At 52.8% G+C, this 40,674-nt stretch carries 41 protein-coding genes (1 of these 41 running past the window's edge); 34 read left to right on the forward strand and 7 right to left on the reverse strand.

Translation table 11 applies throughout. The features are described from left to right. From EV294_RS24780 to hmpA, 4 genes are all read left to right on the forward strand, one after another. Window positions 1-361, forward strand: the 3' portion of a protein-coding gene (locus tag EV294_RS24780; protein WP_132311771.1) for a GNAT family N-acetyltransferase. Its footprint begins 80 nt before the window's first position; only the last 361 of its 441 coding nucleotides appear in the window; the start codon falls outside the window, past its left edge; it ends in the stop codon at window positions 359-361. A gap of 22 nt (window positions 362-383) precedes the next feature. Continuing rightward, entirely contained in the window at window positions 384-908 is a 525-nt protein-coding gene (locus tag EV294_RS24785; protein ID WP_132311773.1) for a hypothetical protein, read from the forward strand. 130 nt (window positions 909-1,038) lie between these two features. Further along, entirely contained in the window at window positions 1,039-1,560 is a 522-nt protein-coding gene (locus tag EV294_RS24790; protein WP_132311775.1) for a hypothetical protein, read from the forward strand. A gap of 111 nt (window positions 1,561-1,671) precedes the next feature. Beyond that, on the forward strand, window positions 1,672-2,910 hold the full coding sequence (gene hmpA, locus EV294_RS24795) for an NO-inducible flavohemoprotein (RefSeq protein WP_132311777.1): 1,239 nt from the start codon (window positions 1,672-1,674) through the stop codon (window positions 2,908-2,910). 9 nt (window positions 2,911-2,919) lie between these two features. Here hmpA and EV294_RS24800 read toward each other — a convergent pair whose 3' ends face one another. Then, window positions 2,920-3,423, reverse strand: coding sequence for a Crp/Fnr family transcriptional regulator (locus EV294_RS24800; RefSeq protein ID WP_132311779.1), 504 nt, complete (start codon window positions 3,421-3,423; stop codon window positions 2,920-2,922). 152 nt (window positions 3,424-3,575) lie between these two features. On the opposite strand from EV294_RS24800, the gene EV294_RS30945 reads away from it, so the two are divergent. Next, window positions 3,576-4,700, forward strand: a complete 1,125-nt coding sequence (locus EV294_RS30945) for a nucleotidyltransferase family protein (protein WP_347813059.1) — start codon at window positions 3,576-3,578, stop codon at window positions 4,698-4,700. A gap of 115 nt (window positions 4,701-4,815) precedes the next feature. On the opposite strand, the gene EV294_RS24810 is transcribed toward EV294_RS30945, so the two are convergent. After that, on the reverse strand, window positions 4,816-5,265 hold the full coding sequence (locus EV294_RS24810; protein ID WP_132311781.1) for a MarR family winged helix-turn-helix transcriptional regulator: 450 nt from the start codon (window positions 5,263-5,265) through the stop codon (window positions 4,816-4,818). Window positions 5,266-5,388: 123 nt separating this feature from the next. Between EV294_RS24810 and EV294_RS24815 the strand changes: the two genes are divergently transcribed. The 9 genes from EV294_RS24815 (at window position 5,389) to EV294_RS24855 (ending at window position 17,119) form a co-directional block, all read left to right on the forward strand. Next, window positions 5,389-6,747 carry a UDP-glucose dehydrogenase family protein gene (locus EV294_RS24815; RefSeq protein WP_132311783.1) on the forward strand — a complete coding sequence of 453 codons (1,359 nt, stop codon included), beginning with the start codon at window positions 5,389-5,391 and terminating at the stop codon, window positions 6,745-6,747. After that, a complete protein-coding gene (locus EV294_RS24820; protein ID WP_132311785.1) occupies window positions 6,744-7,781 on the forward strand; it encodes a GDP-mannose 4,6-dehydratase in 1,038 nt (345 codons plus the stop codon). Before EV294_RS24815 ends, EV294_RS24820 begins: the two co-directional genes overlap by 4 nt. Beyond that, window positions 7,774-8,481, forward strand: a complete 708-nt coding sequence (locus EV294_RS24825; RefSeq protein WP_132311787.1) for a glycosyltransferase family 2 protein — start codon at window positions 7,774-7,776, stop codon at window positions 8,479-8,481. The genes EV294_RS24820 and EV294_RS24825 overlap by 8 nt, the downstream gene beginning before the upstream one ends. A 2-nt stretch (window positions 8,482-8,483) precedes the next feature. Further along, window positions 8,484-8,807 (forward strand): lipid-A-disaccharide synthase N-terminal domain-containing protein, encoded by a 324-nt coding sequence (locus tag EV294_RS24830; RefSeq protein ID WP_132311789.1) that lies wholly within the window; start codon window positions 8,484-8,486, stop codon window positions 8,805-8,807. Between the two features lie 434 nt (window positions 8,808-9,241). Further along, the gene (locus tag EV294_RS24835) at window positions 9,242-13,321 is read left to right on the forward strand and encodes a galactose-binding domain-containing protein (RefSeq protein ID WP_132311791.1); all 4,080 of its coding nucleotides are present in this window, start codon (window positions 9,242-9,244) and stop codon (window positions 13,319-13,321) included. Window positions 13,322-13,475: 154 nt separating this feature from the next. Then, complete coding sequence (locus tag EV294_RS24840) at window positions 13,476-14,702, forward strand: sensor histidine kinase (RefSeq protein ID WP_132311793.1); 1,227 nt, start codon at window positions 13,476-13,478, stop codon at window positions 14,700-14,702. Then, entirely contained in the window at window positions 14,699-15,361 is a 663-nt protein-coding gene (locus EV294_RS24845; RefSeq protein WP_132311795.1) for a response regulator, read from the forward strand. Before EV294_RS24840 ends, EV294_RS24845 begins: the two co-directional genes overlap by 4 nt. Window positions 15,362-15,523: 162 nt before the next feature. Beyond that, complete coding sequence (msrA, locus tag EV294_RS24850) at window positions 15,524-16,636, forward strand: peptide-methionine (S)-S-oxide reductase MsrA (protein ID WP_132311797.1); 1,113 nt, start codon at window positions 15,524-15,526, stop codon at window positions 16,634-16,636. 27 nt (window positions 16,637-16,663) lie between these two features. Beyond that, window positions 16,664-17,119 carry a DinB family protein gene (locus EV294_RS24855; RefSeq protein WP_132311799.1) on the forward strand — a complete coding sequence of 152 codons (456 nt, stop codon included), beginning with the start codon at window positions 16,664-16,666 and terminating at the stop codon, window positions 17,117-17,119. Window positions 17,120-17,181: 62 nt separating this feature from the next. On the opposite strand, the gene EV294_RS30430 is transcribed toward EV294_RS24855, so the two are convergent. Further along, complete coding sequence (locus EV294_RS30430) at window positions 17,182-17,337, reverse strand: hypothetical protein (RefSeq protein ID WP_015847029.1); 156 nt, start codon at window positions 17,335-17,337, stop codon at window positions 17,182-17,184. 179 nt (window positions 17,338-17,516) lie between these two features. Here EV294_RS30430 and EV294_RS24860 point away from each other — a divergent pair, with 179 nt between their 5' ends. After that, window positions 17,517-18,899: an ABC transporter substrate-binding protein gene (locus EV294_RS24860; protein ID WP_243711790.1), complete on the forward strand. Its 1,383-nt coding sequence runs from the start codon at window positions 17,517-17,519 to the stop codon at window positions 18,897-18,899. Window positions 18,900-18,906: 7 nt separating this feature from the next. Here EV294_RS24860 and EV294_RS24865 read toward each other — a convergent pair whose 3' ends face one another. Both EV294_RS24865 and EV294_RS24870 read right to left on the reverse strand, forming a co-directional pair. Beyond that, window positions 18,907-19,311 (reverse strand): VOC family protein, encoded by a 405-nt coding sequence (locus EV294_RS24865; protein WP_132311803.1) that lies wholly within the window; start codon window positions 19,309-19,311, stop codon window positions 18,907-18,909. Between the two features lie 82 nt (window positions 19,312-19,393). After that, the gene (locus EV294_RS24870; RefSeq protein ID WP_132311805.1) at window positions 19,394-20,680 is read right to left on the reverse strand and encodes a galactokinase; all 1,287 of its coding nucleotides are present in this window, start codon (window positions 20,678-20,680) and stop codon (window positions 19,394-19,396) included. Between the two features lie 192 nt (window positions 20,681-20,872). On the opposite strand from EV294_RS24870, the gene EV294_RS24875 reads away from it, so the two are divergent. The 4 genes from EV294_RS24875 to EV294_RS24890 are packed head-to-tail and all read left to right on the forward strand — an operon-like array spanning window position 20,873 to window position 23,670. Then, complete coding sequence (locus EV294_RS24875) at window positions 20,873-21,202, forward strand: PadR family transcriptional regulator (protein WP_132311807.1); 330 nt, start codon at window positions 20,873-20,875, stop codon at window positions 21,200-21,202. Between the two features lie 13 nt (window positions 21,203-21,215). Beyond that, the gene (locus tag EV294_RS24880) at window positions 21,216-22,085 is read left to right on the forward strand and encodes a pentapeptide repeat-containing protein (protein WP_132311809.1); all 870 of its coding nucleotides are present in this window, start codon (window positions 21,216-21,218) and stop codon (window positions 22,083-22,085) included. A 55-nt stretch (window positions 22,086-22,140) separates the two neighbouring features. Further along, window positions 22,141-22,902 (forward strand): ABC transporter ATP-binding protein, encoded by a 762-nt coding sequence (locus EV294_RS24885; RefSeq protein ID WP_207918190.1) that lies wholly within the window; start codon window positions 22,141-22,143, stop codon window positions 22,900-22,902. Beyond that, window positions 22,903-23,670: an ABC transporter permease gene (locus EV294_RS24890; protein WP_132311813.1), complete on the forward strand. Its 768-nt coding sequence runs from the start codon at window positions 22,903-22,905 to the stop codon at window positions 23,668-23,670. Between the two features lie 74 nt (window positions 23,671-23,744). Here EV294_RS24890 and EV294_RS24895 read toward each other — a convergent pair whose 3' ends face one another. Next, entirely contained in the window at window positions 23,745-25,097 is a 1,353-nt protein-coding gene (locus tag EV294_RS24895; protein ID WP_132311815.1) for an MATE family efflux transporter, read from the reverse strand. Window positions 25,098-25,226: 129 nt separating this feature from the next. Here EV294_RS24895 and EV294_RS24900 point away from each other — a divergent pair, with 129 nt between their 5' ends. The 3 genes from EV294_RS24900 to EV294_RS24910 all read left to right on the forward strand — a co-directional run bounded on the left by EV294_RS24900 (window position 25,227) and on the right by EV294_RS24910 (window position 27,031). Beyond that, the gene (locus EV294_RS24900) at window positions 25,227-25,922 is read left to right on the forward strand and encodes a TetR/AcrR family transcriptional regulator (RefSeq protein WP_132311817.1); all 696 of its coding nucleotides are present in this window, start codon (window positions 25,227-25,229) and stop codon (window positions 25,920-25,922) included. A 154-nt stretch (window positions 25,923-26,076) separates the two neighbouring features. Continuing rightward, the gene (locus EV294_RS24905) at window positions 26,077-26,343 is read left to right on the forward strand and encodes an autorepressor SdpR family transcription factor (RefSeq protein ID WP_132311819.1); all 267 of its coding nucleotides are present in this window, start codon (window positions 26,077-26,079) and stop codon (window positions 26,341-26,343) included. A gap of 7 nt (window positions 26,344-26,350) precedes the next feature. Further along, window positions 26,351-27,031, forward strand: coding sequence for an SdpI family protein (locus EV294_RS24910; RefSeq protein ID WP_132311821.1), 681 nt, complete (start codon window positions 26,351-26,353; stop codon window positions 27,029-27,031). Window positions 27,032-27,134: 103 nt separating this feature from the next. Here EV294_RS24910 and EV294_RS24915 read toward each other — a convergent pair whose 3' ends face one another. Continuing rightward, the gene (locus EV294_RS24915; RefSeq protein WP_132311823.1) at window positions 27,135-27,821 is read right to left on the reverse strand and encodes a TetR/AcrR family transcriptional regulator; all 687 of its coding nucleotides are present in this window, start codon (window positions 27,819-27,821) and stop codon (window positions 27,135-27,137) included. A 179-nt stretch (window positions 27,822-28,000) separates the two neighbouring features. Here EV294_RS24915 and EV294_RS24920 point away from each other — a divergent pair, with 179 nt between their 5' ends. From EV294_RS24920 to EV294_RS24975, 12 genes are all read left to right on the forward strand, one after another. After that, window positions 28,001-29,452, forward strand: coding sequence for an MDR family MFS transporter (locus EV294_RS24920; RefSeq protein WP_132311824.1), 1,452 nt, complete (start codon window positions 28,001-28,003; stop codon window positions 29,450-29,452). Between the two features lie 219 nt (window positions 29,453-29,671). Beyond that, the gene (locus EV294_RS24925; RefSeq protein ID WP_132311826.1) at window positions 29,672-30,469 is read left to right on the forward strand and encodes an ABC transporter permease; all 798 of its coding nucleotides are present in this window, start codon (window positions 29,672-29,674) and stop codon (window positions 30,467-30,469) included. 18 nt (window positions 30,470-30,487) lie between these two features. Then, a complete protein-coding gene (locus EV294_RS24930; protein ID WP_132311828.1) occupies window positions 30,488-31,378 on the forward strand; it encodes an ABC transporter permease in 891 nt (296 codons plus the stop codon). A gap of 96 nt (window positions 31,379-31,474) precedes the next feature. Then, window positions 31,475-33,091, forward strand: a complete 1,617-nt coding sequence (locus tag EV294_RS24935) for an FAD-dependent oxidoreductase (RefSeq protein WP_132311830.1) — start codon at window positions 31,475-31,477, stop codon at window positions 33,089-33,091. Continuing rightward, the gene (locus EV294_RS24940; protein ID WP_132311832.1) at window positions 33,088-33,420 is read left to right on the forward strand and encodes a 4Fe-4S dicluster domain-containing protein; all 333 of its coding nucleotides are present in this window, start codon (window positions 33,088-33,090) and stop codon (window positions 33,418-33,420) included. The genes EV294_RS24935 and EV294_RS24940 overlap by 4 nt, the downstream gene beginning before the upstream one ends. Before the next feature lie 44 nt (window positions 33,421-33,464). Beyond that, a complete protein-coding gene (locus EV294_RS24945; RefSeq protein ID WP_132311834.1) occupies window positions 33,465-34,538 on the forward strand; it encodes an ABC transporter substrate-binding protein in 1,074 nt (357 codons plus the stop codon). A 29-nt stretch (window positions 34,539-34,567) separates the two neighbouring features. Next, window positions 34,568-35,365 (forward strand): alpha/beta hydrolase family protein, encoded by a 798-nt coding sequence (locus EV294_RS24950; protein WP_132311836.1) that lies wholly within the window; start codon window positions 34,568-34,570, stop codon window positions 35,363-35,365. Continuing rightward, on the forward strand, window positions 35,362-36,993 hold the full coding sequence (locus EV294_RS24955) for an FAD-dependent oxidoreductase (protein WP_132311838.1): 1,632 nt from the start codon (window positions 35,362-35,364) through the stop codon (window positions 36,991-36,993). The genes EV294_RS24950 and EV294_RS24955 overlap by 4 nt, the downstream gene beginning before the upstream one ends. Beyond that, on the forward strand, window positions 36,990-37,385 hold the full coding sequence (locus tag EV294_RS24960) for a 4Fe-4S dicluster domain-containing protein (RefSeq protein WP_132311840.1): 396 nt from the start codon (window positions 36,990-36,992) through the stop codon (window positions 37,383-37,385). Before EV294_RS24955 ends, EV294_RS24960 begins: the two co-directional genes overlap by 4 nt. A gap of 150 nt (window positions 37,386-37,535) precedes the next feature. After that, window positions 37,536-38,213: a response regulator transcription factor gene (locus tag EV294_RS24965; RefSeq protein ID WP_132311842.1), complete on the forward strand. Its 678-nt coding sequence runs from the start codon at window positions 37,536-37,538 to the stop codon at window positions 38,211-38,213. Then, entirely contained in the window at window positions 38,210-39,589 is a 1,380-nt protein-coding gene (locus EV294_RS24970; RefSeq protein WP_132311844.1) for a HAMP domain-containing sensor histidine kinase, read from the forward strand. The genes EV294_RS24965 and EV294_RS24970 overlap by 4 nt, the downstream gene beginning before the upstream one ends. A 65-nt stretch (window positions 39,590-39,654) precedes the next feature. Further along, entirely contained in the window at window positions 39,655-40,620 is a 966-nt protein-coding gene (locus EV294_RS24975; protein WP_207918191.1) for an ABC transporter permease family protein, read from the forward strand. The last annotated feature ends 54 nt before the right edge of the window (window positions 40,621-40,674 follow it).

Here is a 40,674-nt window from a genome sequence, read left to right on the forward strand (position 1 = left end):
GGTGCTTCGGGCGGCGGATGTTCAAGAATTGTGGAATCAGATCCGTGCGGATCGCAATATGCACTATCTCGTCGTCGAAGCGGAAGGCCGGATTGCTGCAGCCTGCGTGCTGATTATTATTCCGAATTTAACAAGAGGGGCAAGGCCATACGGACTGATCGAAAACGTGGTAACCCATTCCGATTTCCGCAGAAAAGGTTACGGAACCGACGTATTGCGCGAGGCGCTTGCTATCGCCTGGAAGCAAAATTGCTACAAGGTGATGCTGCTGACGAGCTCCAAGCAGGAGGGCACCCTTACTTTTTACGAAAAGGCCGGTTTTGTAAAAGGGATTAAAACGGGGTTTATCGCGAAGCCGTAACCAGAAGGTTAGGAGGGTTAAATTGAAAACCGCTAAACGATTAACGAGCATAATCGTGTATGGCTGTCTGATCATCGTAATCGGGATTGCCGCCGCAGCTGGTATATGGTATCAGCAAACGGAGCCGCTTAATATCGACGGGCTGTCCACCTTTACGCCCCCTGTCGGAAAACCTCCGGAGTATGTTGTTGGTCTGGTGAACAAGGGGCTCCGGAAAATCGATATCGTTAGCGTAACGATTAACGGAACTTCCCCATCCGGCCCCGTGCAGCTAGGCATTACTTATGATTCCGGGCAGTTTGTGCAGGTCATGCCTGAACCTGTTCCGGAAATCGAATTTATGGGAATACGCGATTCATCCATTTACCCGGCTCTTGCCGGTGACGAGTTAACGAAGGCCATTAACAAAAAAGCCCATACGCCTATTCTCTACGGAATTCGTTTTTCCGCTGAGGAGGGAACGGTTCAAAGCGTTACGGTTAAATATAAGTATCTGGGGTTTACGAAAAAGCTTACGGTTACGAGATGGTTTGATAACAACCATTAAGCCTGCAAGAGCTACGTTGGATTTCGTGCAGCGTAATGCAGCGTTTTGACTTGGCAGCACGGTCTACGCTGGATTTTCTGCAGGATAATCAGCTTTGGGTTTAATGCCCATAAAGGAGGCTTCATAAAAGTTGAGGGGAATTATTGTTTTATTGGCCGTATCATTCATGCTGTTAAGCGGATGCTCCAGCGGGGAAGCGGGAGATTCTTCGTTATTGGATGACATCAAGCGCAGCATGGACAAGGCAAAGGTGAAGGCGGACGAGATTGTTCACGTGGAAGTGGTGAAGGACGGATTCCAGGTGTTTTATCGCGATGGCGAGGGACTTAACACGGGATTTGCGAAAAATGACGCTGCTGCAAAGTGGACAATGCTTTCACAGGAAACAAACAATCTAAAGCCGGAAGCCGGCCTCTCCTGGAGCGCTATTAATAAAGAGGGCCTGCATATGCACTTTTTCTATGGCGTTCTTGCCAATCCGGATATCGCCAGGGTGATTACGAAGAAACCGGACGGCTCGCTCGAGAAATCAGCCAAAATCATTACAACCGACACAGGCATAAGACTTTGGTTCACCTACTACGATAAGCAGGTCGACGCGCCGATGGACATCGTCGGACTAGATAATGGCGGACATCAGATTTATCCCTGAATGATGAATTTCACATATCGTTCTGATTTGGTGTGATTGGAATCACATCGGCGGGCTGCCATCTTTCGTATACTCGGATCATAACAAGTTGAAGAAAGCGGGGAGAGCTTCATGCTGAATGAAAACACGATAGCCATTATTAAATCGACTGTACCGGTGCTTGAGGTTCACGGGACGGCCATTACGAAAAGGTTCTATCAATTATTGTTTACGAGTCATCCCGAGCTTATGAATGTATTTAACCATGCCAACCAAAGACAGGGCAAACAGCAGACCGCGCTTGCGAATGCCGTTTACGCCGCTGCCCTTTACATCGATAAACTTGAAACCATCCTGCCTGCCGTAAAGCAAATCGCGCACAAACATCGGAGCCTTGGCATTACGGCAGACCAATATCCGATTGTCGGCCAAAACCTGCTGCAGGCCATTAAAGAAGTGCTCGGCGATGCCGCAACCGACGAAATTCTGAATGCATGGGCCGAAGCATACGGCGTTATCGCGAATGTGTTTATTAGCGTCGAAGCGGAGATGTACAAGGAAGCTGAAGAGCAGCAAGGAGGCTGGGCGGGTTACCGGGCATTCCGCATCCAGCGTAAAGTTCAGGAGAGTAATGTCATTACCTCCTTCTACCTGGTGCCGGAGGACGGCGGAGCGATTGCATCGTTTGAGCCGGGGCAATACGTGAGCGTGAAGATGGACATTCCCAATCAGAAGAACATTCATATCCGTCAATACAGTCTGTCGGATGCGCCTGGCAAGCCGTATTACCGGATCTCGGTCAAAAGAGAGGATTCGCAGCCAGGCAAGGATGCCGGCGTCGTCTCGGTTTACCTGCATGAGCAGGTGAAGGAAGGCGAGCTGCTCTGGCTATCGGCACCGGCCGGAGATTTCACGCTTGATCTGAAGGATACGCGTCCAGTGGTATTGATCAGCGGCGGTGTAGGCTTGACGCCGATGGTCAGCATGCTGAATACGCTTGTGGATACGAAATCTAATCGTCCAATTACTTTCATTCATGCGGCGCAAAACGGGCAGTTCCATGCTCTTAAGCAGCAGGTAGAGGAGAAGGCGGCCCAGGCAGCGCAAGCCAAAGCTTATTGGTGCTATGCGCAGCCAACCGAGCAGGATGCAGGAGCATACCACAAAGAAGGCTACGTGGACCTACCTTGGCTGCAGGAAATTATTCCGTCCAAGGATGCCGTGTTCTACTTCTGCGGACCAACGCCGTTTATGGCTCATATCAACCGCCAGCTTCTCGAGTGGGGAGTTCCTGCGTCCGATATTCATTACGAATTCTTTGGGCCAAAGGGCAGTCTGGACGAGACGGAAAAAGAAGCGGTTGCCAAATAATCAGCTGGATTAGCTTTCCTTCTGGGCACGCAGCAGCCGGTTAATCGTCTCCCGGCGGAGACCGATGAACTGTCCGATCTCGTCCTGGGTCAGGACATCGGTCAGCTTCTCCGGAGAGATGTAATGGTCGAACCACGCCTCAAGCTTCCGCAGCTTATCCGCCGGGGCAATCGCGGTTAACTGATCAATCCTCTGCTGCATCATGCGGAGCTTTTCCTGAAGCTGCAGCGCGATCGACCGATACCGCTCCGGGTGCTGTTCAAGCTCTTCATACCAGGCTGCGGCGGGAAGAATATCCACTTCGCTTGTCACGACTGCGACAGCGGTGCCGAAGTAAGGGTTCGGAGTAATAAGGGAATGATGCGGAATGATTTCGTCCGGCACGATAATGTTGACCAGAATTTGCGAGCCGTCAGGGTGAACGCGTACAATTTTGAGCAGGCCGCTGCGCAGATGGAAGAGAGGACCTGCCTGTCCCTGCAGAAATAAAGTTTCGCCTTTATGCAAAATCATAAGCGGTGAAGCCTCCGTATTTAACAAGCGAAGCCCGAACCCGGGCTTCGCTTTTTTGTTTTCATTATACGACAGTTTGGATTTATATGTTGCATGGCTATCCCGTTATTGTATCCTAATGGGAGAACTTGCTTTCGATAGGAGGGATTGGCTTGCGACAGCTGGAGAATGAACGGGACATCATAGAGCTTGTGCTCGAAGACGAGTGGATGATGAAGGTGCTGCATGCGGCGGGGGCCTTGAACCTGCCGGACTGGTGGGTGTGCGCCGGATTTGTACGGTCGAAGGTATGGGATTGTCTGCATGGTTACACGGAGCGGTTCGTATTGCCGGATGTGGATCTGATTTATTACGATCCTTCCCAAACGGATGAAGCAGCAGAGAAAGTGCTTGAGCAGAAGCTGAAAGACCTCATGCCGGATGTGCCTTGGTCGGTGAAAAACGAAGCGAGAATGCATCTGGTGAACGATATCGAGCCGTACGCATCCGCCGTTGATGCCATGTCCAAGTTTCCGGAGACGGTTACCGCTTTGGGACTGTCCTTGGACGAGCAGAACGGTGTAGTGTTGTCGGCACCTCACGGAATCAGGGATTTGCTGGACCTCGTTGTCCGGCCTACGCCGCATTTTAAGCAGTCGCCGACACTTATGCCGATCTATGAGAAGCGCCTTCTTCAGAAAAACTGGAAGAGCAGATGGAATCAGGTTGAAGCTGCTACTACCCATATTTATATGGTTCGGCATGCGCACTCCGTCTATAAGGCAGACGACGAATTGTACCGGCCGTTATCTCCTGATGGAGAGGAAGCGGCGAGAAAAGTTGCCGATCTTCTGGCGGATGTACCGATTTCGGCCATTATCTCCAGCCCGTACAAACGGGCGCTTCAAACGGTGGAGCCGTTAGCCGCTCGGAAAGGTCTTGCCATTCAAGCGGAGGAAGACTTTCGGGAGCGGTTATTGGCGGACCGGCCGCAGGATGAATTTGATTATGCCATCCGGAAGGTATGGGAAGAGGAGGACTTCTCCTGGCCGGGAGGCGAATCCAATCTGGTCGCTCAGCATAGAGGGGTACAGGCTCTGCAAGGCGTACTCCGTCGTTACCAGGGAGAGACGATCGCCATCGGGACGCACGGCAACCTCATGGCATTAACGATGAAGGCCTTTAACCCGGAATACGGCTTTGCCTTCTGGCAGCAGCTGAGCATGCCGGATATTTATAAGCTTAGCTTTACCGGCCTTGCGCTCACGCATGTCGAGCGAATTTGGGATATATCCTAAATCGCGTTAATAACATTGAAAATTCCTCTTATAGTGCTTCACCATGTAAATCAAAGTCATACTCTATGAAAAATCTTAATAATATGTAACTAAGAGAGGGATATCCCTCTCTTTTTCAATCTTTTTCGTTAAAGTAGTTGTATGCTTTCGTTAATAAGTCGGAGAGCATTAACGTCTGCTCCTCGCCCAGGTGCTCGACCAGGCCGCTAAGATGCTGATTCAATTGCTCGTCCGCTTCCTTCGCAATCTGCTTTCCTTTAGGAGTAAGCTCAATTCCCACCGAACGTCTGTCATCCGGGTCTACGGTACGTTCAACAAGCCCGTCGGCTATCAGTTTCTTAAGAAGCTGGGTGACGGTTGGGGTAGTGACAAGCAGCTTGCTGCTGATTTCGGATACTCTGATTTTAGGATTATCGACATCGGTATTCATCATGATGCAGAACAAAATGCGAAGCTCGCTCTTGTTAAGGCCGTTAACCGATCTTTGTCTCCACTCGGCTTTCGCAAAACGGGTAAATGATTCCCTTAAACGTTGGATGGTCTCCTGATGGTTGTCTTTGTTCATACCTACTCCCAATCCCTAAGTTGTTAATTGTTTATACTTGAAATATATCACACTTCTCATTATTATGATTATAGTTAAGTTGGTAAACTAATTATTTAAATGCCACAATAATGGGGTGTTACGATGGTTAACGTAGGAGTAATGGGTACGGGTTACGTCGGGCTTGTCCATGGTGCTGTTTTATCCAATTACGGTTTCCGGGTTACCTGCATGGACGTAGACGAACAGAAAATCGAGCGTCTGAACCAAGGCCTTTCTCCAATCTACGAGCCAGGGCTTGACGAGCTGCTCCAAAGCGGCCTTCGCGCCGGGAATCTCGTCTTTACGGCAAGCGCCCAGCAAGTCGTTCAGACAAGCGACGTTCTGTTTATCGCAGTGGGAACGCCCGCCAAAGAGGACGGCAGCGCGGATCTTTCGCATGTCTGGGATGCGGTGCAGCAAATCGGCAAGCATATCAACGGTCATAAAGTGATTGTCAGCAAATCAACGATGCCGGTTGGAACAAGCAGAAGCATTGCCATGTATCTTGACGGCAAGCTCAGAGGCACCCCGTACCGGGTTGACGTAGCCTCTAATCCGGAGTTCCTGAGACAAGGCAAGGCTGTCAGCGATTCGTTGTCTCCATCCCGGGTTGTGATTGGAGCGGAGAGCGACGAAGCGGTGCAAATGCTGAAGAAGGTTTACGCTACTCATCTTGAGCAGGATGTCCCGTTTCTATTCACGAACTGGGAAACTTCCGAGATGATCAAATACGCGTCAAACTCCTTCCTGGCGGTCAAAATTTCTTTTATTAACGAGTTGGCCTTATTATCCGAAAAGGTTGGCGCGAAAATCCAGGATATTGCGAAGGGTATGGGCTTGGACGACAGAATTTCGCCGCATTTCCTGCAGGCAGGCCCCGGTTACGGAGGCAGCTGCTTCCCGAAAGATACGCAGGCAATCGTGGATGTCGGCAGGAAGAACGGCGAAGAGCTGTACGTCGTGCGTGCGGCCATAGCAGCCAATGAGAAGCAGAAGGCGAAGATGGCGAGCAAGATCGAAGAGGCGTTATCCTTTGACGGTAAGTTGAAAGGAAGAACCGTTGCGGTATGGGGGCTTACCTTCAAGCCGGATACGGATGACATCCGCTATACTCCAAGCTATGAGATCATTCAGGGCCTGCTCGGCAAAGGAGCTTCCGTTAAGGTCTATTGCCCGCAAGGGATGAAGCAGGCGAAGCTTTATTGGACCGATTTGAACAGCCGAATCCAATATTGCGACAGCGAGGCGGAATGCTCGCAGCAGGCGGACGCGATTGTGCTGATGACCGAGTGGGAGCAGTTCCGTGCTGCCAATTGGGAGAAAATCGCCCGCGGCATGCGCGGAAATGCGTTCTTTGATATGCGGAATATGTTCGCGGGGGACGATTCAGTCCTTCAATGGTTCAAATACTACCCGGTGGGCGCAAGCGAGCACGGGTATCCCTTGCGGGAGGCACAATGAAGACGTATTGCGTAACCGGGGGAGCGGGTTTTATCGGCTCCCATCTTTGCGAGCAGCTGCTGGCTCAAGGCCACCGCGTCGTCAATATCGATAATTTCAACGACGTTTACGACTATAAAACCAAAATCAGGAATATCCTGAATAGTACAAGGTCGGAGTTTCCTTTCCTCTATTTGGGAGAAAAGGAAGGCGATGTGGCCAAGCTTCAGGCGGTTGTGGAATCGGATCATTACCGGCTGGCTGCGGCGGATATCCGCCGCATGGACGAGCTTGATGCCTTGTTCGCCAGCGAGAGGATCGACGCCGTTATCCACCTGGCGGCTATGGCCGGGGTCCGGCCGTCGATTGAGGATCCGCTTCTGTACGAGGATGTGAACGTGAAGGGAACTCTTCATATTCTGGAGGCGATGCGTAAGCATGGCGTGCGCAAATGGCTTTGCGCCTCGTCATCGTCCGTGTACGGGAATAACAGGAAGGTGCCTTTTTCCGAGGAGGACGTCGTCGACTTCAGCATATCGCCGTATGCGGCGACCAAAAAAGCCTGCGAAGTGCTGGGGCACACGTACTTTCATCTGCATCATATCGATACGATTATGCTGCGCTTTTTCACGGTTTACGGAGAGCGGCAGCGGCCGGATCTTGCCATTCACAAATTCGCGAGGATGCTGGACAAGGGAGAAGAGCTGACGATGTACGGCGATGGCTCCTCGAGGCGCGATTACACGTATATCGGCGATATAATCGCGGGTATACTTGGCGCCTTGTCGTATGTGGAACGGATGGAAAACCTCTACGAGGTTGTGAATCTGGGCACGAACCGAACCATCACGCTCCGGGAATTAATCGCTAGCTTGGAACAGGAGTTTGGCAAGAGAGCCCTCGTTCGTACACTGCCTAACCAGCCGGGAGATGTGGAGCAGACCTATGCCGACGTATCCAAGGCCAATCGGCTGTTCGGTTATCTCCCGCAGACCGATTTTGCCGAGGGAATACACAAGTTTGTTACATGGTACAGGGGGAATGGAAATGGTTAAGTTATCGGTCGTTGCGCCTATTTATAACGAAGAAGAAAACATTAAGCTGCTGCACGAGGCGATCACGAATGCGGTTAAAGATAAAGTAGAGAGCTACGAAATCGTCCTCGTCAACGACGGCAGCAAGGATCGCAGCGCGATGCTGCTCGATGAGCTGGCCGAGCAGGATTCCAAGGTGAGAGTGATTCATTTCGAGAAAAACTGCGGTCAGACTGCGGCCATCTACGCCGGCCTGAAGGGCTCGACCGGCGAGCTGGTCGCGTTGATTGACGCGGACCTGCAAACGGACCCGCGGGATATTTTCAAGCTGATGCCTTATATCCCGAACATGGATTTCGTGAACGGCAAGCGCGTGCGCCGCAGAGATACGGTCGTGAAGAAGGTATCCTCCCGCGTCGGCAACGGCGTCCGCAACTGGCTGACGGGCGATCAAATCTACGATACCGGCTGCCCGATGAAGCTGATGAAGCGCGAGGTGGCGGACAGCTATTATTTGTATGAGGGACAGCATCGTTTTCTCCCGACTCTGGCGAAGATTAACGGCTTTAAGGTTATCGAGGTGGCCGTATCCCATCAGGAAAGACAGCATGGCGTATCCAAATACGGCGTATTTAACAGAGCCTTCGTGGGGCTTATGGATGCCATCGTCATTGGCTGGCTCCGCAAACGGGTCATTCGCTATCAAATCAAAGGCCATTAATTATGTGGTGGCATGCGATTATAGGCAATGTGTCGGCCGGCAACATGGGATGGATTATTTTTGGCTTTATCGGGCAGATCATGTTCACGATGCGGTTTATCACCCAATGGCTGGCGAGCGAAAAAGCGAAAAAAACCGTCGTTCCGCAGTCATTCTGGATTTACAGCATTTTGGGCAGCGCGGTGTTGTCTATTTACGCGATATACCGCAAGGATCCCGTCTTTTTGCTGGGCCAGCTGCCCAGCGTCTTTATTTACTTCCGGAATATCATGCTCAACCGCAAGTCGGAGGTACAAGCCGCGAACAGCAATTCCGCGGATATGTAGTGAAACTTTTAATTGGGAAGCATTTAAGGCCCCTTGGGGACCTTAAATGCTTTTTTTTGGCGGCATGGAGCAGGTTAAAGTCCCCGAGGAGACCTAGGATAAGACCCTGACAGGTTCCTATTTCATGTCTGACGGCAAATTTCCGCCTCTAATGCAGGTTCATGGAATATGCCAGGTTAACGGTTATGTTGGAATTTGGAGCAAGGTAATCCGCGACTATGACTGGACAAGCCCAAGATATCTTGGCATGAATCGCTAAATATTGGCATGTTCTTCCTGCCGCTTGCGGCAGTATACTAATCGATGCATGGCGATGAAAGCGTTGCCAGTAATCGTTGGTTGAGGAAGGAGGTCTGAAGGGGGAAATCACGCGATTGGCTTGAGCTCACGTACAGCCATGAACAACTATTGCGAATTAGGGAGGAAATAGACGAATGAACACGATGTATCGGGAAAGGGCGACGAGAAAGCTGCTAGTCTTGACGCTATGCGCGGTCATGCTGGTCTCGCTGGTATCGTCCTTATTTATCCGTGAGGTACATGCGGCAGGCTCTTATTTATTATCCCAGAATAAAACGGCGTACGCTTCTTCCGTCGAAGGAGGAAACGCGGCGAATCTTGCGGTGGACGGTTCGGCCGGCACGCGCTGGGGAAGCCAATGGGGCGTGGATCCCCAATGGCTTTATGTCGATCTTGGCGCTAACGCTTCGATAGACCGCGTGAAAATCCAGTGGGAAGGCGCTTATGCGAAAGCCTACAAAATCCAGGTATCGAGCGATGAATCGACTTGGAACGATGTTTACTCGACAACAACGGGAGACGGCGGTACCGATGACCTGACGTTAGCGGGAACCGGCCGTTATGTCAGAGTATTAGGCACGCAGCGCGCCCTCGCGGCTTATGGCTACTCCATCCTGGAATTTGAGGTATACGGGACAGGCGGCTCTACGGCTCCACCGGTTGATTACGGTCCGAACGTAGCGCTGAACAAACCGGTGACGGTATCATCGACTGAAAATTCCGCCTATTTGCCTCCGGGCTCGACGGCTGCTTCCAATGCGGTTGACGGCAACCCGGCAACGCGCTGGTCGTCCAACGCCACCGACAATGAATGGATCTATGTCGATCTGGGCTCCGCCCATCAGATCGGCCGGGTGGTCCTGAACTGGGAAGCTGCAGCCGGGCGGGCGTACGACGTTCAAGTATCGAATAACGGCACGCAATGGACAACCGTCTATCGCGAGCTTCACTTTGCGGGAGGCAAACAGGAGATTCCGCTATATACAAACGGGCGTTACGTTCGGATGAACGGGATCGGCCGCGCGACTAGCTTCGGCTACTCGCTTCTCGAGTTTGAGGTGTACGATTATATAGCCGGCCAGCCGCAGCCGACGTATTCGATTCCGGCACTGCCAACGCCAACAGCCGTGCAATCGGGCTCCGGCAGCTACCTGACTAACGATATCCATATGCCGCAGCCGAAATATCCGTCTAATAAGACGTCGAATATCTCGACTCCAATCCCGTCGAATGACTGGTGGCAGTCGATTCTGATCAAGCCGTACGGCGATTATCTCGTCACGCTGCCGCTGAAGTCGAAGTACTTCCAGCAAGGGCTTGGCATTCTGAATCCCGGAGCGGGCTGGCTGTCCTCGGACGGTAGAGCGGTCAATGCCGACGGCAATCCCGACCTGTACGTCATGTCAAACAGCATTAACACGTCCAAGCTACAAACCCGCGTGACGGGTTACGGCGACTGGTCCGTGGACGCGGTTGTAAGCGACGATGCCACGGACAAGATGAAATCGACCTTCGTCAAAGGCTCGCCTTACGTGTACAACACCTTTGCCGATCCGAATTCGGTCGAGATCTATTCTTCGCTGATTACGCAGCTGTTTGACGACAACGGCAACGCGGTCCTGACGACCGAAGGCGCAACGCTGACCGCCGACCATATCGGCGTGAAGCTGGTGAACACGGACGGCAGCGGCGCATCGTATACGCGTTACTATGGCCTTTTTGCACCGGCGGGAACGGTATTCAAGAAGGTTGGGGCGAAGGTCAAAATCCAGCTTGGCAGCGGAGGAAACTACCTGTCGGTTGGCGCTATGCCGGCCGCTTCTAACTTGAATTACTATTACCAGCATGCTTATGCCTTCGTAACGGATACGAAAGTGAATTACAGCTACAATGAGTCCACTTCGCAGGTGACAACGGATTACACGCTGACAACGGCCCTGAAGCGCACCGGGTTCTCGAATCAGGCGCTGACAACGCTTCTGCCGCATCAATGGAAGGTGTCTTCGACACCGCTTACCGCACTGACCTATCCGTCGGTCCGCGGTACGTTGAAGGTGCGCGAAGGCAATACCTTTACGACGGTGGACCGCTTCTACGGCATCGTGCCTCAGTTTACGGAGCCTACGGATTCGGCATACGACAAATCGTTGATGGTATCTTACTTGAAGGCTCTGGACGAAGAAACGACAAGCAATCTGATGGCTGCCGACGCTTATTGGCAAGGCAAGAAGCTCCATCCGCTGGCGATGGGCGTTCTTGCGGCAAACGAGCTTGGCGAGACCGCTTACCGGGATAAATTCCTGTCGCGGATCAAGACGATCCTGACGGACTGGTATACGTATACAAACGGCGAACCGGATTACTTCCTGTACTACAACTCCGATTGGGGGACAACGTACTACAAGTCCAGCGAGTTTGGCGCGAATAACGGCATTACGGACCATCATTTTACGTATGGCTATTATGTATTTGCATCCGCCGTGCTTGCGACCTTCGACAATGATTTCAAAACGCAGTACGGCCCGATGATCGACCATCTCGTCCGCGACTACGCGAACCCTTCGCGTACGGATTCCATGTTCCCGTTCTTCCGCAGCTTTGATCCTTATGAAGGCCATTCATGGGCAGGCGGTTACGCGGATAACGATAACGGCAACAACCAGGAAGCAGCAGGCGAATCGCTCTTCGGATGGGTTGGCCAATACATGTGGGCACTTGCCGACGGCGATACCGCATTCCGCAACGCTGCCATTTATGGGTTTACGACGGAGCTGAACGCGGTGATGCAATACTGGTTCAACTATGACGGGGACAACTGGATTCCGCAATATACGCACAAAACGGTCGGACAAGTATACGGAGCATCGAATTTCTTCGGTACTTTCTTTAACGGAGATCCGGTATACGTATACGGGATCCATTGGCTGCCGACTGCTGAATATTTGACAAGCTACAGCCTTGTGCCGGGCAAAGCGGCAGGTCTGTACAGCGGCTTTGTTGCCGATAACGGCGGTCCGGAGACGGACTGGTATCATATCGTATGGCCAATCCAAGCGTTAAGCGATCCGCAGGCGGTCATAAACAAATGGAGCGCAACAAACATGCAGAAGAACGAAATCTTTAACACGTATTGGTTCGTTCATAACATGCAGACGCTTGGCACGCGTACGAAGGAGGTCTGGGCAACGGGCTGGACAAGCGCTACGGTGTACAAGAAAGGCAATGCGTACACCGCTCAAATCTGGAACCCGACGGCAAGCCCGGTGACGGTAACGTTTAAAAATGCTGCCGGCACAACAGGCACAGCGGTTGTAGCCGCAAAATCCCTTGTCTCGGTGAATCCGATGGTGAACACGAATTCCGGCGATAACTGGCCTCCGGTCGGAAGCGGCGGAGATAACGGCAATGGCGGCAATAATGGTACGGATACCAACGTAGCGTTGAACAAAACGGTAACGGTATCGTCGACCGAAACGCCTTATGCCGGATCGAATGCCGTGGATGGCAGCGCGCAGACCCGATGGGCATCCATTGCGGGTGCGGATCCTCAAGCCTTGACGATTGACCTTGGCTCCTCGCAGCAGCTCAGCCGCGTGAAGCTGAACTGGGAGACGGCATACGGCAAATCGTATAAGGTTCAAGTATCGGCTGACGGAAACAGCTGGTCCGATATTTATGCAACAACAACCGGCGACGGCGGCATTGATGACTTCAACGTAACCGGAACCGGACGTTACGTCCGGATTAATATGACGGAGCGCGGTACGATCTACGGCTATTCGCTGTATGAGGTTGAGGTATACGGCCATGCAGCAGCTTCCTCGAATTCCACGCTGCTGTCCGTAGGCAAGACGGCAACCGCTTCCTCCTATCAGGATCCGTTTGTCCCGGCTTCGGCAGTGGACAATGATCCGGGTACGCGCTGGGGCTCGGTGACTGGCGCCGATCCGCAGTGGATTACGGTTGATCTTGGCGCAAGCCGCACGGTAACCGGCATCAAGCTGAAATGGGAGACCGCTTATGCCAAGTCGTTCAAGCTGCAAATTTCGGCGGACGGCAACAGCTGGACGGATCTGTACAGCACAACGACGGGGACTGGAGCCGATCTTGACCAGAATGTGAACGGCAATGGACGTTATGTGCGCATGCTGGGAACGGAACGCGGCACGCAGTGGGGCTATTCGCTTTGGAGCTTTGACGTATACGGCTATTAAGGTTTGACCAGGAGACTGTCCCGTCGGGACAGTCTTTTTGCCTTGTTATGCGACTTAAGCTGAAGCAAAAAATTTGATAAAGCCACCCCTGCTGTTCTATGATTTGAGAATACATGTTATGCGGTTACGCGGTGGAAAAGGAGGAGCACAAGAGATGGTTCAAGACGTGGAGCTTTTTGGGCAGACGCCACGCTTCTGGAAATGGTTTTTTGGCGTGAAGCTGGTATTCGATCTGGCCATATCGGGCATTTTTTACTTTGAGCATTCCATCGCGCTTTTCTGGAGGCTAAGCTTTATCGTATTTTCGCTGGCGGTATTTCTGCTGGTTTATCTGTATTACGCCAATACGAACAAAAATCCCAATTGGCTGATCTACCTGCTTATTCTGGATTTTCTCGTGTCGGCTTCTTACGGCTACATCTTTATTGCGGGAAATTTCCCGAACCATCTATTTATCGGAATAACCGCGTTAGCGATCCTGATGTTTATCCGAAGCACACGCGTTCTAATTGCCGCGGGCTTTGTGCTGCTGTTGCTCTACGTGGCCACAATGGGCAGCATTGACTGGTATTTGTATAAACGGCTGGATGCGGATAGCTATTTTATCACTTGTTCCTTTATCGTGTTTGCGTGCATTGTGAATGCGCTCATCCACTTCTACCAGCGTGCCCGCAGGGAAGCGTTAGAGCTGTACGCGCAGCTGCGGCAATCTCACGAGCAATTGCAGGAGTACGCAAGCAAGGCCGAAGAATGGGCGGCATCGCGGGAGAGAGTAAGAATTGCGCGGGAAATTCATGATACGGTTGGCCATAAATTGACGGCAGCGCTTGTCCAAATGCAGGCGGCACGCAAGTTAGGCGCGGTTGATCCCGCACGCAGCGAGCAAGCCTACTTAGACTGCGAAGGATTAATCCGGTCTTCCTTGCAGGAGGTCCGTCTTTCCGTCAGAGCCATTCGGGATGAACCTATTCCATCAACCTCCTTGAACACGAGTCTGGAAAGACTTGCCGAAGAATTTACGAAATTTGCAAACGTGCAGACCAGCTTCCTAACAAACGGGATGCCTGTGGCCTTGCCAAGCGATCTTCAACTGACGGCCTACCGGGTCGTGCAGGAATCGCTAACGAACGCGCAGAGGCATGGGCATGCCGGCAAGGCTGAGATCCTGCTGTCCTATTCCGGCGAGGGTTTCTCCCTTGCCATCCGCAACGACGGAGAAGTGCCCGGCGAATTAAAGCCGGGATTCGGATTGATCAATTTGAAGGAACGCGTGAAGGAGTGGAACGGTCAGGTGCGGTTTCAAACGGATCCGTCGTCAGGCTTCGCCGTCGAAGCCCGCTTCCCTTATCCTTCGGCAGAAACGGAGCGTGAGTACAAATGAAAGTCCTTGTTGTAGACGATCAACGGATTATGAGGGAAGGGCTGGCGACGATTATCGGCCTCGAACCGGGCATGGAGGTGGTCGGAACGGCGGTAGACGGCCAAGATGCTTATGCCAAGGTGACGGAATTGCTGCCGGATGTGGTGCTGATGGATATTCGAATGCCGGGTATGGACGGCGTCGAAGGCTCCGCGCTTATCCGCAAGCATTTTCCCGAGACAAAGGTGCTGATCCTGACGACCTTCGACGACTCGGAATTAATCATCAAGGTGCTGGAGAACGGCGTTCATGGCTATCTGCTGAAGGACATGCCTTCCGAGGCGATCGTCGGAGCCATTCGAACCGTCTATAACGGAGGTACCGTGCTTCAACACGATATTACGTCCATGCTTATAAAAGAGTTCGTCAAAATCACCGACCTGAACCCGGATAAGTCGCATCCGCTTGGTTCTCAAGAGCCCGCGGAATTGAAGCAGCTGACGGAGCGCGAGAAAGAGGTGCTGGCCTTATTGGGGCAGGGCCTAAACAATAAAGAAATAGCGGGTTCGCTTTTTCTGACGGAGGGTACGGTAAAAAATCACGTATCGAACGTGATCGCCAAGCTTGGGCTGCGCGATCGGACACAGGCCGCTATTTTTGCGGTTCGCCATCTTTCCTAAACACCCTGAGGCATGACTTTTGGCACGGGGCATGAAATTATTCATGCTTCGGCGGTCCAAAGTGATGCCTTTTCTTTTGCAAGGTCATGACTTTCCACAGATTTATGGGCAACGGCCTCTTGCTAAAATTGGTTTACAAGTTAAAGAGGAGGTGCGTTAGCAATGAAGCTGATACGGTATGCCATTCCGATTGCCGTGCTTGTTGTCGCCGTGTATTTCTTAAAGGGGTCTTTCAGCAAAGCGGAGGCTCAGGAAATTCAAAAAACGATTGTTGAGAACACAAACACCCCTTACGAGACTGCGATATTTTCCGGCGGCTGCTTCTGGGACATGGAGGAGGTGTTCCAAAAGCTTGAGGGCGTGACGGGCGTGGATTCCGGCTATACGGGAGGACATACGGCCAATCCGACTTATGAAGAGGTCGGCTTGGGAACAACGGGACATCTTGAATCGGTTGAGGTGTATTACAACCCCGCTATTATCTCGTACGACGAGCTGCTTCGCGTATTCTGGCGCAACGTTGATCCAACGGATGCCACCGGTCAATTCGAAAATCGGGGAAACGAATATCAGTCCGCTATCTTTTACGTGAATGAGCAGCAGAAGCTGGCGGCTGAGGCATCGGAAAAGGAAGTGAAGGCTTCCAACCGGTTCGATAAACCAATCGTAACGAGAATCGAAGCGGCAGCGACCTTTTACAAAGCCGAGCCCGAGCATCAGGACTATTACGCGAACCATCCGTACATCTTCAAGATGAACACCCTTTTTTCGACGCGCGATTCATCCCTGGACCGGATTTGGGGCAAGGACCGCGAGGTGAACATTAGCCCTAAGACAACCTATGCGAAGGATTTCAACAAGGAAGAAAAGCTGAAGACGCTGACGGAGCTTCAATACGCAGTGACGCAAAACGGCCAGGATGAGCCTCCGTTCGATAATCCGTACTGGAATAACACGGACGAGGGCATCTACGTCGATATCGTATCGGGCGAGCCGTTGTTCAGCTCCAAGGATCAGTTCGATGCGGGAACGGGCTGGCCGAGCTTTACCAAGCCGCTGGAGCCCAATAATATCGTGCTGCATGAAATCGGCGGATTATATTCCGTGGTTGAAGTGAAAAGCCGCGCTGCGGATTCCTTCCTGGGCCATGTGTTCAAAGACGGGCCCGCGCCAACCGGACTCCGATTCTGCACGAATTCCGCGTCGCTGCAGTTCATTCCGAAATCCGAGCTGGAGCAAAAAGGCTACGGGGAATATGCCTCCCTGTTTAAATAAAACAACCTTAATGGAGGAGAGATTACAATGAGAAAAGAATATGTGTTTCATGTATTTGATAAGCATCTCGAGCAATTGATCGAGGTATTCGGACAATGTCCCCCGGAGAAACGGGATGTCATTCCGAATGGCTTCAAAAACCATATCCATTGGCATCTGGGACACGTGCTTGCGGTGACGCAGTTCCACGTATTTGGTCTAGCGCAGGAAACTCCGATCTTCCCGGGAAGTTATGATGCTCTGTTCGCTTACGGCACGAAGCCTGCGGATTGGGACGAACAGCCGCCTCAATGGGAGGTAATGTACGCACAGCTGAAGGAACTCCGCAGAGCCATGCATGAGACCTTCGAAAACCGGCTTGACGAGCCCGTTGGAGAGAACTTCCTGAAAGCCGAAAATATCGGCGAGCTCATTATCGCGACCTCTTTGCATCTGTTTTACCACCAAGGCGTCGTTTACGGCATGCTTAACGCGCTGAAATAAAGAAAGAAAACAACGAAAACCGCCCTAATCCAGGGCGGTTTTCGTGTTTATCCAGCCGTGATTTAAAACATCGGTATGAGGTATCTCGCTATGAAATACAGCACCCCGAAAGTAATGATTACATAAGCAAGGTATTTGATAAAGGTGGAGGCCACACGGCTCGGGTCGTGCCTTTTCTCGATATGGCGTTCTTCGTAATCGTGCTGTTGAACGGACATTCGGATCACCGCCCTCAATTTTTTTGTAACTTCTATTATGTCTTTACCCTGGGCTTCCGGTGATTAAACAACGGGCTGAAAGTTAACAAGTACGATAAACCCCGTCCGTACGTTTGACACATCCATCCTTTATGATTAGCTGAACTATCATACAGAGATGAGGAAGAATCGTGAAAAAGATGATTTGGATGGTTGTATGCGTCCCGCTGTTGCTTTCCGCTTGCAGCAGCAATGCAGGTACGAAAGTTGCGATAAACACTCCCGCAAGTCCATCATCGGTGCAGCAGCCGACAAGCGGCAAGGCGGATACGGACCCCGTCAAGCTAACGTTCTCGACTTATTTCCTTAGCGATCAGGTGAAGACAGCCGTCAAGAAATACGAATCGCTTCATCCGAACGTCGAAGTTGAACTCCAGACGACCCTTCCCTATGGCAAGGATTTAGACGAAGTAATGGCTCTGCAGGAGAAATACATCACCACGATGAACACCGAAATTCTGGCCGGCAAGGGTCCGGATCTCCTTGAGCTCGACATCTTGCCGCAGGAGTCGTATACCGGCAAGAAGCTTCTCCTCAATCTGGACGAGCTCGTCAAATCGTCGCCCTCGTTCCGGAAGGAGAATTGCTTCATGAATATTTTGGACAACGCCAAGCTTGACGGCGGGCTGTACGGCATACCGCTATACTTCTCGCTTGACGCCCTGCAGGGAGATGCGGCTGCTATTGGCAACACAGGCGCGGCAATCGACGATAGCAACTGGTCCTGGGAGGATTTTATCGAAACGGCCAAGCAATTGAAGCAGAAGGGGAACGCGAATGCCGTGTTTTACAGCTCGCAATCCTACATGCTAAGCGAGCTGACAACCGAGAATTTCGCGCAAATGGTCAAGCAACAGAAGGGCAAGAAAGTCTTCAATGACACTTTATTCCTCAGCTTCATGAACCGGATCAAACAGATGCGTGATGAAGGCGTCCTTTTCGATATCGAGAAGGATGGGGGAGGCAGGGAATCGTTTTCCAAAGGCGATCTGCACGCTTACTTCTACGATGCCCGCATTGATTCATTCGAAAATTATGTATATAACGCGTCGATAGAGGGGGTGCCAGCTCTCTACACGAAGCCCCATCCGCACGAAAATGGCCCTGGCGGCTATTTCACGACTCTCGGAACGGTAAGCATCAATGCGAATTCCGCGCATCAACAAGCTGCTTGGGACTTGCTTCAATTCCTCATGGACGACGAAGACGCGTCGGCTTCCTCTTCGACGGTTATACGAGGCTTCCCGATTAATCAGAAGGCCTATGATTTGCAGGCGCAACAGCTGGCGGAGGCCGGCAAGCTCGTAACGGAAGGGCAAGAAGAGATTAGCGTGAACAAAGCTATGCTGGATCCGCTGAAGAGTACGCTTTCCAGCGCCGTTCATTGGAACCATGCCCCGTTAAGCTTGGACTTGGAGCAGATGATTTACAAAGAATCGCAATTTTTCTTCAGCGGACAGAAATCGGCTGAGGCAGTCGCGAAGCTCGTGCAGAATAAGGTGAACGTAATGCTTAACGAGTAACTATCCGTCAGCCTCTACCGCTAAACCGTTTGATCGCTTCCTCGGTAACCGGCGTGAAGAGATTAATAAGGTTGCCGTCGGGATCGCGGAACAGTGCGGCACGATTGCCCCACGGCATTGTGGTTGGTTCCTTTACCCATATGCCCACAAACGGCTTCAAGCGCTCGTATTCGGCATCCACGTCGTCGACGCGAAGCTCGATAATGACCGAGCGATTGTCGGCGGCTACTGCGGAACCGGCGCCGAACAGCTGCACCGTCTGGGAGTGCCCGATCGCCAAAGCGAAAGGCGGCACAACGATTTCGGCAAAGACGGGCGCGGGACGTTCAGCCGAAACACCCGTCACTTTTTCATAAAAATCGACTAGACGATCCACGTCATCGGTAATGATGCGTACGGAGGCAAAATTCATAATAATCATCATCCTTTCTGAATTCGAGTATAAAAAAACGCTACTGACATCGGTATGTCAGTAGCGTTTTAATTTTCGAAAGCTACAGGAGCGTATTCAAGCAGACCGCTCCGATTTCGCGAACGCGGATCTTGAACAGCTCCGTGCCCGTCGTACGCCCGATAAGTTCCCGGTATTCCTCTACCGCCGCATGCGGCAGAACGGCCAGAATGACGCCGGCGAAGCCGCCGCCGTGTACCCGGCAGGCCCCGTCGCCCAATTGCTCAATGAAGCGCTCGGTAATGGCGAGCGTAATTGCGATTCCTTGTTCGCGGGACACCGATTCTTGATAAATGTTCTGCAGCCATTTCCAAGACGAATTGCCCGAGGCGGTAACATGCTTCAGCACGTTCTGCCATTCGCCTGACTTAATGGCCTCTACCTGCCGCCCGACACGTTCGTTCTCATCCAGGAAATGCAGCGCCCGCAGTACCGCCCGATCACCGGCTGTCTCGCGGAGCTCCGCGAGACGACCGTAGATCATCTCTGCCGTCAAATCGCGGCATACCTCTGCGCCGAAGGCTTGCGCCACCGCCCGCATCTCGTTCGGAATCGAAGCATAGTCCTTCGTCAGGTCAGCGTGGTTACCGCCGGTGGCGACGATGACCAGGCTGTAGCCTGCTGCTTCGAAGGTGCCCGGAATACGTTCGATCCGAGGCTGTGCCGGTTCCTTAAAGTCGATGGTAATCATACCGCCGTACGAGCAGGCCATTTGGTCAAGCATTCCAGACGGCTTGTTCCAATACAGATTTTCGGCATGCTTGCCGATGCGCGACATCATAACCGCGTCCAGCTCTCCGTTATTATAAAGAGTACTTAGAATCTGGCAGATCAGAACCTCGAAAGAGGCAGAGGAGCTGAGTCCTGACGCCGGAAGAACGTTACTGCTGACGCTGGCGTTAAAGCCTCCGACTTGGTACCCGTGCTGCCGGAAACCGTGTGCGATGCCGCGGATTAAAGCAGCCGTCCCGCCTTCGCCTTCCTGCGGTTCCAGATCATCCAGACGGATGACGGAGATGCCCGGATAACCCTCGGAAACGACGGAAATGACGCCGGTGTCCACGGCTGCCGCAGCCGCAATCGTATCTAGCTGAATACTGGCCGCCAGCACCTTTCCGTGGTTATGGTCCGTATGATTGCCGCCTATTTCTGTGCGTCCCGGCGCACTGAAGTATTTCAACGACTCGGTTTTTCCAAATTGCGTGCCGTATTCCTCCATGCATCTCCGGTATCTGCCGATCTGCTGCTCTCTTTCCTCGCTGCCGTACATCTGCTCCAGCAGCTGCTTTGCCTGTGCCGAATTAAAAAACTGTTCGAATTGATCGTTCATCTTGAAGGTTCCTCCCGATTCTAACGGTTTGAGTAGAAGTGATCATCATGTCCATTGTATCGGATTACAGCGTTTACAGAAAGGATATAAAAAGATGCATGCACCAATTATTCGTGACAGAGTATTATGTTTAAAGAAGTACCTTGACAGTCATAGTAATATACCTTATTATGCAGATATGGAGGTGATTGCATGAGCGAGAACAAAATCACATCCGACCTGCTGAGAGGACATACGGATACGATGATATTACGGCTCTTGTCCGAGGCCGACCGTTACGGATACGAGATTGTGAAGCTGATTGCCGACCGTTCGGACGGCGAGTATGAACTAAAGGAAGCCACCATGTACTCGAGCTTCCGGAGGCTGGAAGCTGACGGCGATATCGAGTGGTACTGGGGCGATGAATCGCAGGGCGGACGTCGCAAATATTTCAGAATTACCGAGAAGGGCAAGGAGACCTACTCCCGCAACAAAAGCAATTGGGAGTATGCGAAACGCGTGTTAGAAAACCTATTATGAGGAGAGATTCGAAATGACAAATCCAAAATTGAACGATTATCTAAACAGCGTGTTTACCCCATACGACGGGGTGAAAAGCGTTTCCGAACTGAAGGCCGATCTGCTTTCCGATTTGCAAGAGCGCTACAACGAGCTCAAAGCGGAAGGCAAGGACGATGAAACCGCGTTTAAGCAAACCATCGAGGGCATTGGCGACATCGAGCAAACGATTCTGGAGGTCGCCAACCTCTCCCGCTCGCTGGAGCGTCAAGTCGTGACCAACTTTAACGGAAGCAACCTGGCGGACAGCGACTTTGCGGGCGTGAAGGCACACAAAGGACAATTCAAAGGCAGCGCGCTGCATGGCTCCGACTTCTCGGGTGCCGACTTGACCGGCAGCTCGTTCAAGAGCAGCGACGTACGACAAGCGAATTTTGACGGCGCGAACCTGACGGACTGCAGCTTCTCCGCGCTTGACCTGACGAATGCAAGTTTCAACAAGTCGACCCTTGTGCGTACCAACTTCAGCAAATCGGGGCTGGACGGAGTCACCTTTACGGGCGCGAAGCTGACCGACGTCACGTTAACGCTGACGGATCTTCGAAAAACGAAATTCGAAGGCTGTTTATTTGACGGAGTAGACTTCAAGTTCTCCGATCTGACAAGGCAATGCTTTGACGGACAGACGTTTATCGGCGTGAAATTTGAAAAAGCGGCTTTAACCGAGGCTTCGTTCAAAGGAGCTACCCTTAAAAACGTCTCGTTCCAGCCTGGTTTTACGTTGACGAAGAAGTACTATCGCATGATCAAAACCGTCAACTTCGACGGCGCAACCATGGATAAATTAACTTTCGCGCATCTCAAAGGCATGGATGCCGATTTGTCGAAAGTGACCGTTGTGTAAACAGGCGATTGATCAAGCAAGAATGGCATCACATCCATTTTTAGGAGGTTACCCCATGCAAACCAAGTCTATTCAAGTAAAAGGTCTGCGGAAAGCCTACAAGCAGCTCGAAGTGTTGAAGGGCGTAGATTTCGAGGTAGAACAGGGCAGCATCTTCGCTCTCCTCGGATCTAACGGGGCAGGAAAAACGACGGTCGTGAAAATTCTCACCACGCTGCTTGCGCCGGACGGAGGAACCGCAGCCATTAACGGATTTGATGTCTCGTCGCAGCAGAATGAGGTGCGTCAGGCGATCAGCCTGACCGGACAATTTGCCGCCGTCGATGAAATATTGACCGGCCGCGAGAATCTGATCATGATCGCCAAGCTGAGATATCTCAAAAATCCGCGACAGGTTGCGGAAGACATGCTGAAGCGCTTCGGATTAACGGAAGCTGCGGACCGCAGAGCGTCCACTTACTCCGGCGGGATGCGCCGCAGGCTCGACATCGCGCTTAGTCTTGTGGGCAAACCGAAGATTATTTTTCTGGATGAGCCAACCACGGGACTGGATCCGGAAGCCCGCATCGAGGTATGGAAGGTCGTCAAGGAGCTCGCCGATGGCGGAACGACAGTTCTGCTGACTACTCAATATTTAGAAGAAGCGGAGCAGTTGGCCGACCGGATTGCCATTCTTCACGAAGGCCGGATTATCGCAAACGGTACGCTGCAGGAGCTCAAAAAGATGTTCCCTACAACTAAGGTAGAGTATATCGAGAAACAACCGTCGTTAGAGGAAATCTTCCTCTCGATTATCGGTAAAAAGGAGGCTATGTAAATGGAAACGGCAAAGAAGCATTTTTTCATCGACATTAGCGTTATGCTTGGGCGTTCCATGCGTCACATTACCCGCAGCATGGATACCATCATTACGGTGACCATTACGCCAATCGCCATGATGCTGCTGTTCGTCTACGTATTTGGCGGAGCCATTCAGACCGGTACCGATAACTACGTCAATTACCTGCTTCCAGGCATTCTTCTTATGGCCATTGCCAGCGGCATAGCTTACACGGCATTCCGGCTCTTCACCGATGTCCAGAAGGGAATTTTCCAGCGGTTTCATACCATGCCGATATCGCGTTCCGCCTTGCTGTGGGGCCATGTATTGACATCGCTTGTATCTAACGCGATTTCGGTGGCCGTCATCATTCTCGTCGCGTTAATCATGGGCTTTCGTTCATCCGCGGGAGTGCTGCCATGGCTTGCCGTAGCCGGTATCCTCGCTTTGTTTACGCTTGCTTTGACATGGGTCGCCGCGATTGCCGGATTGTCCGCCAAAACGGTCGACGGGGCCAGCGCATTCTCCTATCCTCTCATCTTCCTGCCCTTTATCAGTTCTGCATTTGTGCCAACCGAATCGATGCCAACCGTCGTTCGCGTGTTTGCCGAAAACCAGCCAGTGACCTCCATCGTAGAATCCATCCGTGCTTTGCTTGCAGGAGAGCCTTTACACCATGACATCTGGATCGCCCTTGCCTGGTGCGTCGGAATCATGCTCGTGGCTTATGTGTTTGCAATGAGAGTGTATAAGAAGAAGATTTAACTTGATCGTACAAAAACGCAAAGAAGGCAGGATGGGGAGTACCCTAATCCTGCCTTTACGCTTTTTAAAATCGTTTATTGGACTAAGCTCTCCAAGTCCGGCTGCAATTTATTCCGCAGAACATACAGCATGATCGCTCCGACGAGGAACGCAACGGTATCCGCAATGACGAGCGACCAGACCACGCCGTGGAAGCCGTTCATTTGATTAGCGATATAAAGCACCGGAATCAGAGTAATGCCTTGAATAACCGACATAATAAACGCGGCGGTTCCTTGCGCTGTTGCTTGGAAGATCCCCGTAAACAACGTGGTCATTCCGGTTATGAACAAGGACAAGAAGGTTACATGGAGGATGTAGCTGCCCATTTCGATTAATTGCGGATCATTTGTAAATAGACCAATCAAGTGGTCGGAAATCAGAAAGACGATAATGCCGAACACGACCGCTAACGATACGATCATTTTGATCGTAAATCCGATGGTTTCCTTCATGCGCGATTTATTCGCCGTAAAGGTAAAGGCAATGAGCGGCACGACGCCTTCGCATAAGCCCATCAGTATAAACTCGGGAAATTGCAATAAGCGGGATGAAATGCCGTAAGCCGCTACGGATTGATCCCCGTATTCGACCAGATAATGGTTAAAGATGAGCGACATGGCGCCCAAAAAGATACTCATAATAAAGACGGGAACCCCGATTTTGAAGACGTTGCCCATAATCTCCTTGGTAGCCTTGAACCATTTCAAGGAGATCGTTAAGAACGGGCTCTTTTTCCCCATATGGAAAGCAAAGAACACGCTGGCAGCCAAGTTGGAAACGACTGTAGCGGAAGCAACGCCGATCACGTCCCAATGGAATACGAAGACGGCCAAAGCATCGAGAATAATATTGACGACAACGCTGAGAATCATGCCGGTCATCGACGTAATGGCCGAGCCCTCCGAGCGCACGATATTCTCCAGCGTGAAGAATAAAACGACGATTGGCGAACCGATCAGCATAATCGTGACATAGTCCTTCGTAAATCCGAAGGATTCGGGCGTGGCTCCGAGGCCGTGGACGATGGGATCGATTAACGGGAGCAAAATGGCAATCACGATAAGGCCAAGCACTAAACTGCTGTACACCGCGAAGGAGGACACATGCTTGACATCGTCGTATTTTTTCTCGCCCAGCAAACGGGAGATGAAGGTGCCGCTGCCCATGCCGATCAAGTTGCCGAGCGCCATAATAACCGCGAACAACGGCAAGGTTAAGGCGAGCGCGGTTATCATGGCCGTATTGTTCAGCGTTCCGAGGAAATAGGCATTCAAGATGGAGTAAATCACGCTCATTGACGTGCCCAGCATCATCGGTACGGCGAAGTGGGCTACGGCTTTTGCGACCGGTGCTTTTTCAAAGTAATGGAGGTTTTGCGCATCCATTTGGATCACTTCTTTCTATGCGATGTTTATCTAACGGTGTTAGATTGAACCTTACAGTGTTAGATGATATCATGAACTTATACGCCTGTAAAGAATAAACTTACACTGTTAGATAAAAGGACGGATACGATGAATAAGAAACAGAAGCAGCCTCAGATTTCGGAGGACAAGATACTGGAAGCCTCGTGGGAGCTTCTCGGGGAGGAGGGCCTCGAGAAATTCAGCATGAGACGATTAGCCGAGAGGCTGGGCATTCAAGCTCCTTCCCTGTACTGGTACTTCAAGAGCAAGCAGGAGCTCTATCAGCGTCTGGCCAACCAAGTATCGAAAATGATTCTGGAGGAGTTCCATTCCGACGGGGACTGGAAGGAGCAGCTTGCCGGGCTCGCGGTAACGGTAAGGAATGTGCTCCGTCGGTACCCTTGTTCGACGCAGCTTATGATGATGACGCTGCCTCACGAAGCGGACATCATCCGGTTCACCAACCGCATGCTGCTCTGCGTGGAATCGACGCCGCTTGACCAAGAGCAGAAATTACAGGCTATTCTTACGGTTATGAACTATGTTTTCTACTTCGTTCTGGACGATTACGAGCATCAGCGAAATGTCTCCGCGATCCTTAAGGAGCAGGGAGAGATGCCAAGCGGAGAGATGATCCGGCTTCTCGACTCGATGAGCGAAGCGGATGTTGGACTGTTCCGGAGGATGTTCAAGACCGGACTATTCGAGCTGATGGGGACGGATGGAGCTTTTGAGTTCGGGTTGAAGCTGATTCTGTCGGGGATTGAGCAGGTAATTAAAGAACAGGAGACGGCATTTAATTAGGGGACAGTAAGCAGCTTGCCGCAGCGGCAGGCTGTTTTTCGATTGACCGCATGCAGATTTTTTTGAAAAAAGGACGTATGCCTGCTTGCTTTTATTCGATATTTAGAATATTATCTAAATATCGAATAGTTGCTTCGGGAGGAGTGAGTAAAACTTGAATGATGCCTTCAAGGCGTTGTCCGATCCGACAAGACGGCAGATTCTTCAGATGCTGAAGGAACAGGACCTGTCCGCCGGACAAATCGCCGACCACTTTAATATTTCCAAGCCAAGCATTTCCCATCATTTGAATTTGCTGAAGCAAGCTAAGCTAGTAGCCGAAGAACGACAGGGACAAAACCGGGTGTACTCGCTGAACATGACCGTTGTGCAGGAAGCAATGGGCTGGTTTCTCGGCATACTCGGAACGAAAGGGGACTAAACGTAAGATGAACGAAACAACGAATCAGACCACGCGCTGGGGCAAGCAAGACTGGATTTTGCTTATCGTTAATGCCGTTATTTTCGGAATCGTGTTTCTTGTATTTAACCATCAGCTTCCGGATGTCGTAGGGAGCCATTACAACATAAGAGGCGAGCAGGACGGCACAATGGCCAAGTCGGGCATGTGGCTCCTGTACGCGGGTATTGGCATCGCGCTGCCCGTCTTTCTATCGGTAGTCCGAAATGTCGATCCGCGCCGTCAGAACTATGCCCGGTTCAGCGGATATTACACGCTGATGAGGTGGACGATCAGCCTGTTTATCCACGGGGTGTTTGTGCTGATGATTCTGCAAAATCTCGATTACGATCTGCCTTTTATCAATATCGTATTTGGCGGCCTTGGAATCATGTGGATGATCATTGGCAACCGAATGGGTCAGCTCCGCAGCAATTTCTTTATGGGGATCCGGACGCCGTGGACCATCACGGATGAAAACAACTGGCGCAACACGCACCGGCTTGGCGGACGGCTATGGTTTGTCGCGGGGTTATTGATGCTATTGGGAGCATGCCTTCTTTCGGCTGCGGGATTGGTTGTTGTTCTTATCGTGAGTATGGTGCTAAGCGTCGTTGTCCCTTACCTTTACTCGTATCTTTTGTATACGGGTGCGAAAAAGAAGTCGTAAACAAGGGCAAAAGAATAAAAGCAGCTGTCGGGGTGATGAACCCGTCAGCTGCTTTTATTCTTTTGCTTCGCGTTATTTTGGGCTGGAAGAGGCTGCCCTTTGCTTAAGAAACACCAAACGTAATTTTGCGAACGAGGGAGTCCACCTTCTCGGACATCGCTTCATCGTTAATCTGGGCAAGCGCGTCAGGCTTGAACAGCTGCTGCTTCTTGATCTGGTAGTAATCCCAGATGGCGCCCCGCAGCGTAAGGTTGTGTCTCATCAAATAATGCGGGTCGAGCAGCTTCTGGAACATAAGCTCGTCTTGCAATATGATGAGCATCGCATTCAAATCGTTCATATACCCTTCGGCCATTCCCCGCTCATAGAACGCACGAAGCCTGCCATTGCGGTCACTGATCGCAACTTCGATCGAAGCCAGCAATTCCGGATAGATTTCGCGCAAATCCCGGAAAAAGGGCTCCGTGCCGTAGTTCGCAATAATCAGCGTCTGCGAGAAGGTCGACCGAAAGCCTTTGATATAAGCCTCGCGGCTGCCTTCCATTAGCTGGGCCTCATCGCAAACCACATATTTGATATAAAGGGCTGTCAGCCGCTCAATGATCTCGTCCCGGGAAGGAAAGTATTTATATAATGTCGCTTTGGACAGATCCATCGCTTTGGCGATGTCGTCCATGCGAAGTCCCTGAAAGCCGTTTGACTTTATGGGATGCAACAGCTTGGCGACATATTTGTTTTTCGTCGTTTCGTCGGTATATCGGCAGCTTTGCGGTTCACCCGTTGTATCCATAAAGTATTCAACCTCTCTTCCTATGTAAGAGTATACACGATTTTGCCGGATAAAGAAATGAACGAATTAATCGAACTAAACTAATTTTGTGTAAATGAGTTTACTTTGACTACATTTTGCAGTATGATCATTTCTACAGTAGGCCATTCGGCCAAAAGAGATAGGAGAAGAGAAAACCTATGAGTACATCATCCAGCCAGAATATTCGGTTCTGGCCGATTATGATTGCCATATTTTTTGGCGCCTTCCTGAGCATTCTCGGGATCAGCACCATTAATGTCGCGCTTACGATCTTTATGCAGGATTTCCACTCGGACCTGAGCACGGTGCAGTGGACTTTAACGGGCTTTATGCTCTCCTTGGGGACGATAGCGCCGTTGTCGGGTTATTTGGGAGATAAATTCGGCTACAAGAACGTTTATTTGTATGCCATGATCGGCTTTGTTATTTTCTCCTTGTTATGCGGCTTTTCCTGGAATGCCGGTTCGCTGATTGCTTTCCGGATTATCCAGGGCATCTTTACGGGCCTTGTTATGCCCGCGACCATGACCATTATTTTTCAGATCATACCGAAGGAAAGACAGCCGTTTGCCGTGAGTATCTGGGGCTTGTCCGGCATGCTCGCTCCGGCGTTTGGCCCTACGCTTAGCGGCTGGCTGATTCAGCAGTTCGACTGGCGCTGGATTTTCTTTATGAACGTGCCTATCGGCATTATCGCGATCTGGTTTATTATCTCGATGATTCCGGACGTGAGAGTCGGAACGGCTAAGGTTCTGGATAAGCTTGGCCTGACTACCGTTGTGCTTAGCAGCGTAGCGCTGCTGCTTGCCCTGAGCGAAGGGCGGCAATGGGGCTGGGATTCCGCGAAAGTGCTAGGCCTGTTTGGTTTTGGAGTGGTCATGCTGGTCCTCTTTATCTGGCATGAGCTTAGAACGCGGAACCCATTGCTTAATCTGAGAGTGTTCGGCAACTATCGCTTCTCGATTACGCTGGTAGCCAACACGATCATTACGATCAGCCTGTATTCGGGCACCTTGCTTGTTCCGTTATTCCTGCAAAACGTGCAGCAAATCACGCCGATGGACACGGGGCTTATTCTGCTTCCATCGTCTCTTGTCATGGCGCTGGCTATGCCGATCGCCGGCAAGCTGTATCCGCGCGTTGGCGCCAAATGGATGACGATCGGCGGGCTTGCGCTTATTATTTTCGGCAGCTACGAGATGACTCATCTCCATACGGACAGCTCGCATTTCTACGTCATTTTCTGGATGGCGGTCCGTAACCTTGGGGTATCGTTTGCCGCTGCGGCAACAAGCACGGCCGGCATGGAGGAAATTCCGCCGCAAATGGTGGGGCATGCCTCCTCGGTCACCAACTGGGTACGCAACGTGGGCGGCTCCTTTGCAATCGCCTTGTTCACCTCGCTGCTGGCTTCCCATACGATTACGCATGTGGCGGATCTGACGCAAGCCGGCACGGAGAACGCCAAGATTATTCCGCTGTTCGCCTTTACGCTTAGCGTCAATGACGTCTTTACGATTGCGACTTATATCGCGGTTATCGCGATTCCGTTCACCCTTATCATCCGCAAACAAGCGAAACGCTCCAAAAACGCTGCAGCTGCAGCTTAATGAAAAAGCATCATGGCCTTTAAGGCTGTGATGCTTTTTTAGCATTTGAGTAATTTTTCGCAATGTATTGACACTGTAAAATCCCCATGCTACTCTTATACCACAGTTAATCAATAGGAATTAAAGAATTTAATAAAACGTCTACCGTTCTAACGGAGGCATTCTCTTATGCGATATGAGGATGCCTCTTTTTTATTTTCGAGGAAAGTGGTGATCAAGATGAGCAGTCACGCCGCGGCAGCAGGGAAGACGCCGGGCAAGCTGACGCTAACCGGGCTTGCGCTTGTATTCCCGGTAACGCTGCTGGTTTTATGGCAGGTGCTTGGGCATTACGGTTATATTTCGGAGCTGCTGTTCCCAACCCCTTATACGATTGCGGAAGCCGGCATTTCCTTGGCATCGTCAGGCGATCTATGGTCGAATATCCAGATTAGCGTGACAAGGGCTTTGCTGGGATTTGCGCTGGGCGGCTCGCTGGGCTTGCTGTTTGGCATTGCGGTTGGCTTGTTCCGACGGACGGAAAAGCTGCTTGATCCCACGATCCAGATGATCCGGATGATCCCAAGCCTTGCCGTTGTGCCGTTGTTTATTTTATGGTTCGGCATCGGCGAGGAGTCGAAAGTGCTGCTCATTGCCAAAAGCGCCTTTTTCCCGCTGTACATCAACACGTTCCTCGGCATCCGCAATGTGGACAATAAGCTGTTTGAAGTAGCAAGAGTGCTTGGCTTCAGCCGTTTGAAGCAGATCACAAGGCTGATCCTGCCGGCCGCTCTGCCTAATATTATTTTGGGCGCACGCTTGTCGATCGGATTATCCTGGCTTGGCCTGGTTGTGGCGGAGCTGATTGCTTCAACCTCCGGGATCGGTTATATGATGTCGGATGCCCGTCAGTTTGCGGATACGCCGGTGGTCTTCGTAGGCATCTTTATCTTCGCCGTTCTTGGGCTGCTTACCGACACGCTGCTCGCCTTGATCGAGCGCCGGCTGCTTAGATGGAAGGACCGTTACAACGGTTAAAAGGGAGGCAAGGATATCATGAGCAATTCACTCGAAGCGGTGGTTTCTCCTCAGGCCGCACCGGAAGCGGGGTTAGCCGGAGGGGAGAGAGCCGCGGGCAAAGGGGCAGCAAAGCGCAAGCGGCGGTGGTCATCCAAGCTTGCGGCAGCCATCCTGAAAGACATCGCAATAGGGGCGGCGATACCGGCCGTGCTTCTTGTTTTGTGGCAGATCGCCGCTTCGGCCGGGTATATCTCGCCTATGTTTATGCCATCGCCGGCCTCGATTCTTCGGGCGTTCGGGACGCTGGCCACCTCGGAAAATCTTCTTCACCATCTGCTCGTCAGCATGGGGCGGGCCGGTCTAGGCTTCTTGATCGGAGGGGCGGCGGGACTTCTGTTCGGATTGCTGACAGGGCTGTTCCGGAAAGTCCAATACCTGCTTGATCCAAGCATTCAAGTATTGCGGCTTATTCCGCATCTCGCCATTGCTCCGCTTATTATCCTGTGGTTCGGTTTCGGGGAGACGTCCAAAATAGCGATTATCGTATCCGGCTCGTTTTTCCCGTTGTACATCAACACGTTTCTCGGCATCCGCAATGTGGACAATAGACTGTTCGAAGTGTCGCGCATCCTGGGCTTCAGTCCGCTCAAGCGGCTGACCCGGCTGGTCCTTCCGGCTGCGCTGCCCGATATTCTGATCGGGGTGCGGATCTCGCTTGCCGTATCGTGGATTGGGCTTGTCGTAGCCGAGCTGATCGGCTCCAGGTCCGGCATTGGCTTTCTTATCAATGAGGCCAAACAGAACTCGGACACTTCCGTTATATTCGTCGGCATTATTATATTCGCGGTAATCGGCAAGCTCATTGATTCCGTCATGAAGAGCGTTGAGATTCGCTGGCTGAACTGGCGCGACGGCTATAAGGGCTAATGCCGGAATGGCATTCCCGGTTGCTCTCGCCGGAGCAGCTATTTCACTGGGGGAATAGTCGAAATATTCAATTAATTATTCGAGGGGGAAAAAGAAATGTCGATATTATTGCCAAACGGTGCTATTCAGTTGCAAGCGGATGTACTTGTCATCGGAGGCGGACCCGCGGGAACATGGGCGGCCATTACGGCGGCTTCGCAAGGCGCGAAGGTTATTCTGGCCGACAAAGGCTATTGCGGCTCAAGCGGGGCGACGGCTCCTTCGGGCACCGGCGTCTGGTACGTGAAGCCGGAGGATCGGCTGCGCGAGGAGGCGAAAGCCAGCCGTTACGAAATGGGCGGCCGGCTTGCCGAGCACCGCTGGATGGACCGGGTGCTTGACCGGACTTACGAGAACATGAACCGGCTTGGCCATGCCGGATATCCTTTTCCGAAGGATGATGACGGCGAGCTTCACAAGCGGGGACTTCAAGGCCCCGAATATATGCGCCTGATGCGCAAGCTGGTGAAGAAGGCGGGCGTCAAAATTCTGGATCATAGTCCCGCCCTGGAGCTGCTTGTGGATGAACACGGCGTTGGCGGCGCGTCCGGCGTACAGACGCAGACGGGCGATGCCTGGACCGTGCATGCCGGAGCCGTTGTGATCGCAACCGGCGGGTGCGCGTTCTTAAGCAAGGCGCTTGGCTGCAACGTGCTGACCGGTGACGGTTATTTGCTTGCGGCGGAGACGGGCGCTCAGCTGTCGGGCATGGAGTTCTCGAACGCTTACGCGATTAGTCCGACCTTCTCGTCGGTGACGAAAACGGCCTATTACTCCTATGCTTCCTTCTACTATGAGGACGGAACGCCGGTAGAGGGAGCAGGCTCGAAACGCGGCCGCTCCATTATTGCCCGCAAACTGCTGGAAGGACGCCAGGTGTACGCGAAGCTGGATCTTGCTCCGGAGGAGATTAAGCCGCTGCTGCGGGTGAACCAGACGAACTTCTTCCTGCCGTTTGATCGCCGCGGAATTGATCCTTTTACCGATTTATTCCCGGTAACGCTGAGGCTGGAAGGGACCGTCCGCGGAACAGGCGGTATCCGCATTACCGACGAGACCTGCGCCACTTCGGTGCCAGGCCTCTACGCAGCGGGCGACGCGGCAACGCGCGAGCTGATCTGCGGCGGTTTTACCGGCGGCGGCAGCCATAACGCGGCATGGGCGATGTCATCCGGTTCTTTTGCCGGAGAAGGCGCGGCCGCGTATGCGAAAAAACTCGGCGGGCATGCGGCGGACCGCAAACTGCAGAGTGCTTCTGCTTCCGTTATGACGAGCACAGCCGCAGCGTCTTCTTCCAAGACGGAGGAGATCGTTCGCGCCGTGCAAGAGGAGGTAGCACCGTACGACCGCAATTTGTTCCGGACGGAGCAAGGGCTGAAGGGCTCGCTGCAGCGGCTTGACGGACTGTGGAAGGAGCAGCGGAATCAGGCGGTGGAGCGTTCGGCAGGCGGGGTGAAAGCGCGCGAAGCGCAGGCGATGACCGCAACCGCAAGATGGATGTACAATTCCGCGCTTGCCCGGACGGAGACCCGAGGCATGCATAAGCGCGAAGACTTCCCTGCGCAGGATGCGGGCCAGCATTACCGGCTCATCAGCGGCGGATTGGATCAAGTGTGGGTGAAGCCGGAAGCCGTTAACGAAGCGAAGTCCGAGAAGGAGGTTATTGCGCCATGATTGAGGTTGTTAGCGAGAGCCGGTGCGTGTCATGCAATCAATGCGTTTCGGTATGCCCGACGAACGTATTCGACCGGGGCGATGACGGGATTCCCGTCATCGCCAGGCAGGACGAATGCCAGACCTGCTTCATGTGCGAGCTGTACTGTCCGGTTGACGCGTTATACGTTGCGCCGGATTCGGAGCAGATTATCGGTATTACCGAGCGGGAAGCGGAGCAGCAGGGGCTGCTTGGCGGATACCGGGAGAAGGTCGGCTGGGGCAAAGGCAGAACGCCGGTCGCTTCGCATGACTACATGTACCAGTTGTCCAAGTTCGCTAAATTTTAGGGAATAAACCATCATACTTAACTACTGAGAGGGGTCTGTTTTATATGAGCAGAGAAAAACAAAGAGGATTACGCGGCCCGGTTAGACTAGCTCTGATCGCGGTGCTGATTATGGCAACGGCATGGCTGCAGGCTTGCGGAGCGAACAATAGCTCGAACGGGAATGCAAAGGATAGCGCAAACGCCGGCGCCAGCGCATCGACGGGAACGGCGACGGCAGACGCCGCCGACGAGAACAGCAAAGCGCCGGCCGTTCTCAACTATGGCTACATCGGAAGCAACGATAAGAATTTGCCCGGCGGAGCGGAAGGCTGGGGCTTCTATAAAGGCATCATTCAAGCGGAGCTGAAAAAATACGGCATCGAGGAAGTGAAGCTGACGGGCTTCCCGAACGGTCCGGACCAGACCGAATCGCTGATCAGCGGACGGCTGGATTTTGGCGGCTTGGGCGATACCCCTGCCATTATTGCGGCTGCTTCCGGGGCCAAGACGAGACTAATCAATCAAACGACGATCACCAACATCGGTTACCTGATCTCGGGGCCAAACGGTCCAAAGACGGTAGAAGAACTGAAGGGCAAGACGATTGCGATTCAAAAAGGCTCCTACATGCACCGTTACGTTGTGGGTCTGCTGAAGCAAGCCGGCGTGACGGACTACAAGCTTGTCCATATGCTTATCCCCGACGCGCAAGCCGCTCTGGCTAAAGGCGATATCGACGCGATGACCAACACGGGTTATACCGCGCAGAAGCTGCTTGGCCAAGGGTATACGCTGATTGACGATTCCACCAGGCATCCGGAGCTGCATGGCACGGGCGTGACGGTTGTATCGGAAAGCTATTTGAAGAAATTTCCGGACTTCCCTAAGGTGTGGAATGAAGCCCGACTAAAAGCGTTGGACGATTTAAAACAGCATGAAGACGAGTATTACCAGTTTATCGCCGATCTCAATAAAACGACCGTAGATCTGGCGAAGAAGGTAAGCCCAATCAGCGATATTACGGTCGAGCCGTTCCCGGCTGACGGCATTACCCGGATTACGGGCACGAAGGACTTCCTTGTGGAGGAAGGGCTGGCGAAGAAGGATTACAAGATCGAGGATTGGGAAGCGAAGTAACCGATAGATCGGATAGGAGAGGAATCGTTATGGGAAAAGATACGCTGACCGTCCAGTCCTTCACGTTGTATTCCAGTAAGGGCATCCGTTTGCAGGGCGAAGTGAAAACCTTGGATGACGGCAAGCCGCATCCGGTTATTATCGTAAGTCATGGCTTTAGAGGTTATAAGGACTGGGCATTCTGGCCCGATGTGACGAGCCGTTTGGCTGAAGAGGGCTTTTATGCAATCAGCTACAACTTCTCGCGTATAGCGGCTAGAGAAGACGGCTTGGAGGAAGCGTCGATTGCGGCGGCATCCACCTTCTCTCAGGAGCTTGACGATTTGCAGACGGTGCTTCAAGCTGCGGCGGACGGCGCTTTGCCGCAGCCTCATGCGGCAGACCGGACAAAGATCGGGCTGCTTGGCCACAGCAGAGCCGGCGGCAGCAGCATCCTGACGGCAAGCGAGAAGCCGGAGCAAATAGCCGCACTGGCGGTATGGAATGGAGGGCCTCCTCCATCACGCCACCTGCCGGCCGGCGAAACGGTCAGCCTGCTGGATCTGACGGTCCAGGAGGATTGGCAGAGGAATGAAGCGCGCTTCAATATTCGCGAAGCTTTTGCCCGGCTGCAGCTTCCTGCCTTGATTGTGCAGGGAGACCTGGATCGCGAGCCGCTGCTGGAACAACTGCGCTATTTCCGGGAAGAAGCTCCGCATCAGCAATATGTGCTGGTGCAAGGAGCGGACCATACCTTTAATACGGTGCATCCGTACAGAGGGGCTAACGCACAGCTGCAGACGGCGCTGCAGGCGACGATCAGCTTTTTTGCGGAGAAGCTGAAATGAGTCGAGCAGCAGAGCGGCGGCTGACCGCGGACGTGCTTGTTATTGGCGGCGGCCCTGCCGGAGCTTGGGCGGCATGGAGCGCGGCCACTAACGGCGCCAAAGTCGTCTTGGCGGATAAGGGCTACCTGGGCAGCAGCGGGGCGACGGCGCCGGGCGGAACGAATCTGCTGTATTTGCCGCCCGATGAAGAAATGAGAAAACATGCCGTGGAAGAGCGAATGAAGCAGGGTGGGTATTTGGCCGAGCCGGCATGGATTCACCGGGTGCTTGACCAGGTGTATGCCAATATGGAGCTGATCGAGCAGTGGGGCTATCCGTTCGTCCGCGACGAGAACGGGACTCCGATGCGCGATCATCTGCACGGTCCCGAATATATGTCGATTATGCGAAAGGTCGTAAAGCGTGCCGGTGTCAAAGTGCTTGATCAGTCGCCGGCTCTTGAGCTGCTGGTTGACGAGTTTGGCGTAGGCGGCGCCCGCGGCGTATCCCGGCAGGATAACCAGACCTGGGAGGTGCGCGCGAATGCCGTTGTTATCGCAACGGGCGGCTGCGCTTTCCTAAGCAACGGACTCGGCTGCAATGTATTGACCGGAGACGGTTATTTAATGGCCGGCGAGCTTGGCGTAGAGCTGTCGGGCATGGAATTTACCCGCAAGTATGCTCCGTCTCCGGCTTTTGGATCCAACACCCGCTCCAGACTGCTGGGCTGGGCCACTTATTACGATCATGCCGGCCAAGAGATTGTTGCGGGGCGGCAGGGAGATTTTCTGGCGGAGGCTCTGCTTCAGGGACCCGTGTATGCCATTATGAACAAGGCGGACACCCCGGAGAAGCAGGCCTTCTTACGAAAATCCCATGCGATTTTCTTCCTGCCGTATGACCGGGCGGGGATTGACGTGTTTACCGAGCCTTTCCCGCTGACGCTGCGTTATGAAGGGACGGTAAGGGGCACCGGAGGCATCCGGATTGCCCGCGATGATTGCAGCACAACGGTAGGAGGATTGTTCGCCGCTGGGGATGCGGCAACACGCGAACGTATTACCGGTTCGGCGTCCGGCGGAGGCGCCTTTAACGCATCGTGGGCGATCTGCTCGGGAACCTGGGCGGGCAAAGGCGCCGCCGCTTATGCCCTGTCTCACCGGAGCAGCGCGGCGGAACGCGATCTGAAGCCGGCCGGGCGTTACGGGCTTGGCACAGCCCCCGCTTCTTCCGTTGTATCCTCGCAGGAGCTGATCAAGGATATTCAGCGTCAGGTTCTTCCGCTGAACATTAATTATTTCCGCACGGAACGGGGGCTGAAGCTCGCTTTGCGTCAGTTGGATGAGGTATGGAAGCGGGTGAATGATCAAGCACCGCAAACGATGCTGGAACAGGTGAGAGCCCGCGAGACCGCTGCAATGGCGGCAACCGCGCGCTGGATGTATACGGCGGCGTTGTCGCGGAAGGAATCCCGGAGCGGCGGTCTGCATGTGCTGGCGGAATATCCGGGTCAGGACGAAGAGCAGCGGCACCGGCTGCTTGTTTCAGGATTAGAAGAGATTCTGGTTCGTACGGAGAAGGTGCCGAAATCCGGCGGCGTTGAAGCATCCGGGGCAGTTGCTGCTTCCGAGGAGGTGCAGGCACGATGATCGAGCTAGTCAGCGAGGAGCGTTGCATTTCCTGCAGCATCTGCGTGAAGGTATGCCCAACCAATGTATTCGATAAAGGGGAGGACGGCATCCCCGTCATTGCGCGGCAAAGCGACTGCCAGACCTGCTTCATCTGCGAGGTGTATTGTCCGGCGGACGCGCTGTATGTCTCGCCATACGCCGAGCAGACGGTGGAGGTGAACGAGCGGGAGCTGGCCGAGCAAGGCGTGCTCGGCAGCTGGCGGGCTATTATCGGCTGGGGGCCGGGACGCACGAAGATTGCGGCTATTGATACAACGCCGTTTATCGACCGGATCCTGCCTCCCCGCACTCTCCGTCCGCAAGGCGTATCGGAGGTCGCTTCGGGGCGGGAGCCAAACGAACGGAAATAGAAAGAATAGAGCAAGTCCCAGGGTAGATTTGATGCCTTGGGACTTGTTTTTTTGCTCGGGGCGGTTAAAGCCTGGTCCTGTTTGTGTTTGCCCGGTAATGTGCTATGCTATCAACGAAAAATACTGGGAATGCAACAGGAGGTTGTTAGGATGTATCATTTGCTCCTGGCTGACGACGATCCGAATATTAGAGCGCTTGTCCGTTTCGTCATGACCCGCGAAGGCTATCAGGTGCATGAAGCGCAGGATGGGGCCGAGGCGGTAGAGGTCATGCAGAGGGAGCCGGTAAACCTGGCTATTATTGATGTAATGATGCCGCGAATAGACGGCTTCGAGCTATGCGAGTATATCCGGGAGCGTTATGATATCCCGATTATTATGCTGACGGCCAAGGACCAGCTGTCCGACAAAGAGCAGGGCTATCTGAGAGGAACCGACGATTACGTGACCAAGCCTTTTGAACCGGAGGAGCTGCTGTTTCGGGTCAAAGCGCTGTTTCGCCGTTACAATCAGGTATCCCATGATCTGATCCGGATGAACCGCATCACGATTGACCGCAAAAATGTGGAGGTCACCGACGGGCATTCGGTTCTGCTGCTGCCGATGAAGGAATTCGAGCTCCTCGCACAGCTCGCTCAATATCCGGGACGGCTGTTTTCCCGCGAGGAGCTGATACGTCTCGTATGGGCGGCAGATTTCGAAGGGGATGACCGGACCGTAGACGTGCATATCAAGCGGCTTCGCCAGCGCTTTGCCGATTACGCCGAGGATTTTACCATCCAGACGGTACGGGGGATCGGGTACAAGGTTGAGGTGAAGGGGAAATGAAATCTTTGTACTTCCGGGTATTTCTAATCACCGCGGCCGTCATCCTGATCAGCAGCATAATCGGGTTTCTGGTTTCCAACCTGTATTACCATATGAAGCTGAAGTCTTTCAACGATGAGAAGCTGGTGGGGATTGCCAGGCAGATGAAGACCTTTATCGAAGCGGAGCCTGCCGGCATGGATAGATATTTGCAAAACGCAGCTTCGCTTGGCTACGAGATTTACGTGACGGACGGTCAAGGAGAAGCGCATTTCTACGGCAGGAGCTTTCGCGAGCGGGATTTGGATGAGCGGGCCGTTGACCTCGTGCTCGGCGGAGAAGTGTACCACGGAGTAGCGCAGTTCCCGACCAAGCCGTTTATTACCGGGTTTTTCGATAACCGGTTAAGCAATACGGTAGGCGTGCGTGTGCAATCTGCCGGGAAAAGCTACGCCCTGTTTATGCGGCCGGACGTTCTGTTGCAGTTTGGCGAGCTACGCACCTTTTTTGCCCTGGTCGGGTTATATACGGTCATCATCAGTATTCTCTTCTTCCTAGTCAGCACTCGCTATTTGGTTAAGCCGATCACAAGACTAACGGAGGCGACCAAGCGTATCGCGCAAGGGAATTACAATCTTCGCCTGCCCACGAGAAGACGCGATGAAATCGGTCAGCTTGCCGAGCATTTCATGATCATGAGCAAGGAGCTCGAACGCGTGGATCAGACCCGCCAGCAGTTCGTCTCGAATGTGTCGCATGAAATTCAATCGCCGCTCACCTCGATTCAAGGGTTTGCCGCCGTGCTAAGGGAGCAAGAGCTGCCAAGCGAGGAACGCAAGCATTACGCGGACATTATCGAAGCGGAAAGCCGCCATCTCTCCATCCTCAGCAAGCAGCTGCTGCTTCTTTCCTCGCTCGAGCAGGGCGAAGAGGCTTTAACCAAAACGCGTTTTCCCCTGTATAAACATATTCGCCAAGCCGTGCAGGTTCTGCAGTGGCAGCTGGAGGAGAAGGATTTGCTGCTTAAGCTGTCCGTTCCCGATTCCATTACGCTGTATGGCGATGAGGTGCTGCTGCAGCAGGTTTGGATGAATCTGCTTGGCAATGCCATCAACTATATTCCGCCCGGGAGAAGCATTGAGGTGCTCGCGGAAAAGACGTTGTCCCATATCAATATTGCGGTCTCGGATACAGGGGAGGGAATTCCGCCTGAGCATCTTCCTTTTCTGTTTGACCGGTTTTACCGGGTTGACCGTGCCCGCGAGCGGACTTCGGGGCGGACAGGCCTTGGACTCGCTATCGTGAAAAAGATCGTGCAGCTGCACGGCGGGAACATCGAAGTTGAGAGCTCGCCCGGAGCGGGCACTCGTATTACAGTTAGACTTCCCGATTTGTAATCATTCGTTCACGCGCCGTTCATTTTCGCTTCCTACACTTGAGCCATCAAAGGGAGGGAAGCAACATGTATTTGGCTATACGGGAGATGAGGTTTGCTAAAGTCCGCTATACGCTTATCGCAACGATTATGCTGCTGGTCTCTTTTCTGGTCCTGTTCGTTACGGGACTTGCGGGGGGACTCGCTTATGACAACGCGGCATCGATAGAAAATATGGACGCTACGCATTTTGTAATGGAGAAGGACTCCAATCACCGGTTTACCCGCTCTCAGGTTGGGGCGGGGGTTCTGGAACAAGCCAAGTCGACCGCGGGCGAGAAGAACGCGCAGCCGCTTGGCGTGCGGATGGCTACCGTAACCTTGGAGGGAGCTAAGCTTGATGTAACGCTGCTAGGCGTGGAGCCTGAAGGCTGGCTTACGCCGTCAGCCGTTGAGGGCAGTGCACTTACAGAGGCTGGCGCCGGTTCCGTGCTCGTCGACAGCAAGTTAAAGGATTCGGGCGTTCGCATCGGTTCAACGCTCGTAGACCAGGCCTCCGGCATGAAATGGACAGTTGGCGGCTTCGTAAGCCGGGAATCGTTCAGTCATTCACCGGCCGTCTTCCTAAGCAGGCAAGATTGGCGGCAGCTTCAGCTGATATCGGCGGGGGCTAGGGGCGGGATGCCAACCGACACCACCTATAGCGCCATTGCGGTCAAGGCCAGCAAGCAGCAGGCAGAGCGTCTCGCGGCGGCATTACCGGGTAACGAGATCGTCACAAAATCGGAGGCTGTCTCGGCAATCCCCGGCTATAAAGAAGAGCAGGGCTCGTTAATGATGATGATTGTGTTCCTGTTTGTCATTTCGGCGTTTGTCCTGGCGGTATTCTTTTATGTCATCACGATCCAAAAGAGCAGCCAATTCGGTATCCTAAAGGCTATCGGTACGCGTGCCGCTTACCTTGCCGGAAGCGTGGCCTTGCAAGTGCTGCTCTTGTGCGTGGGAAGTCTGACCGTTAGCCATCCATGCCCCTCTCGGGGCACCACAGAATAATGAAAATTTTGCTGCCGCGTTCTATACTATTCTTACGGCTGGTGAGGAAGGTCG

Source organism: Paenibacillus sp. BK033, from assembly GCF_004345425.1.
GTDB lineage: Bacteria > Bacillota > Bacilli > Paenibacillales > Paenibacillaceae > Pristimantibacillus.

Coding starts and splice junctions, on each gene's coding strand:
- hmpA (WP_132311777.1), top strand. CDS start 1,672: ATGCTGAATGAAAACACGATAGCCATTATTAAATCGACTGTACCGGTG.
- EV294_RS24800 (WP_132311779.1), bottom strand. CDS start 3,423: ATGATTTTGCATAAAGGCGAAACTTTATTTCTGCAGGGACAGGCAGGT.
- EV294_RS24810 (WP_132311781.1), bottom strand. CDS start 5,265: ATGAACAAAGACAACCATCAGGAGACCATCCAACGTTTAAGGGAATCA.
- EV294_RS24815 (WP_132311783.1), top strand. CDS start 5,389: ATGGTTAACGTAGGAGTAATGGGTACGGGTTACGTCGGGCTTGTCCAT.
- EV294_RS24820 (WP_132311785.1), top strand. CDS start 6,744: ATGAAGACGTATTGCGTAACCGGGGGAGCGGGTTTTATCGGCTCCCAT.
- EV294_RS24825 (WP_132311787.1), top strand. CDS start 7,774: ATGGTTAAGTTATCGGTCGTTGCGCCTATTTATAACGAAGAAGAAAAC.
- EV294_RS24830 (WP_132311789.1), top strand. CDS start 8,484: ATGTGGTGGCATGCGATTATAGGCAATGTGTCGGCCGGCAACATGGGA.
- EV294_RS24835 (WP_132311791.1), top strand. CDS start 9,242: ATGAACACGATGTATCGGGAAAGGGCGACGAGAAAGCTGCTAGTCTTG.
- EV294_RS24840 (WP_132311793.1), top strand. CDS start 13,476: ATGGTTCAAGACGTGGAGCTTTTTGGGCAGACGCCACGCTTCTGGAAA.
- EV294_RS24845 (WP_132311795.1), top strand. CDS start 14,699: ATGAAAGTCCTTGTTGTAGACGATCAACGGATTATGAGGGAAGGGCTG.
- msrA (WP_132311797.1), top strand. CDS start 15,524: ATGAAGCTGATACGGTATGCCATTCCGATTGCCGTGCTTGTTGTCGCC.
- EV294_RS24855 (WP_132311799.1), top strand. CDS start 16,664: ATGAGAAAAGAATATGTGTTTCATGTATTTGATAAGCATCTCGAGCAA.
- EV294_RS30430 (WP_015847029.1), bottom strand. CDS start 17,337: ATGTCCGTTCAACAGCACGATTACGAAGAACGCCATATCGAGAAAAGG.
- EV294_RS24860 (WP_243711790.1), top strand. CDS start 17,517: ATGATTTGGATGGTTGTATGCGTCCCGCTGTTGCTTTCCGCTTGCAGC.
- EV294_RS24865 (WP_132311803.1), bottom strand. CDS start 19,311: ATGAATTTTGCCTCCGTACGCATCATTACCGATGACGTGGATCGTCTA.
- EV294_RS24870 (WP_132311805.1), bottom strand. CDS start 20,680: ATGAACGATCAATTCGAACAGTTTTTTAATTCGGCACAGGCAAAGCAG.
- EV294_RS24875 (WP_132311807.1), top strand. CDS start 20,873: ATGAGCGAGAACAAAATCACATCCGACCTGCTGAGAGGACATACGGAT.
- EV294_RS24880 (WP_132311809.1), top strand. CDS start 21,216: ATGACAAATCCAAAATTGAACGATTATCTAAACAGCGTGTTTACCCCA.
- EV294_RS24885 (WP_207918190.1), top strand. CDS start 22,141: ATGCAAACCAAGTCTATTCAAGTAAAAGGTCTGCGGAAAGCCTACAAG.
- EV294_RS24890 (WP_132311813.1), top strand. CDS start 22,903: ATGGAAACGGCAAAGAAGCATTTTTTCATCGACATTAGCGTTATGCTT.
- EV294_RS24895 (WP_132311815.1), bottom strand. CDS start 25,097: ATGGATGCGCAAAACCTCCATTACTTTGAAAAAGCACCGGTCGCAAAA.
- EV294_RS24900 (WP_132311817.1), top strand. CDS start 25,227: ATGAATAAGAAACAGAAGCAGCCTCAGATTTCGGAGGACAAGATACTG.
- EV294_RS24910 (WP_132311821.1), top strand. CDS start 26,351: ATGAACGAAACAACGAATCAGACCACGCGCTGGGGCAAGCAAGACTGG.
- EV294_RS24915 (WP_132311823.1), bottom strand. CDS start 27,821: ATGGATACAACGGGTGAACCGCAAAGCTGCCGATATACCGACGAAACG.
- EV294_RS24920 (WP_132311824.1), top strand. CDS start 28,001: ATGAGTACATCATCCAGCCAGAATATTCGGTTCTGGCCGATTATGATT.
- EV294_RS24925 (WP_132311826.1), top strand. CDS start 29,672: ATGAGCAGTCACGCCGCGGCAGCAGGGAAGACGCCGGGCAAGCTGACG.
- EV294_RS24930 (WP_132311828.1), top strand. CDS start 30,488: ATGAGCAATTCACTCGAAGCGGTGGTTTCTCCTCAGGCCGCACCGGAA.
- EV294_RS24935 (WP_132311830.1), top strand. CDS start 31,475: ATGTCGATATTATTGCCAAACGGTGCTATTCAGTTGCAAGCGGATGTA.
- EV294_RS24940 (WP_132311832.1), top strand. CDS start 33,088: ATGATTGAGGTTGTTAGCGAGAGCCGGTGCGTGTCATGCAATCAATGC.
- EV294_RS24945 (WP_132311834.1), top strand. CDS start 33,465: ATGAGCAGAGAAAAACAAAGAGGATTACGCGGCCCGGTTAGACTAGCT.
- EV294_RS24950 (WP_132311836.1), top strand. CDS start 34,568: ATGGGAAAAGATACGCTGACCGTCCAGTCCTTCACGTTGTATTCCAGT.
- EV294_RS24955 (WP_132311838.1), top strand. CDS start 35,362: ATGAGTCGAGCAGCAGAGCGGCGGCTGACCGCGGACGTGCTTGTTATT.
- EV294_RS24960 (WP_132311840.1), top strand. CDS start 36,990: ATGATCGAGCTAGTCAGCGAGGAGCGTTGCATTTCCTGCAGCATCTGC.
- EV294_RS24965 (WP_132311842.1), top strand. CDS start 37,536: ATGTATCATTTGCTCCTGGCTGACGACGATCCGAATATTAGAGCGCTT.
- EV294_RS24970 (WP_132311844.1), top strand. CDS start 38,210: ATGAAATCTTTGTACTTCCGGGTATTTCTAATCACCGCGGCCGTCATC.
- EV294_RS24975 (WP_207918191.1), top strand. CDS start 39,655: ATGTATTTGGCTATACGGGAGATGAGGTTTGCTAAAGTCCGCTATACG.